Source organism: Nonomuraea sp. NPDC050547 (assembly GCF_044457345.1).
GTDB lineage: Bacteria > Actinomycetota > Actinomycetes > Streptosporangiales > Streptosporangiaceae > Nonomuraea.
The window spans coordinates 55982-113403 of sequence record NZ_JBITGW010000026.1 but is presented as its reverse complement, the minus strand read 5'-3'; the positions used below and the strand labels follow the sequence as shown (position 1 = coordinate 113403).

The 57422-nt window shown below is 70.9% G+C and carries 50 protein-coding genes and 1 pseudogene (1 of these 51 cut by a window edge); 41 read left to right on the top strand and 10 right to left on the bottom strand.

Annotated elements, in window-relative coordinates:
- The first annotated feature begins 24 nt into the window (after window positions 1-24).
- Entirely contained in the window at window positions 25-1209 is a 1185-nt protein-coding gene (locus ACIBHY_RS47880) for a hypothetical protein (RefSeq protein ID WP_397243714.1), read from the top strand.
- A gap of 91 nt (window positions 1210-1300) precedes the next feature.
- On the top strand, window positions 1301-2152 hold the full coding sequence (locus tag ACIBHY_RS47875) for a MerR family transcriptional regulator (RefSeq protein WP_397310259.1): 852 nt from the start codon (window positions 1301-1303) through the stop codon (window positions 2150-2152).
- On the opposite strand, the gene pgm is transcribed toward ACIBHY_RS47875, so the two are convergent.
- A complete protein-coding gene (gene pgm / locus ACIBHY_RS47870; RefSeq protein WP_397310258.1) occupies window positions 2149-3768 on the bottom strand; it encodes a phosphoglucomutase (alpha-D-glucose-1,6-bisphosphate-dependent) in 1620 nt (539 codons plus the stop codon). The two genes, ACIBHY_RS47875 and pgm, sit on opposite strands and share 4 nt — an antisense overlap.
- A gap of 49 nt (window positions 3769-3817) precedes the next feature.
- Here pgm and ACIBHY_RS47865 point away from each other — a divergent pair, with 49 nt between their 5' ends.
- The 4 genes from ACIBHY_RS47865 (at window position 3818) to ACIBHY_RS47850 (ending at window position 7943) form a co-directional block, all read left to right on the top strand.
- The gene (locus tag ACIBHY_RS47865) at window positions 3818-4714 is read left to right on the top strand and encodes a TIGR03564 family F420-dependent LLM class oxidoreductase (protein WP_397243720.1); all 897 of its coding nucleotides are present in this window, start codon (window positions 3818-3820) and stop codon (window positions 4712-4714) included.
- A gap of 117 nt (window positions 4715-4831) precedes the next feature.
- The gene (locus ACIBHY_RS47860; protein WP_397243722.1) at window positions 4832-5437 is read left to right on the top strand and encodes a glycoside hydrolase family 25 protein; all 606 of its coding nucleotides are present in this window, start codon (window positions 4832-4834) and stop codon (window positions 5435-5437) included.
- Between the two features lie 41 nt (window positions 5438-5478).
- Complete coding sequence (gene thrS, locus ACIBHY_RS47855) at window positions 5479-7443, top strand: threonine--tRNA ligase (protein WP_397243724.1); 1965 nt, start codon at window positions 5479-5481, stop codon at window positions 7441-7443.
- On the top strand, window positions 7440-7943 hold the full coding sequence (locus tag ACIBHY_RS47850) for a MarR family winged helix-turn-helix transcriptional regulator (RefSeq protein WP_397310257.1): 504 nt from the start codon (window positions 7440-7442) through the stop codon (window positions 7941-7943). The genes thrS and ACIBHY_RS47850 overlap by 4 nt, the downstream gene beginning before the upstream one ends.
- Here ACIBHY_RS47850 and ACIBHY_RS47845 read toward each other — a convergent pair whose 3' ends face one another.
- The gene (locus ACIBHY_RS47845; RefSeq protein ID WP_397310256.1) at window positions 7944-9848 is read right to left on the bottom strand and encodes a primary-amine oxidase; all 1905 of its coding nucleotides are present in this window, start codon (window positions 9846-9848) and stop codon (window positions 7944-7946) included. It lies immediately after the preceding gene.
- Window positions 9849-9971: 123 nt separating this feature from the next.
- On the opposite strand from ACIBHY_RS47845, the gene ACIBHY_RS47840 reads away from it, so the two are divergent.
- Complete coding sequence (locus ACIBHY_RS47840; RefSeq protein ID WP_397310255.1) at window positions 9972-11774, top strand: family 20 glycosylhydrolase; 1803 nt, start codon at window positions 9972-9974, stop codon at window positions 11772-11774.
- Between the two features lie 30 nt (window positions 11775-11804).
- Here ACIBHY_RS47840 and ACIBHY_RS47835 read toward each other — a convergent pair whose 3' ends face one another.
- Window positions 11805-12713: a hypothetical protein gene (locus ACIBHY_RS47835; RefSeq protein ID WP_397310254.1), complete on the bottom strand. Its 909-nt coding sequence runs from the start codon at window positions 12711-12713 to the stop codon at window positions 11805-11807.
- A 130-nt stretch (window positions 12714-12843) separates the two neighbouring features.
- Between ACIBHY_RS47835 and ACIBHY_RS47830 the strand changes: the two genes are divergently transcribed.
- Window positions 12844-13359, top strand: a complete 516-nt coding sequence (locus tag ACIBHY_RS47830; RefSeq protein ID WP_397243734.1) for a SigE family RNA polymerase sigma factor — start codon at window positions 12844-12846, stop codon at window positions 13357-13359.
- A complete protein-coding gene (locus ACIBHY_RS47825) occupies window positions 13346-14071 on the top strand; it encodes a hypothetical protein (protein ID WP_397243736.1) in 726 nt (241 codons plus the stop codon). Before ACIBHY_RS47830 ends, ACIBHY_RS47825 begins: the two co-directional genes overlap by 14 nt.
- 186 nt (window positions 14072-14257) lie before the next feature.
- On the opposite strand, the gene ACIBHY_RS47820 is transcribed toward ACIBHY_RS47825, so the two are convergent.
- Entirely contained in the window at window positions 14258-14977 is a 720-nt protein-coding gene (locus tag ACIBHY_RS47820; protein WP_397310253.1) for a PIG-L deacetylase family protein, read from the bottom strand.
- A gap of 320 nt (window positions 14978-15297) precedes the next feature.
- Window positions 15298-15738 (bottom strand): Asp23/Gls24 family envelope stress response protein, encoded by a 441-nt coding sequence (locus ACIBHY_RS47815; protein ID WP_397243740.1) that lies wholly within the window; start codon window positions 15736-15738, stop codon window positions 15298-15300.
- A 63-nt stretch (window positions 15739-15801) separates the two neighbouring features.
- On the opposite strand from ACIBHY_RS47815, the gene ACIBHY_RS47810 reads away from it, so the two are divergent.
- A complete protein-coding gene (locus ACIBHY_RS47810; protein WP_397243742.1) occupies window positions 15802-16335 on the top strand; it encodes an HIT family protein in 534 nt (177 codons plus the stop codon).
- An 8-nt stretch (window positions 16336-16343) separates the two neighbouring features.
- Here the strand turns inward: ACIBHY_RS47810 and ACIBHY_RS47805 are convergent, their stop codons facing one another.
- The 3 genes from ACIBHY_RS47805 to ACIBHY_RS47795 form a co-directional block, all read right to left on the bottom strand.
- Window positions 16344-18419, bottom strand: coding sequence for a hypothetical protein (locus ACIBHY_RS47805; RefSeq protein ID WP_397310252.1), 2076 nt, complete (start codon window positions 18417-18419; stop codon window positions 16344-16346).
- Window positions 18420-18511: 92 nt separating this feature from the next.
- On the bottom strand, window positions 18512-20074 hold the full coding sequence (locus tag ACIBHY_RS47800) for a glycoside hydrolase family 10 protein (protein WP_397310251.1): 1563 nt from the start codon (window positions 20072-20074) through the stop codon (window positions 18512-18514).
- Between the two features lie 133 nt (window positions 20075-20207).
- Window positions 20208-22346 carry an elongation factor G-like protein EF-G2 gene (locus ACIBHY_RS47795; RefSeq protein ID WP_397310250.1) on the bottom strand — a complete coding sequence of 713 codons (2139 nt, stop codon included), beginning with the start codon at window positions 22344-22346 and terminating at the stop codon, window positions 20208-20210.
- A gap of 77 nt (window positions 22347-22423) precedes the next feature.
- Between ACIBHY_RS47795 and pgsA the strand changes: the two genes are divergently transcribed.
- The 6 genes from pgsA to pdxS all read left to right on the top strand — a co-directional run bounded on the left by pgsA (window position 22424) and on the right by pdxS (window position 27847).
- Complete coding sequence (pgsA, locus tag ACIBHY_RS47790; RefSeq protein WP_397310249.1) at window positions 22424-23110, top strand: phosphatidylinositol phosphate synthase; 687 nt, start codon at window positions 22424-22426, stop codon at window positions 23108-23110.
- On the top strand, window positions 23107-24015 hold the full coding sequence (locus tag ACIBHY_RS47785; protein WP_397243751.1) for a phosphatidylinositol mannoside acyltransferase: 909 nt from the start codon (window positions 23107-23109) through the stop codon (window positions 24013-24015). The genes pgsA and ACIBHY_RS47785 overlap by 4 nt, the downstream gene beginning before the upstream one ends.
- Window positions 24012-25118 carry a glycosyltransferase family 4 protein gene (locus ACIBHY_RS47780; protein WP_397243753.1) on the top strand — a complete coding sequence of 369 codons (1107 nt, stop codon included), beginning with the start codon at window positions 24012-24014 and terminating at the stop codon, window positions 25116-25118. The genes ACIBHY_RS47785 and ACIBHY_RS47780 overlap by 4 nt, the downstream gene beginning before the upstream one ends.
- The gene (locus ACIBHY_RS47775; protein WP_397243755.1) at window positions 25115-25657 is read left to right on the top strand and encodes a hypothetical protein; all 543 of its coding nucleotides are present in this window, start codon (window positions 25115-25117) and stop codon (window positions 25655-25657) included. Before ACIBHY_RS47780 ends, ACIBHY_RS47775 begins: the two co-directional genes overlap by 4 nt.
- A 64-nt stretch (window positions 25658-25721) precedes the next feature.
- Window positions 25722-26735: a DUF3048 domain-containing protein gene (locus ACIBHY_RS47770; protein ID WP_397243757.1), complete on the top strand. Its 1014-nt coding sequence runs from the start codon at window positions 25722-25724 to the stop codon at window positions 26733-26735.
- A 203-nt stretch (window positions 26736-26938) separates the two neighbouring features.
- A complete protein-coding gene (pdxS, locus tag ACIBHY_RS47765; RefSeq protein WP_379622503.1) occupies window positions 26939-27847 on the top strand; it encodes a pyridoxal 5'-phosphate synthase lyase subunit PdxS in 909 nt (302 codons plus the stop codon).
- A gap of 48 nt (window positions 27848-27895) precedes the next feature.
- Here pdxS and ACIBHY_RS47760 read toward each other — a convergent pair whose 3' ends face one another.
- Window positions 27896-29251, bottom strand: a complete 1356-nt coding sequence (locus tag ACIBHY_RS47760; RefSeq protein WP_397258461.1) for a hypothetical protein — start codon at window positions 29249-29251, stop codon at window positions 27896-27898.
- Between the two features lie 156 nt (window positions 29252-29407).
- Here ACIBHY_RS47760 and ACIBHY_RS47755 point away from each other — a divergent pair, with 156 nt between their 5' ends.
- The 25 genes and pseudogenes from ACIBHY_RS47755 (at window position 29408) to ACIBHY_RS47635 (ending at window position 56785) form a co-directional block, all read left to right on the top strand.
- Window positions 29408-31054, top strand: a complete 1647-nt coding sequence (locus ACIBHY_RS47755) for a serine/threonine-protein kinase (RefSeq protein WP_397310248.1) — start codon at window positions 29408-29410, stop codon at window positions 31052-31054.
- A gap of 86 nt (window positions 31055-31140) precedes the next feature.
- The gene (locus ACIBHY_RS47750) at window positions 31141-32538 is read left to right on the top strand and encodes a basic amino acid/polyamine antiporter (RefSeq protein WP_397310247.1); all 1398 of its coding nucleotides are present in this window, start codon (window positions 31141-31143) and stop codon (window positions 32536-32538) included.
- Window positions 32539-32551: 13 nt separating this feature from the next.
- Entirely contained in the window at window positions 32552-33802 is a 1251-nt protein-coding gene (locus tag ACIBHY_RS47745) for an arginine deiminase (protein ID WP_397258455.1), read from the top strand.
- A 23-nt stretch (window positions 33803-33825) separates the two neighbouring features.
- Window positions 33826-34311, top strand: a complete 486-nt coding sequence (locus tag ACIBHY_RS47740; RefSeq protein WP_397258453.1) for a hypothetical protein — start codon at window positions 33826-33828, stop codon at window positions 34309-34311.
- Between the two features lie 40 nt (window positions 34312-34351).
- Entirely contained in the window at window positions 34352-36136 is a 1785-nt protein-coding gene (locus tag ACIBHY_RS47735) for a flavin-containing monooxygenase (protein ID WP_397310246.1), read from the top strand.
- Between the two features lie 56 nt (window positions 36137-36192).
- Complete coding sequence (locus tag ACIBHY_RS47730; RefSeq protein ID WP_397258449.1) at window positions 36193-37947, top strand: PP2C family protein-serine/threonine phosphatase; 1755 nt, start codon at window positions 36193-36195, stop codon at window positions 37945-37947.
- Window positions 37948-38018: 71 nt separating this feature from the next.
- Window positions 38019-38645, top strand: coding sequence for a TetR/AcrR family transcriptional regulator (locus ACIBHY_RS47725; protein WP_397258447.1), 627 nt, complete (start codon window positions 38019-38021; stop codon window positions 38643-38645).
- Window positions 38642-38872 carry a hypothetical protein gene (locus tag ACIBHY_RS47720; RefSeq protein WP_397258445.1) on the top strand — a complete coding sequence of 77 codons (231 nt, stop codon included), beginning with the start codon at window positions 38642-38644 and terminating at the stop codon, window positions 38870-38872. Before ACIBHY_RS47725 ends, ACIBHY_RS47720 begins: the two co-directional genes overlap by 4 nt.
- 199 nt (window positions 38873-39071) lie before the next feature.
- Complete coding sequence (locus ACIBHY_RS47715) at window positions 39072-40721, top strand: alkaline phosphatase D family protein (RefSeq protein ID WP_397310245.1); 1650 nt, start codon at window positions 39072-39074, stop codon at window positions 40719-40721.
- A 92-nt stretch (window positions 40722-40813) separates the two neighbouring features.
- Window positions 40814-41230: a MarR family winged helix-turn-helix transcriptional regulator gene (locus ACIBHY_RS47710; protein ID WP_397258441.1), complete on the top strand. Its 417-nt coding sequence runs from the start codon at window positions 40814-40816 to the stop codon at window positions 41228-41230.
- An 18-nt stretch (window positions 41231-41248) separates the two neighbouring features.
- Complete coding sequence (locus tag ACIBHY_RS47705) at window positions 41249-42448, top strand: MFS transporter (protein WP_397310244.1); 1200 nt, start codon at window positions 41249-41251, stop codon at window positions 42446-42448.
- 5 nt (window positions 42449-42453) lie between these two features.
- Window positions 42454-43248: an endonuclease/exonuclease/phosphatase family protein gene (locus tag ACIBHY_RS47700; protein ID WP_397258437.1), complete on the top strand. Its 795-nt coding sequence runs from the start codon at window positions 42454-42456 to the stop codon at window positions 43246-43248.
- A gap of 30 nt (window positions 43249-43278) precedes the next feature.
- On the top strand, window positions 43279-43890 hold the full coding sequence (pdxT, locus tag ACIBHY_RS47695; RefSeq protein ID WP_379622505.1) for a pyridoxal 5'-phosphate synthase glutaminase subunit PdxT: 612 nt from the start codon (window positions 43279-43281) through the stop codon (window positions 43888-43890).
- A gap of 3 nt (window positions 43891-43893) precedes the next feature.
- A complete protein-coding gene (locus ACIBHY_RS47690; protein WP_184961861.1) occupies window positions 43894-44646 on the top strand; it encodes a YebC/PmpR family DNA-binding transcriptional regulator in 753 nt (250 codons plus the stop codon).
- 42 nt (window positions 44647-44688) lie between these two features.
- Window positions 44689-45783, top strand: coding sequence for an epoxide hydrolase family protein (locus tag ACIBHY_RS47685; protein ID WP_397310243.1), 1095 nt, complete (start codon window positions 44689-44691; stop codon window positions 45781-45783).
- A 221-nt stretch (window positions 45784-46004) separates the two neighbouring features.
- Window positions 46005-46163: a hypothetical protein gene (locus tag ACIBHY_RS47680; protein WP_397310242.1), complete on the top strand. Its 159-nt coding sequence runs from the start codon at window positions 46005-46007 to the stop codon at window positions 46161-46163.
- Window positions 46164-46172: 9 nt separating this feature from the next.
- On the top strand, window positions 46173-47324 hold the full coding sequence (gene eis, locus ACIBHY_RS47675) for an enhanced intracellular survival protein Eis (RefSeq protein ID WP_397310241.1): 1152 nt from the start codon (window positions 46173-46175) through the stop codon (window positions 47322-47324).
- A gap of 248 nt (window positions 47325-47572) precedes the next feature.
- Window positions 47573-48067, top strand: a pseudogene (ruvC, locus tag ACIBHY_RS47670) (crossover junction endodeoxyribonuclease RuvC); the annotation flags it as partial.
- 692 nt (window positions 48068-48759) lie between these two features.
- On the top strand, window positions 48760-49380 hold the full coding sequence (gene ruvA / locus ACIBHY_RS47665; protein ID WP_397258429.1) for a Holliday junction branch migration protein RuvA: 621 nt from the start codon (window positions 48760-48762) through the stop codon (window positions 49378-49380).
- On the top strand, window positions 49377-50441 hold the full coding sequence (ruvB, locus tag ACIBHY_RS47660) for a Holliday junction branch migration DNA helicase RuvB (RefSeq protein ID WP_397258427.1): 1065 nt from the start codon (window positions 49377-49379) through the stop codon (window positions 50439-50441). The genes ruvA and ruvB overlap by 4 nt, the downstream gene beginning before the upstream one ends.
- A gap of 253 nt (window positions 50442-50694) precedes the next feature.
- Window positions 50695-51081 (top strand): preprotein translocase subunit YajC, encoded by a 387-nt coding sequence (gene yajC / locus ACIBHY_RS47655; RefSeq protein ID WP_397258424.1) that lies wholly within the window; start codon window positions 50695-50697, stop codon window positions 51079-51081.
- Window positions 51082-51125: 44 nt separating this feature from the next.
- On the top strand, window positions 51126-52895 hold the full coding sequence (gene secD, locus ACIBHY_RS47650) for a protein translocase subunit SecD (protein WP_397258422.1): 1770 nt from the start codon (window positions 51126-51128) through the stop codon (window positions 52893-52895).
- Window position 52896: 1 nt separating this feature from the next.
- Window positions 52897-53898 carry a protein translocase subunit SecF gene (gene secF / locus ACIBHY_RS47645; protein ID WP_397258420.1) on the top strand — a complete coding sequence of 334 codons (1002 nt, stop codon included), beginning with the start codon at window positions 52897-52899 and terminating at the stop codon, window positions 53896-53898.
- Between the two features lie 72 nt (window positions 53899-53970).
- Complete coding sequence (locus tag ACIBHY_RS47640; RefSeq protein WP_397258418.1) at window positions 53971-54468, top strand: adenine phosphoribosyltransferase; 498 nt, start codon at window positions 53971-53973, stop codon at window positions 54466-54468.
- A 124-nt stretch (window positions 54469-54592) separates the two neighbouring features.
- Window positions 54593-56785 (top strand): RelA/SpoT family protein, encoded by a 2193-nt coding sequence (locus ACIBHY_RS47635; RefSeq protein ID WP_379622495.1) that lies wholly within the window; start codon window positions 54593-54595, stop codon window positions 56783-56785.
- A gap of 243 nt (window positions 56786-57028) precedes the next feature.
- On the opposite strand, the gene dinB is transcribed toward ACIBHY_RS47635, so the two are convergent.
- Window positions 57029-57422: the final stretch of a DNA polymerase IV gene (gene dinB, locus ACIBHY_RS47630; RefSeq protein ID WP_397310240.1), read on the bottom strand. Its footprint extends 788 nt past the window's final position; the window shows 394 of its 1182 coding nt (coding positions 789-1182); its start codon lies off the right edge, out of view; the stop codon is at window positions 57029-57031.

The window sequence follows — 57422 nt, the reverse complement described above, 5'->3', positions numbered from 1 at the left end:
GCTTTTGTCGCGGAAAAGCCGGTCGTGACCGTGATCATCTCCGTGCTGGGACTGATCGTGCTCGCGCTGGCCTTCATGCTCATCAAGATCGGCTGGCGGGCGGGAGCGTGGTTGTTCAGCCGCTACGTCTCGCCACGGCCGATCGAGGACGTCCTCACGGTCGTGGCCGCGTGCATCGCCACGGGCGTGTCGGCGCAGGGCATGTGGCGCTTCTCCGGCGACGTACTCGGGCTCGACGGGCCGCTGCGATTCCTGCTGTTCGCCTTCATCGAGGTCGCGATCATCACCTCGGCGGTGCGGGCCAGGCGCAACATGCGCGAGAACTTCTCCGCGGGCATCGACGGCATCGCCGTATGGGCGCTGACCTGCCTGACCGCGGTGCTGTCCAGCATGGACGCGCGCAGCCTGCCCGAGGCGATCTTCCGCCTGGCCGCGCCGCTCGTCGCGGCCTGGCTGTGGGAGCGCGGCATGGCCATCGAACGGCACCGCATCCGCGGCACCGGCCGCATCAACTGGCGCCTCACCCCCGAGCGGCTGCTGGTGCGCATGGGCCTGGCCGAGGTCAGCGACCGCACCGCCAGCGAGGTCGACGCCCACCGCCGCCTGACCCGCGTCGCGCTGGCCGCCAAACGGGCCAAGGCGCTGCGCGAGGGCGGAGGCTCCGAGCGGAAGGTACGCGCCGCGCTGGCCAAGCTCGACAAGGCCATGGACCAGGCCGTCGAGCACACCGGCCTGGCCGTCGACCCGCAGCGTCAGGAGGCGCTGCTGGCCCAGATCGCCGCCCTGTACAACACCTCCAAGCTCGTCGACGCCGACCCGCGGGTGCCGTGGGAGCCGGAGCACGACCACCAGCCGGTGCCCGCCCGCGCGCTGCCGCCCGCGCTGACCCAGCTGCACGACGACGAGGACGACGACGTGTTCGACGCGACGCCGCAGGTGCTCGACACGGCCGAGCGGGCACGGCTGATGCGCGCCGCCCGGCGGTACTGGGACCGGCAGATCGAAAAGCGCATCGTGCCGCGCACCGTGGACATCGCGCAGGAGGTCGGCATCGCGGTGGGCACGGCCCGGGAGTGGCGCGCCCTGTGGAAGCTCGAACCGCAGGCGCACGCCATCATCGAGGCCCTGTACCAGGAGCACGGCATCGTCGACACCGGCTCCTTCCCCGCGGTCAAGGACGACGACCGCATCCTCACCAACACCCCCTGACCTCGGGCGGGGTGTCGTGGGTTGCACCTTCCGCAGCGGTATGTGGTCCTGTGGACCTGCGTCCCGCCCCACTGAGGAAGGCTCCCGCTTCATGTACTCGTCCTTCGTCCCGCCGCGTCAGGTCAAGATCGGCGACGCGGCGGCCTTCGCCGGCACCACACCGCGGGCGATCCGTCACTACCACGAGATCGGCCTGCTCCCCGAGCCCGTGCGGGGCGGCGACGATCGCCGCCGCTACGGCTACGACGACATGATCCGGCTGCTGTGGATCCGCAAGATGGCCGACGCCGGGATCGCCCTGGACGACATCCGTGCCGCCTTCGCCGGCGGCGACGACGGCATCGCGAGCGTCCTGGAGCGGCTGGAGGAAGCCCTCGTCGCCCAGGAAGCGGAACTGCGGCGGCAACGGACCGCCGTGCGGCGCATGCGTACCGAGGGCAGCAGGACGGGTCTGCTCTCCGGCTTCGTCACCGGCCGGCTCAAGAGCCTGCCCGAGGGCTCCCTGCGCCAGGCGGACCTGGACAGCCTGCTGGTCACCGAGCGGATCTTCGGCCCACTCGGCGCGGCCGTCCAGGCCACCCGTTTCATCACGCTGGCCACCCACCCGGATCTGCGCGAGGACTCCGACCGTGTCGACGCCGCCGAGGAGGCACTCGATGACACGGTCGCCGTCGACGACCCCCGCGTGGCCCGGGTGGCCGCCGAACGGCACGCCTTCGAACAGGCGCTGCGGGCCGTCATCGAGGACTCCGGCCTGGCGGAGGACGACGAGGCGCTCTTCGGCTCCTGGGACGCTTCGCACCCCGCCACCGCTGATGAGGCCGGGCACAAGTCCATGAGCGCGTTCGAGGCCCTCGGCAGGATGCCCTACGACTTCTCCCCGGCCCGCCTGCGCTGCATGGAACTGGCCGGAGAACTCGCCGCTTCCTCGGACACGACCTAGGTCAGGGCGGCGGAGACCACTGCTCTGGCCTCCTCCTGGACCTCGGCCAGGTGGTCGGGGCCCTTGAAGGACTCGGCGTAGATCTTGTAGACGTCCTCGGTTCCGGAAGGGCGGGCGGCGAACCAGGCGTGGCCGGTGGACACCTTCACCCCGCCCAGCGCCGAACCGTTGCCCGGCGCCTCGGTCTGGACCGCCGTGATGGGGTCGCCGGCCAGGGTGCGGGCGGTGATCTGCGAGGCCGACAGCCTGCCCAGCACCGCCTTCTCCTCGCGGGTCGCGGGCGCGTCCACCCGGGCGTAGGCGGGCGCGCCGAAGCGCTCGGTCAGCTTGGTGTAGTGCTCGCTGGGCGAGGACCCGGTCACGGCCAGGATCTCGGCGGCCAGCAACGCCAGGATGAGCCCGTCCTTGTCGGTCGTCCACACCGAGCCGTCCCGCCGCAGGAACGACGCCCCAGCGCTCTCCTCCCCGCCGAACCCGAGCGAGCCGTCCAGCAGCCCCGGTACGAACCACTTGAACCCGACCGGCACCTCCACCAGTCGGCGTCCCAGCGACTCCGTGACCCGGTCGATCATGCTGCTGCTGACCATGGTCTTGCCGACCCCGGCCTCGCCCGGCCAGCCGGTGCGGTGCTCGTACAGGTAGGAGATGGCGACGGCGAGGTAGTGGTTCGGGTTGAGCAGCCCCCCGTCCGGCGTCACGACGCCGTGCCGGTCGGCGTCGGCGTCGTTGCCGGTGGAGATGTCGTAGCGGGAGCGGTTGTCGATCAGGGAGGCCATCGCGTAGGGGGAGGAGCAGTCCATGCGGATCTTGCCGTCCCAGTCGAGGGTCATGAAGCGCCAGGTCGGGTCGACGAGCGGGTTGACCACGGTCAGGTCGAGCCGGTGCCGTTCGGCGATCTCGGCCCAGTAGGCGACGCTCGCCCCGCCGAGCGGGTCGGCGCCGATGCGCACGCCCGCGCCGCGGATGGCGTCGAGGTCGAGGACCGAGGGCAGGTCGTTCACGTACGCGCCCATGAAGTCGTGCCGGCGTGTCGTCTCCGCCTCAAGGGCTCGGGTGTACGGCACCCGCCGTACTCCCTTGAGACCCGCGGCGAGCAGCGCGTTGGCCCGCTCCTGGACCCACCCGGTGGCGTCGGTGCCGGCGGGACCGCCGTTGGGCGGGTTGTACTTGAAGCCCCCGTCGGCGGGCGGGTTGTGCGACGGCGTGACCACGACCCCGTCGGAGCCCGGGTGGGTGAGGATGGCGTGGGAGACGGCGGGCGTCGGCGTGTAGCCGTCGCGGCTGTCGATGCGCACCTCGACCTGGTTGGCGGCGAACACCTCCAGCGCGGAGACCCGGGCGGGCTCGGACAGCGCGTGCGTGTCGATGCCGAGGAACAGCGGCCCCGACACGCCCTGCGCCGCCCGGTACTCGCAGATGGCCTGGCTGGTCGCCAGGATGTGATCTTCGTTGAACGCGCTCTTCAGCGCCGACCCGCGATGCCCCGAGGTGCCGAACGCCACGCGCTGACCGGGATCGCCGGGATCCGGATGCAGGGCGTAGTAGGCGGTGACCAGCCGGGAGACGTCGACCAGGTCGTCCGGCCGAGCGGGTTGTCCTGCGCGATCATGGGTCATGGAAGCAAGCCTATGATGGTCGGAAAAACTAGAATGGAGTTCGGTAGCGATGCGGATCGGACTGTTCCTCAATGAGCCCCGGGGCGATGACCCCATCGCCGAGCTGCGCGAACGCCTGGCCGGCGTAGCCGCCGACGGCTTCGCCTCGGCCTGGCTGTCCAACATCTTCGGCCTCGACGCGCTGACCGCCCTGGCCGCCGCGGGCGGCGCGGCGCCCGGCATCGAACTCGGCACCGCCGTCGTGCCGACCTACCCGCGCCACCCGGCCGTCCTCGCCCAGCAGGCGCTGACCGCCAACGCCGCGCTCGGCGGCCGCCTCGCGCTGGGCATCGGCCTGTCGCACAAGATCGTCATCGAGAACGTGTACGGCTACAGCTTCGACAAGCCCGCCCGCCACATGAGCGAGTACCTGTCGGCGCTGCTGCCGCTGGTGCGCGAGGGCGAGGTCAGCTTCCAGGGCGAGACGCTCAAGGCCGACGTGCGCCTGAGCACCCCCGGGCGTGGCCTGCCGGTCCTCATCGCCGCCCTGGCCCCGCGCATGCTCCACCTGGCCGGCGCCGTGGCCGACGGCACCGTCCTGTGGATGACCGGCCCCAAGGCCGTCGCCGAGCACATCGCGCCGGCCGTGACCGCCGCCGCCGAGGAGGCCGGACGTCCCGCGCCGCGCATCGTCTGCGCCCTGCCCGTCTGCGTCACCGACGACCCCGCCGCCGCGCGGGCGCGCGCCGAAGAGGTCTTCTCGGGGTACGGCGAGCTGCCCTCCTACCGGGCGATGCTCGACAAGGAGGGCGCCGGCGGCCCCGGCGACGTGGCGGTGGTCGGCGACGAGGACTCCGTCCGCGCCCAGATCGAGCGGCTCGCCGAGGCGGGCGTCACCGACTTCGTCGCCTCGGAGTACTCCGGGCGGGAACGTACGCGACAGTTCCTCAAGGGCCTAGTTCAATAGGGCGTACGGCGCGGCGCGGGGCCGGCCGGAGGATGGCTCAATAAGATCCGGCAAGGTGAGCGGGCGAAACGGCGGGCAGAGCAGGACAAGCTTCGCCGCGCCGACGAAAGGGGCGCGGTGAAGCGCTTGCTGCATGGCATCGACGTGTCCAACTGGCAGGGGGCGGTGGACTGGGGCGCGCACGCCAAGTCCGGCGTCGCCTTCGCCTTCGCCAAGGCCACCGAGGGCGGAGACTGGAGCGACCGGTTCTTCCGCCGCAACTGGAACGGCATGCGCGAAAGCTGGATCGTCAGCGGCGCCTACCACTTCGGGCGGCCCAAAGGCGATCCGGCCGAGCACGCCCGGCACTTCCTGCGCACCGTCCAGGCCGCCGGCGGCCTGCGCAGGGGCGACCTGATCGCCCTCGACCTGGAGACCAACGACGGGCTGCCGCCCGACCGGGTGGCCCGTTACGCGCGCCGCTGGTGCCGCTTCATCGAGCGCGAGGCGGGCGTGCGGCCGTTCATCTACACCTTCCTGTGGTTCGCCAAGTCGGGCAACTGCGCGGGCCTGGGCGAGTACCCCCTGTGGATCGCCTCGCCCCAGCAGCCGCGCGGCCGGCCGATCGTGCCGGGACCGTGGACCGCGTGGACGATTCACCAGCACTCCAACAGCCCGCTCGACCGTAACGTCTTCCACGGCAGCCGGGAGGAGCTGACCAGGCTGGGCTTCGACCCGCGATAGCATGCGGTGCACCCGTTTCACCGCCATCCAAGGGAGTCACCGTGTCAGCCGAGCTACGCATCACCCTCGCCGGAGCCGAGCGTGTGGTCGCGGCCGGCACGACGTACGGCGACGCGCTGGAGGCCGACGGCCGCACGGTCGTCGCCGCCCGGGTCAACGGCGAGCTGCGCGACCTGGCCGCGCACGCGGTCCCCGGCGACGTGGTCGAGCCGGTCGAGGCCGGCAGCGCCGACGGGCGGGCCATCGTCCGCCACTCTGCCGCGCACGTCATGGCGCAGGCGGTTCAGGAGCTGTTCCCCGAGGCCAAGCTGGGCATCGGCCCGCCGGTCGAGAACGGCTTCTACTACGACTTCGACGTCCCGCAGGCCTTCCACCCCGACGACCTCAAGCGCGTGGAGAAGCGCATGCGGGAGATCGTCAAGCAGGGGCAGCTGTTCTCGCGCCGCGTGGTCTCCGACGACGACGCGCGGGCCGAGCTGGCTGCGGAGCCGTACAAGCTGGAGCTCATCGGGCTCAAAGGCGGGGCGGCCGACGAGGAGAGCGTCGAGGTCGGCGGCGCGGAGCTGACCATCTACGACAACCTCGACCCCAAGACGGGCGAGCTGTGCTGGAAGGACCTGTGCCGCGGGCCGCACGTGCCCTCCACCAGGTCGATCCCGGCCTTCAAGCTCATGCGCACCGGCGGCGCCTACTGGCGGGGCAGCGAGAAGAACCCGCAGCTCCAGCGCATCTACGGCACCGCCTGGGAGTCCCGCGACAAGCAGGACGAATACCTCAAGCTGCTGGAGGAGGCCGAGAAGCGCGACCACCGGCGTCTCGGCGCCGAGCTCGACCTGTTCAGCTTCCCGCCGGAGCTCGGCTCCGGGCTGCCGGTCTTCCATCCCAAGGGCGGGATCATCCGCAAGGAGATGGAAGACTACATGCGCAGGCGGCAGCTGGAGGCGGGCTACGAGTTCGTCAACACGCCGCATCTGACCAAGTCGTCGCTGTTCGAGACCTCCGGGCACCTGCCGTGGTACGGCGAGGACATGTTCCCGCCCTTCGAGCTCGACGGCACCGAGTACCGCGTCAAGCCGATGAACTGCCCGATGCACAACCTGATCTTCCGGGCGCGCGGGCGTTCCTACCGGGAGCTGCCGCTGCGGCTGTGCGAGTTCGGCTCGGTCTACCGGTATGAGAAGTCCGGTGTGGTCCACGGCCTGACCCGCGTACGCGGCATGACGCAGGACGACTCGCACATCTACACCACCAAGGAGCAGATGGGCGATGAGATCAAGTCGCTGCTGGCTTTCGTGCTGAGTGTGCTGCGCGACTTCGGCCTGGAGGAGTTCTACCTGGAGCTGTCCACCCGCGACGACTCCGACAAGTTCATCGGCGAGCAGGCCGACTGGGACGAGGCCACCGAGTCGCTGCGCCAGGCGGCCGAGGAGTCCGGCCTCGAGCTCGTGGCCGACCCCGGTGGCGCCGCCTTCTACGGCCCCAAGATCTCGGTGCAGGCCAAGGACGCCATCGGGCGTACCTGGCAGCTGTCGACCATCCAGCTCGACTTCAACCAGCCCAAGCGCTTCGGCCTTGAGTACCAGGCCGCCGACGGTTCGCGGCAGACGCCGGTCATGATCCACCGGGCGCTGTTCGGGTCGGTCGAGCGGTTCATGGGCGTGCTCGTCGAGCACTACGCGGGCGCCTTCCCCGCGTGGCTGTCGCCGGTCCAGGCGGTCGGCATCCCGATCGCCGAGGCGCACGTCGCCTACCTGCAGGACGTGGCCAAGAAGCTGCGCGAGCGCGGCATCCGGGTCGAGGTCGACAGCGCCGACGACCGCATGCAGAAGAAGATCAGAAACGCGCAGAAGGCCAAGGTGCCGTTCATGCTGCTGGCCGGTGACGAGGACATCGCGGCCGGCGCGGTCTCCTTCCGCTACCGCAGCGGCGAGCAGAAGAACGGCGTCCCCGTCGACGTGGCCGTCGCCGAGATCGTCGACGCGGTGGAGCGCCGCATCCAGGTGTGACGCGCCGGGGCCAGGCGGGAGACGACCGGATGGAGGAGCGGGCGCGCGAGGCCGCCATGGCGCAGCACACGCGGCTGGCGGAGGAGCTGCGGGCCTACGGGGCCAGCTTCAACGAGCTCGGGCGCCGCTTCGCCGACCGGCTCGGCATCCACCTCACCGACGCCTTCGCCCTGATGGAGATCGCCAAGGCCGAGTCGGAGGGCGCGCCGCTGTCGCCCGCCCAGCTCGGCAAGCGCGTCGCGCTGTCGTCGGGCGCGATGACGGCGCTGGTCAACCGGCTGGAAGAGCACGGCTACGTCTCCCGGGTGCGCGAGCACGCCGACCGGCGCGTCGTCACCCTCTACGCGCGGGCGCGGGCCAAGGAACTGGCCGAGGAGTTCTTCGGCCCGATCGTCCAGCGGCAGGAGCAGCTCCTGGGCCGCTACACCCAGGAGCAGCTCCACCACGTCGAGACGTTCCTGGCCGGGATGCGCGCCGCCATGGACGAGCAACTCGGCTGATCACTGCGGGTGGCAGTGGCCGCCGGTCGAGCGCGGCACGTCCAGCGTCGGGTTGCGGTCGAAGAAGCCGGTCGGCTTGAGCGAGAACCCGATGTGGTCCACCGGCATGACCGGCCAGTCCTCGGTGCGCGGGAAATGCGTCACGCCGAAGGTGTGCCACAGCACGATGTCCTCGCCGTCCAGGCTCCGGTCGGCGGCGGTCCAGGCGGGCAGGCCGCCGCCGCCCGGATGCTGGTTGATCAGGTCGCCGGCCGGGAAACGCTCGTCGTCGGCGTGCCGGGTGACCCACAGGTGGCGGGTGGCGAAGGCGGCGCGGGCGGCGATGGAGGAGGCCGGGTCGGCCAGCAGCGTCGGGCGGGGCTCCGGGATGAGGGTGTAGCCGACCGGCGCGCCCAGACGGTTGGTGACCCGCGGGTTGACGACCTGCCAGACGCGGCCGCGCGACGGGTCGGCCAGGCGCTGGGCCTGGCTCTCCGTGGCCAGGCGGGTGACCTGGCGGGCGAAGGCGTTGCCGTACGGGTTGCCCTCGCCGATCGGCACGCTCACGGCGTCGATCTCGTCCACCGCGTTGGTGTGGCCGTCGACCGCCATGTCCAGCCGGGCGGAGAACAGGTGCTGGTGGAAGGGGGCGGCCAGGCCGGGGGCGACCTGGGCGGCGTACTCGCGGCCCTCGGGCGGGTAGGCGGAGGTGAACAGCACGCCGGTGGCCTTGCACTCGCAGCCGATGGTGCCGTCGAGGTAGAGGTACCAGTAGAAGCCGTAGTCGTAGTTGCCGACGGTGGTGAAGAAGGAGATCACCAGGCGGCGCTGGCGGCGGGTCTCGTTCGAGCCGGCGAACATGTCGGAGTGCTTCCACAGCACGCCGTAGTCCTCTTCGTGCATGCAGATCGCGTTGCGGATCGTGGCGGGCTCGCCCTGCTCGTCGGCGACGACGACGTCGGTGTAGTGGATCTCGCCGAGGCAGTCGCAGCCCAGTTCGAGGGAGTTGGTGAAGCGGCCGAACAGGTACTCGCCCTGGTCGAAGTAGTTCTGCCAGAACCGCACCGGTGACGGGTCGGCGTAGGGGACGACCATCTCGGCGATCGAGGCGCGGTGCACGACCGGCCGGTCGCGTCCCTGGTCGCGGAAGCTGATCTGGTGCAGCGTGAGGCCCTCGCGCACGTTGAAGCCGATGCGCAGGCTCCAGTTCTCCCAGTGCACGAGCCCGTCCTCGACGGTGAAGCTCGGGCCCTCCGGCTGGGTGATCTCGATGGGGCGGAGACTGGTGCGGGAGGGGCCGGTGTAGTCGGGGTCATGGAAGTTGCCCGGCTCGCGCGGTACCTCGGTCAGCTCCTCGTCGATCACCTTGATGACCGTGCCCGCGATGAGGTCGACGTAGGCGACCAGGCCGTCGACCGGGTGGGCCCACGGGTGGTCGTGCTCGTGGTCCTGGTGGAAGCCGAAGCTGCGGATGATGCGCCGGCCCGACTCCTCCGGGTAGGCGTAGTGGCCGGCCGACAGCGGGCAGGCGCGTACGGTGTCCGGGGTGAGGCCGCGCCTGGCCAGCGCCTTGCCCCACCCGGGGTCGGTGTCGAGGATGCGCTGTACCGCCTCGAACTCCTCGACCATGATGGGCGGCTGGCCGGACACGGCGGGGTCGAGCTTCTCGACGTGGTCCACGACGCCGCGGGTGACGGAGACGAGCAGGGAGGAGGCGGCGCCGGTGGCCCGGTCGAGCAGCAGCACGCGCAGGCGCCGGTCCACGAGGTCGCCCGGGTTGTGGGCCAGCAGGTCGGCCTTGGCGGGTTCTTCCGGGCCGAGGTAGGCGAAGCGCACGTCCGGGCCGAGGTGCCCCGCCGTACCCAGGATGCGGCGCGCGGCGTGGACCTCGTCAGCGGTGATCATCGCAAGCGGGTGCACGGTCATGAGGCACTCCTTACGTCAGAGGGGACTTCCATCGTGCGCGAAATGATGTTCCCGGTGAAGTGCTGGATGCCCGGAAACGATGGTTAAGGTCATTCGCACGGCATCCCGATCTACGGAGAGTGTGTGATCTCGCTCGTTCCCACCCCTCACCGGCTGAGCGCCGACGGCGCCCGCCTGCGCCTCGGCCCGCACACGACGATCAGCCCCGGCGCCGGGCCGCTGCTCGCCGAACTGCGCGCCGCGACCGGGCTGCCCCTTCCCGAGCGCGAACGCGGCGCCGACCTCGAACTCATCGCCGACCCCGCGCTCGCGCCGCAGTCCTACGTTCTGGAGATCGCCGACCGGGTCCGGGTGCGGTACTCCGACCCCGCCGGTGCCTTCTACGGCCTGCAGACCGTGCTGAAACTGCTGTCCGGCCCGGAGCTGCCGTCCGGCCCGGAGCTGCCCAAGGTCACGATCGCCGACGGCCCGGCGGTCGCCGTCCGCGGCGTCATGCTCGACCTCGGCCGCCGTCACTGGGACCCCGCCTACCTGCGCCGCTTCGTGCGCCGGATCGCCTGGCTCGGCTACAACCGCCTCCAGCTCCACCTCACCGAGTGGAACGGCTTCCGCGTCCGCCTGCCCGGCCATGAGGATCTGGCCACCGAGCCCGCGTACAGCCTCGACGAGCTGACCGAGCTGATCGGCTACGCCCGTTCGCTGCGGGTCGAGGTGGTGCCGGAGATCGACCTGCCCGCCCACGCCTCCCACCTCATCGCCCGCCGCCCCGAACTGCGTCCGGCCGACTCCGCCCTCAACGACGGCGCCCACTGGACCGGGCACACCACCGACGCCTGGACCATGGACATCACCCGGCCCGCCAACCGCGAGTGGATCAAGGGTCTGCTGGCCGCGTTCTGCGCCGCCTTCGACACCCCCGCCATCCACATCGGCGCCGACGAATGGCCGGTCGAGCCCGCCCTGTCGGCCGCCCCCGCCCTGGTGGCGTACGCTCGCTCGATCCACCCGGACCACGGCCCCAGCGACGCGCTCATCGCCTTCGTCAACGAGCTCGCCCAGGTCGTCCGGGATCATGGAAAGCGGCCGGAGATGTGGAACTGGTGGGAGTACGCCTCCGGCGGCACCCACCGGATCAGCCCCGCCCGCGACATCCGCCTCACCGCCTGGCCGGACACCGAAGCCGAGGTGCGCGCCTTCTCCGACGACGGCTACGACGTGATCGCCGCCCCGGCCGTCAGCCACTACGTCACCCCGCGCACCGCCCCGGGCAACCGCGCCGGCATCAACTACGTCACCGCCGACCCGCGCCACCTCTACCACGACTGGACGCCGTCGCAGGTCACCGGCTACCAGCTGTGCGTGTGGGCCGACTGGGCCGAGGAGCAGTCCGACGCCTACTTCGACTGGTACGCCACCCGGGCGCTCGACGTCCTGGCCGACCGGTTGTGGGGCGGGCCGCTGCTGGGCGACGTGGACGACTACCTGGCCGTGGTGGACGCGCTGCCGTACCCGGGAAGCGCGCAGCTACGGCCTGTCGGCGAGTTGCGGCCGGTCGGCGGGGTACGGCCGACCAGCGGCTTGGGGTCGGTCGGTGAGGTGCGGCCGGCAGGCGAGGCATGGCCCGTTGTGGCGCCGACCGTGCCCGCCCGCGTCCGGCGTGTGCGCTTCCGGCCCGCGGTGCCCTCCGGCGCGCGGGCCGTGGGCGGGAAGTGGCCGGAGCCGGTGTGGCGGGCGCTGGACGCGGTGCGCGGGACCAGGTTCCAGGGAGCGCCCGCACCCGATGGGCCCTGGGAGGATCTCGCGGTGGTCGAGTGGCTGCCCACCACCACCTGGAACGTGCTGGACGTCGAAGCCGGTGAGGCTCACGCGTGCCTGCGGGCGTTCGGCGCGCCCGGCGGCCTGGAGATCGAGTGGTGGAGCGAGTAGCGCCGCCGGCTGGTGACGACCTCGTCCGGCTCAGGGCAGGGCGGGCACTGCGGGAGCGGTGTCCGTCCAGCCGGCCCGCAGGACGAGATCGGTAGCGCTCCCGCCCGGGTGCGCACCCGCGGACTCGTCCGACAGCAGGATCATGGTGGAGGTGTCCACGATCAGCTTCCTGGTGATCTTCCCCGCTTCGGTCTTCGGGCCGGTGGGCTGTGGCCGGCTGATCGACAGAGCGGTGCCGTTCCTGCCCAGGTCATCGCGCGCCGCGCCCTCGACGTGCACGCCGGGCATGGTCAGCAGCACCTGGTACGCCGCGGCGCGGACCTCCTTCGGCGCCGGGAGGCGGTGGAGCAGGTCGGGCAGCGAGCCGGCGATGAAGGGGTCGATCTGCCCGCCCTCCGACGCCTGGGCGGCCTTCGTCAGCCAGGCCTTCAGCGCGGCCGGGTCGGCCGGCAGCCGCTGTACCTCCTCGTAGGTCAGAATCTGCCCGGCGAGGAAGAAGTTCGCGCCCTGGCCGCGTACCGGGGTGACGTGACCCCTGGTCGGCCGCGTGGACAGCACCACGGTCTGGCCGGCCAGATCGCGAGTCCACTTGACGGGCGAGCCGTCGCGCCGCCATGCCTCGCGGTCCTTCGCACTCCTCGGGTACGCGCCCGGTTCCCGGTATCCGGTCCAGCTCCTGCCGTCCGCCGTGTGCCACTTCTCGGTGAGCCGCTGCTGAACCACCCAGTAGGGGTTCGCCCGGCTGCCGACCTGGCGGAAGCCGGTGCTACGCGACAACATCCGGGTGTGCCAGTAGGCGCCCTCCGGCCCTGACGCGGCCACCGGCCTCGTGAGCGACGTCTTGGCCGCGCCCGGCAGCGTGAGCAGCACGGCGGCCGCAACCGCCAGGCCGGTCCCCGCGACGGTCAGCCGCCACCCTGGTACGGTCGTCAGCTTCATATGCATCCTCCGTGATTCCGTGGTGATGCCCCCACATACGCTTGGACGCCCTGCGAGGTTGCCTGCGACATCCGGGCAACTGTACGGGCGCCCGAGGCGTATAAGGGGGCGTGAAAAGGGACAGAGAGCCGTGAGCAGCAGCGCGGAACATGACTTCGGCGCGTTCGTGGCGGCGAGGGCCACGACCCTGTTGCGGGTCGCCTACCTCGCCTGCGGGGACCGGCTGGAGGCGGAGGATCTGCTGCAGACGGCGCTGGAGCGTACCTTCAGGCACTGGGACAGGGTGCGGCACGACAGCCCCGAACCCTACGTACGCCGTGTGATCGTGAACACCGCCATCAGCAGGGCCCGGCGCCGGGCGATCCTGCGGATCATCCCCGTGCGGACGCCGCCGGACACCCCCGTGCGTACATCCGACACCGACCTGCGCCAGGTGCTCATGGACGCGTTGCGTGCCTTACCGCCCCGGCAGCGCGCGGTGGTCGTCCTGCGGTACTGGGAGGACCTGAGCGAGCACCAGACGGCGGAGGTGCTCGGCTGCACGATCGGAACGGTCAAGAGCCAGAGCTCGAAGGCGCTGGCCAAGTTGCGTACGGCGCTCGGCGAGGAATCCTTGGAAGGAGTGATCGGCAATGCCCGCGCTTGAGGACCAGATCCGCCACCTCATGGCGGAGGAGACGGCGAGCATGCACGCCGCGCCCGACCTCGGGGAGCGGGTAATCCGATCCACGAAGCGGAAGAGGAGACGAGGCGCGCTCGCCGCGCTGGCCGCCACGGTGGCCGTCGTCGCCACCACTCCCTTCTACCTGGCGGTGGCTCCGGGCTCCGGGCCGGCGCCGATCGTCACCGAGACACCGGCCCCGCCCGCCATCGACGATCTTCCACCCTCGGCCACGCCCACGAGCAAGAGCCTCGGGGACCTGGGCGACGGAAGAGCATTCGGGCACGTCAGGCTGGGCTACCTGCCTGAGGGCCTCACGTGGCATCGCTGGTCTCTGGACCTTGGCGACGCGTACACGACCTCCTTCGACTACGACGGCGACAAGAACGGCTTCTACTGCGTCCAGATCTTCGTGTACGAAGGCGATGCCGTACTGGAGGTCGACGACCGCATCAGCGTTCACCGGCAGGAGGGAGAGGGCCAGGAGGTGACCGTCGGCGGCCGCGGCGGTTACGCGGTCGTGGCGAACGTCGGCGAGGACGGGATGAAGGGCACTCCCACGTTCTTCCTGAACATGGGAGAGCGGCGGCGGGCCGAGATCATGTTCAGCCCGGTCTACGCGAAGGACCTGCGCACCTCCGAGGCCGTCAACCGCGAGCTGCGCAAGATCGCTGAGGGGCTGTCCTCGACGGACTAGCGGCCGCCGCCGTCAGAACCGCGGTCCCACCCGCCTGAGGCGGCCAGGTCTGAGACGCAACACGAAAGGCCGGACACCCGCCGTTGCCGATACCGTCCTGCGGCGGGCCCGCATCACCCAGGGCAGGCGCCTGTACCCAGCGGCGGGGTCGTCCGGGCAGCGCGGGCCTGGTGGCCGGTCGGATCGTCAGCGGGGGTAGAGGCGGAAGGTGACGGCGGGGCGGTCGCCGTACTGGGGGGCGCTTTCCTTGGGAAAGCGCTCGACGATCGAGCGGGCGTAGGACTCCACGTCCTCGTCTGTCAGGGCTTCGATGTAGGCGCGGTGTTCCATGAGGGAGGCGACTCCGCGCTCCAGGCCCGTGGTGACGTCGACGGCGTGGGTGGGGTCGGGGGTGCCGTTGATGGCCACCCAGCGGACGCCGTCCCAGCGCTCGCCGGCGTCCGGGAAGATCCATCGATTTCCGGCGTCGCCGGCGGCGTCCAGGACCGCTCGGCCGACGGCTCGGTGGTCGGGGGTGTTCCAGATCGTGCCGCCCCAGGTGTCGTCGGGGTTGAGCGTGATCACCAGTTCCGGACGATGCCGGCGGATCGCGGCCGCGATGTCCCGGCGCAGGGGGAGGCCGTATTCGATCACTCCGTCCTGGTAACCCAGGAACTCCACGCTGGACACCCCGACGACGGCCGCGCTGGCCCGCTCCTCCCGCTCACGCAGCGGGCCCGACTTGGCCGGTTCGATGGAGTCGATCCCGGCCTCGCCGCTGGACACGATCACGTACGCGACCTCGCGGCCTTCGTCGGTCCAGGTGGCCACGGCCGACGCGCACCCGTACTCGAGGTCGTCGGGGTGCGCGACGATCGCGAGCGCGCGGGTCCAGTCCTCGGGCATGGGCTCAAGCTGATCAACCATGCCCACACCTTAGACGCCCGCCCCTGCCCCCGCGCACCCAAGACCGCCCACCCCGCAGGTGGGTTCGACGCTCCGGGTGACGACTGGCCACGGCCGGGGGTTTCGTGCCGCGTTACGGCGGCGCGGCGTCATCACCGGAGGAGCGTGGTCCGGCGGAGCCCGGCCATGGTCGGCGGGAGGCGCCAGGGCGGCTTGCCGTAACGGATGGGCGGGACAGAGGGACGCCGTAGCGGATGGGAGGGATAGAGCACCTACGGCGGGGTGGAGATAGGGGCCAAAGATCAGAAGGTGGGGAGCGGGGCGGAGACGAAGGCAAAGGGTCAGGCGGGAAGGTCGTCGGGGTCGGGAGGGGTGGGGCGGGGCTCGCCGGGGAGGCGGACGTCGTCGACGGTGACGTTGACTTCGGTGACGCGCATGCCGAGCATGCGGCTGACCGTGCGGGCCACGTTGGTCTTGACCTCGGCGGCGACCTCCATGACCACGTGGCCGTACTCCACGACGATCACCAGGTTGACCGCCACCTGCCGGTCCTGGATCTCGGCGCTGACGCCCTGGTTGCCGCGGCGGGAGCCGATGCCGATCCGGTCGCGTACCGACTCGAAGGCCCTGGCCAGGTCGCCGCCCATGTCGGCCACCCCGGCGACTTCCAGGGCGGCCAGGGCGGCGACCTTCTCCACGACCTCGTCGGCTACCTTGATCCGGCCCTTCACGACGGCGGGGGTGGACGTGGGCTCCGTCTGTTCCGCTAATACTTCGCTCATGGGGGGATTGTGACGGATATGTGCCCCAGTTGTCCGGTAAGCCGGGGGCCTATGCTGCTACCTATGCACGATCAGGCAGGGGCCGGGGAGCCCGACAACTTCCAGCGGCTGTGGACTCCCCATCGCATGGCCTACATCAAGGGCGAGAACAAGCCGTCCGGATCCGGTCCAGGCGACGGCTGCCCGTTCTGCGAGATCCCCAAGATGAGCGACGAGGACGGCCTGATCGTGGCGCGCGGCACCGTCGTGTACGCGGTGCTGAACCTCTACCCCTACAACTCCGGTCACCTGATGGTGGTGCCGTTCCGGCACGTCTCCGACTACGACGAGCTCGACCCGGCCGAGACGGCGGAGCTCGGTGACTTCACCCAGCGTTCGCTGCGCGCCCTGCGCAAGGCCAGCGGCGCCCAGGGCTTCAACGTCGGCATGAACCTCGGCCACGTCGCGGGGGCCGGCATCGCCGCCCACCTGCACCAGCACGTGGTGCCCCGGTGGGGCGGCGACACGAACTTCATGCCCGTCGTCGCGCAGACCAAGGTCCTGCCGCAGATGCTGCGCGACACCCGCGACCTGCTCGCCGGCGCCTGGGACGCCTGAAACCGGCCTCAGGTGGCGCTGGTGGCCAGGTGCTCGTCGGGGTCCTTCACGGGCTCGCGCGTCCCCGGCAGTACGGCGATGCCCACCGACAGCAGCAACGGGATCGCCATGGCCAGCGCCATCGACAGGATCGCCGCCCCCGAGTCGTTGACCAGCATGCCCACCACGCCGCTCACCAGCGTTCCGATCAGGCCGGCCTTCAGCGCGGGGGAGTAGGTGAAGGCGGCGGGCACCACGCCCGCGGACGCCTTCTCGGGACGCAGGATCGCGTAGATGAGGAATCCCAGCGCGGCCAGCACGATCGGCACCAGGTTCGGGTTGATGAGCGTGCTGATCATCGCCTCGAACTTGCGCCAGACCACCTCGACGGCCTCGCCGTTCAGGACCTGGCCGACGAAGCGCCCGAGGTGCGACTGCTCGCTGGGCGGCCTCAGGTAGTTGGCGACCGCGAAGGCCGTGACCGCCAGCCCGCCCGCCACGCAGAACAGCGCCAGCTTCAGCACCGAGATCCGCTTGCCCAGGATGAGCAGGGCGGTCACCGCGATGCCGGGCACGAAGGCGATGACGCCGCCGAAGTCGCTGCCGAGCCCCGAGCCGCCCAGCACCATGGCGAACGCGCCGAGCACCGCCACGACGGCGGCCCCGATCTTGCCGGGGAAGCGGTGGGCGATCACGGTCGTGGTCAGCAGCGTGCCGGTGGCCAGCAGCGCGAACGGGATGTTGCCGAGGCCGTAGTAGCGGGCGCCCTGTTCGGCGCTGAAGCCCATGAAGCTGTTGAGCTGCAGCGTGGTGCCGGTCAGCAGGTCGCCGGCGAGCGTCAGCGCCGTGACGCCGGCGACCACGGCCAGCGGGCCCAGCGGGTGGCGGCGCCACGGGCCGGCCAGCGCCAGCACGGTCAGCGCGGCCCAAAAGGCGGCCATTCCGCCGAACAGCTCCACGTGCGACGACCACGGCAGCAGGTTCACCAGGAACGAGGTGACCGGGAGCGCGGCCAGGGCGACCGCGGCCAGCCGTACCCAGGAAAGGCCCTTGCGGCGGCGCAGCAGGAGGAAGGCGAGCACGTAGAACAGGACCTGCAGCACGGCCAGGACCGTGAAGTAGGGGCCCTTGACCGAGCGCATGGTCTGGGCGCTCTCGTCGGCGTCGGCCATGTGCCGCGGGGTCGCGCCCGTGGCTCCCGTCTCCCACAGCTGCCCGATGATCGTCGCCGGTACGGCCACGCCCAGCTTGGTCAGCACGGTGGTGGTCAGGTCGGGCAGGATCGAGATGTCGTCGCGCCGGGTGGAGGCGGCGCCCAGCGCGCGGCCCTGCGCGCCCGGCTCGCTCAGCATCGCCGCCCGCAGGTGCGGGACGCTGCCGTGGTCGGAGACGCCCGCCAGCATCACCGTGGTGCCGGGCGGGAGGATCGACAGGAGCGCCTCGGCCTTGGCGTCGGCCAGGTGCAGGGCGTTGCGGCGGTCCTCGGCGCCGAGCAGGTCGGGCACCCGCGCGATGCGGCCGCCGGGCAGATAGGGGCGGATCAGGTCGTCGACGTCCATGGCGACGAGCCGGGCGCTCTGCAGGTCGGCCGTCTTCACCTGTAGCGGCGAGGAGCGGTAGACGGGCACCGCGCCGGTGGTGTCGGCCAGCGCCAGCGCGGCCCCGGGGCCGATCGCGATCGTGGAGGTGCCGGCCTTCTTCAGGGTCTCGCCCAGCGCGCCGGCGTTCTTCTGCCCGCCCACGTCGATGAGGGAGCGGAAGCCGGGGACGATCGCGCCGGCGCCGCGCTGCTCCGGCACGGGCGGGGCGCCGCAGCTGCCGCCCGAGGCGGAGCGGATGCCCGCCGAGACGGTCAGCCAGCCGTCGTAGGGACAGGTGACGCTGCCCACGGTCCGGACGGACATCGACCCGATCGCGCTGCTCTGGGAGAGCCTGAAAAGGTTGGGGGTGTCCTGCGGGGTGATGTCGTTCCAGTGCAGACCGGGGACCCCGATCAGCGCCACCCGCGCGGCGGGAGGTGGGGCCGCCAGCCCCGCGGGGGCGAACGCCCCCGCCAGCAGCAGCTGACCCATCAGCATGGTCACGATGACCAGCGCCCGCCTCACCGTATGTCCTCCCGCGGTCGAGCCCGTGTGTGGCACGACATAGTCTCACGCATCGCCGGACCACGCGGGCTCACCGCAAGACCGGGCGGAGGTCAGACCGGGCTGACCGTGACCTTCACCGGCTTCGACTCGTTGTGGAGGCGGTCCAGCGAGGTGATCAGGTACGTGCCCGGCCGCGCCGCCGCGAAGGACGGGGCGGTGACGACCGCGGCCAGGCTGCGGGCGTCGGCGCCCTGGCAGGCCTCGCCCTTGTCCGGGACCCGGTAGACCGCGTAAGCGCGGGCGCCGGGCGAGGCGGTCCAGGTCAGGGTGCCGCCGCTCGCCTTGGCTCCGGCGGGCTTGGCCGGGGCCTGACCGCCGCGCTCCATGATGAGGGGCAGCAGGGCGGGGCGCGCGTAGTGGTCGGCGGCGACCTTGTCGATGGCCTTCAGCGGGTTGGTCAGGAACTGCTTGGCGCTGAAGTAGACGTCGCCGTCGATCTGGGGGTGCTTGCGGTTGAGCGTGAGGTGGGCCGACAGCTCGCCGGGCCTGGTCCAGGCCTTGTCGTCCTTGGCGCCGACGCGGTAGAGGGCCTGGCCGATGTAGAGGTCGACGCCGGTGCCCTTGACCTCCTTGGCCCACCAGGGGGCCAGCGCCTTGTAGTCGGCGACCTTGAGCCCGCGCGGCCAGTACAGCTGCGGCATCACGTAGTCGACGGTGCCGTTCTTGATCCAGTGTCGCGCGTCCGCATAAATCGAGTCATAGGCCGACATGCCGGAAGTGGCGGAGCCGGTCGGGTCCTGCGCCTTGTTACGCCAGATGCCGAACGGGCTGATGCCGAACTTCACCGACGACCGGGTCTCGTGCACCGCCTTGTCGACCTGGGCGATGAGCTTGTTGACGTTGTCACGCCGCCAGTCGCCGAGGTTCTTGCCCGAACGATACTTCGTAAAGGCGGCCTTGTCGTTGAACGTGCCGCCCTCGCCCGGATACGGGTAGAAGTAGTCGTCGAAGTGGACCCCGTCCACGTCGTAGCGCTTGACCACGTCGGTGATGACCTTGGTGACGTGCTCGCGCACCTGGGGCAGGCCCGGGTTGTAGTAGAGGCGGTCGCCGTACTTGACGATCCAGTCGGGGTGCACGCGCGCCGGGTGGCCGGCCGGCAGCTTGGCGGCGTTGGCGTCGTAGGAGGCGCGGTAGGGGTTGAACCAGGCGTGGAACTCCATGCCCCGCTTGCGCGCCTCGTCGATGAGGAACGGCAGCGGGTCCCAGCCGGGGTCCTTGCCCGCGGTGCCGGTCAGGTACTGCGACCAGGGCTCAAGGGAGGACTTGTACAGCGCGTCGGAAGCCGGGCGGACCTGGACGAAGACCGCGTTGAGCCGCCGCTTGGCCGCCGCGTCGAGGATCTTCACGTACTCGGCCTTCTGCCGGTCCGGGCTCAGCCCGGTGCGCGAGGGCCAGTCGATGTTGCGCACGGTGGCGATCCAGACGCCGCGCAGCTGCCGCTTGGGATAGCGCGCGTCAGGCGTGCAGCCGGCGGGTGCGGCGGCCGTCGTGGCCTTCTTCGCCGCGCCACTGGCGGTCTTCTCCGCGGTCCCCGGCCCAAGGGCGTAGGCGGCGCCGGCGGTGACGACGGCGATCGTGACGGCGGCAAACAGAGGTCGTCCGGTTCGCATGGTTCCTCAGTCTGGCATCGCCGCTGACGTGCTTTGGCCAAAAAACGAAATGGATTCGTGATGATTGTGTGACTGTTGGTACGGCCGTGCCGCGTGTGGCGGCGGCCGGCCGTACCAACAGACACACCGAGCCTCACTCGGCGGCGGCCAGTTTGCCCGCCAGGTGCGACGGAAGCGGCTCGTAGCGCAGGAAGGTGCGCGTGAACATGCCGGTGCCGTGCGACATCGACCGCAGGTCGATGGCGTAGCGGACGAGCTCCAGTTCGGGGACCTCCGCCTTGACCAGGGTGCGGCCGGTGCCCACGGGTTCGGTGCCGAGCACCCTGCCGCGCCGCGACGACAGATCGGACATGACGGAACCGACGTAGTCGTCGGCCACCAGGACCGCGAGCTCGTCGACGGGTTCGAGCAGGAGGGTCGGCACCTTCGTCGCGGCTTCCTTGAGCGCCAGCTGCCCGGCGATCTGGAAGGCCATGTCGGAGGAGTCGACCGAGTGCGCCTTGCCGTCGTAGAGGGTGACGCGGACGTCGACCATCGGGTATCCGGCCACGACGCCCCGCTCCATCTGGGCCCGCACGCCCTTTTCGACGGAGGGGATGAACTGCCGGGGCACCACGCCGCCCACGATCTTGTCCACGAACTCGAAACCCCCGCCGGAAGGCAGGGGCTCGACCTGGAGATGGCAGATGGCGTACTGGCCGTGGCCGCCGGTCTGCTTGACGTTGCGGCCCATGGCCTTGCACTGGCCGCCGAACGTCTCGCGCAGCGGCACGCGTAGCTCTATCCGTTCGACCTCGACGCCGTGCCGTTTGGCCAGGCGGTCGAGCAGCACGTCGGTGTGGGCCTCTCCCATGCACCACAGGACGAGCTGGCGGGTCTCGGCGTTGTTCTCCAGTCTCAGCGTCGGGTCCTCGGCGACCAGGCGGCCCAGGGCCTGCGAGAGCTTGTCCTCGTCGGCTTTGGACCTGGCCTGGATGGCGACGGGCAGGAGCGGGTCGGGCATCGTCCAGGACGTCATGAGCAGGGGGGTGTCGACCTCGGAGAGCGTGTCCCCGGTCTCGGCGCGCGACAGCTTGGCGACCGCGACGATGTCGCCGGCCACGCCCTTGGCCACGCCGCGCTGCTGCTTGCCCAGCGGCGAGGTGAGCGTGCCGATGCGCTCGTCGACGTCGTGGTCCTCGTGTCCGCGGTCGGCCAGGCCGTGGCCGGAGACGTGGACGGTCATGTCCGGGCGCAGGGTGCCGGAGAAGACGCGGACGAGGCTGATGCGGCCCACGTAGGGGTCGGAGGTGGTCTTGACCACCTCGGCCACGAGCGGGCCGTCGGCGTCACAGGAGATGCCCTTGACCGGTTTGCCGTCGAGGGTGGTGATCTCGGGCATCGGGTGCTCGGCCGGCGCGGGGAAGCCCTGGGTGATGATCTCCAGGAGCTCGATCGCGCCGACGCCGGTCCCCGAGCACAGGACCGGGTAGAAGCTGCCGCGGGCGACCGCCTTCTCCAGGTCCTCGATGAGGACCTTGGTGTCGATCGGCTCGCCTTCGAGGTAGCGCTCCATGAGCGACTCGTCTTCGCTCTCCTGGATGATGCCCTCGATGAGCGAGTCCCGGTGCTCGGCGATCTGCGCCTGGTACTCCGGGCCCGGTTCCTTCTCCGAGCGGTTGCCGGTGGCGTAGTTGAAGAACTTCTGCGACAGCAGCCCGATGAGTCCGTTGACGTGCCCGTTGGTGATGACGGGCAGGTAGAGGGGGGCCACGCCGTCGCCGAAGACGTCCTGGCAGGTGGCCAGGACCTCGTCGAAGTCGGCCCGCTGATGGTCGATCTTGGTGATGACCACCGCTCTCGGCATCCCGACCTGGGAGCACTCCTCCCAGAGCATCTGCGTCAGGCCGTCGACGCCCTCGGCGGCCGAGACCACGAACAGGGCGGCGTCGGCGGCGCGCAGGCCGGCGCGCAGGTCCCCGACGAAGTCGGCGTACCCGGGGGTGTCCAGAAGGTTGATCTTGATGTCGTTGTAGACCAGGGGCGCCAGTGCGAGGTTCACCGAACGTTGCTGGCGTACCTCGACCTCGTCGAAGTCGGTGACCGTGTTGCCGTCCTCGACCCGGCCGGTGCGCTGGATGGTGCCCGTCGCCGCCAGCAAGTGCTCGACCAGGGTCGTCTTGCCCGCTCCTGAATGGCCGACCAGCACGACATTGCGTATGGCGTCCGCACTGTCGGCCGTGGGTGCCCTGCCCGCGGCTCCCGCATGGCCGCCGGGATTCTTTTCTGCCACATCGCCTCCCGCGTCGTTGGGTGGGGGTTCCAACGCCGCGCCCGCGCGGAAGGGTTCAGAAACCGCATGGACGCGGTGTGTTCACCAAATACCCCTGTGGCGAATATCACAAGGGGGGTGAGGCAAAGAAAGTCCAGCGGGCTCTTATGGCCTACGATCGGAGCGCGATGCTGAAACTCCTGCGCCCGGCCATGACCCGGATCCTCACCCCGCTGGGCAGGGCCCTTGTCCGCCGCGGGATCGGCCCTGACGCCGTCACCGCGATCGGCACGCTCGGCACCGTGGTGTCGGCCCTGTTCTTCTTCCCGATGGGCATGCTCACCGCGGGCGCCCTGGTCATCACCGTGTTCGTGCTGTTCGATCTGCTCGACGGCGTGGTGGCGCGCCTGGGCGGCAGCGGCGGCACGACGTGGGGTGCTTTCCTCGACTCCACGCTCGACCGGGTGGCCGACGCGGCCATTTTCGGTGGTTTGACCCTCTATTTCGCGATTGAGGGCAATATCACCATGGTGGCGGTCACATTGTTCAACGTGGTCGCCGGCGTGCTGGTGTCCTATGCCAAGGCGCGGGCCGAGGGGCTCGGCATCGAGTGCGACGTCGGCCTGGCGGAGCGGCCGGAGCGGCTGGTCGTCGGGCTGGTGGCGGCGTGCTTCTGGTTCGTTCCTCACGTGCTGGCGATCGGCATGTGGGTGCTGGCCGTGGCCAGCGCGATCACCGTGGTGCAGCGGGTCGTGCACGTCTACCGACAGTCGGGGGTGTCATGAGCGAGAAGACGTCCGTCGCCGACCGGGCGGTGGCCGCCGGGTTCGCCGCGGGGTGGACGCTGGGGCCGTACCTGCCGCACAGGCCGACGGCGGCGGTCTTCCGCTTCATGGCCGACCGGGTGTGGCGCGGGCGCGGCAAGTCGGTACGCCGCCTGGAGTCGAACCTGAGCCGGGTCACCGGCCTGCCGGTCGGCAGCGCGGAACTGGGCGAGCTCACCCGCCGGGGCATGCGCTCCTATTTCCGCTACTTCCACGAGATCTTCCGGCTGCCGTCGATGGACCGTGCCGAGGTGGTCAGGCGTACCCACGTGACCGGCGCCGAGCACGTCCACGACAACGTGGCCGCCGGGCGCGGCGTGGTGCTCGCGCTGCCGCACATGGGCAACTGGGACCAGGCGGGCGCGTGGCTGGTCGGGGTCGGGCATCCGTTCACGACCGTGGCCGAGCGACTCAAGCCCGAGTCGCTGTTCCGCCGTTACGTGGCCTTCCGCGAAGGTCTCGGCATGGAGGTGCTGCCGCTCACGGGCGGCGACGGCCACAACTTCGGGACCCTGGCGACGCGGGTACGGCGGGGCGGGGTCGTCTGCCTGCCCGCCGAGCGCGACCTGACCAAGAGCGGCGTCGAGGTGCGCTTCTTCGGGGCCACCACGAAGGTGCCCGCCGGGCCGCCGCTGCTGGCCGTGCAGACCGGATGCGCCCTGCTGCCCGCCATCGTCTACTTCGACGGCGACGACTGGGGGATCGACATCCACCCCGAGGTGCCGGTGCCCGGTGAGGGCACCCGCCAGGAGAAGGTCGCGGCGGTCGCGCAGGGGCTGGCGGACGTGTTCGAGAAGGGGATCGCGCAGCACCCGGAGGACTGGCACATGCTGCAGCGACTGTGGCTGGAGGACCTGACGCGATGAGAATCGGCATTGTCTGCCCCTATTCGTGGGACATGCCGGGTGGCGTCAAGCAGCACATCGACGACCTGGCGCAGGCGCTGATCGCGCAGGACCACGAGGTGTCGGTGATCGCTCCGGCCGCCGACGACGACGAGCTGCCGCCGTACGTGACCGGGGCGGGCCGGGCGATTCCGGTGCCGTACAACGGGTCGGTGGCGCGGATGTCGTTCGGGTTCATCTCGGCGGCGCGGGTGCGCAGGTGGGTGCGTGACGGCGGGTTCGACGTGCTGCACATCCACGAGCCGCTGATCCCGAGCCTCGGGGTGCTGGCCTGCTGGGCGGCCAAGGGGCCGATCGTGGCCACGTTCCACGCCTCCTTCACCCGCTCGCGGGCGATCGCGGTGGCCGAGCCGCTGCTGCGCAGCGCGCTGGAGAAGCTCCACGGGCGCATCGCGGTCTCCGACGCGGCGCGCAAGAGCCTGGTGGAGCAGTTCGGCGGTGACACGGTGCTGATTCCCAACGGGGTGACGGTCGCGCGCTACACCGAGGCGGAGCCGCTGGACGGCTGGGGCCCCGACGGCTCGACGATCGGCTTCCTCGGGCGGGTGGACGAGGAGCGCAAGGGCCTGCCGATCCTGATGGAGGCGCTGAAGTCGATCCCGGACGCCAAGCTGCTCATCGCCGGGCCCGGCGAGGTGAAGGTGCCCAAGGAACTGCGTGACCGGGTGACCGTGCTGGGCATGGTGAGCGAGGCGGACAAGATCCGCGCGTACCACTCGGTGGACGTCTTCTGCGCGCCGAACACGCGCGGGGAGAGCTTCGGCATCGTGCTGGCCGAGGCGATGGCCTCGGGGGCGACCGTGCTGGCCAGCGACATCCCGGCCTTCCGCCGGGTGCTGGGCGAGGGGCAGGCGGGCGCGCTGTTCAGGAACGGCGACCCCGCCTCGCTGGCCGAGGAGGCGCGGGCGCTGCTGGAGGCGCCGGAACGCCGGGCCAAGCTGGCGGCCGAGGCGCTGGTGGCGGTGCGCAAGTACGACTGGTCGACGGTGGCACGGGACGTGGTGCGGGTGTACGAGACGGTGACGGCGGGCGGCGCCGGCCGGGTGGAGGAGGACGCGTCGTGACCTCCACGGTGATCATCCTGGTCGTGGGCATCGTCGTGGTGCTCACGGCCGTCTACATCTCCTGGCGGGCCGGGCGGCTCGACCGCCTGCACATCCGGCTGGAGCTGGCGGGGCAGGCGCTCGACGCGGCGCTGCTGCAGCGCCGCTCGGCGGTGCTGCTGCTGGCCGGTTCGCGCATCCTCGATCCGGCGACCTCGCTCATGCTGGCCACCGCGGCCCAGGAGGCCAGGATCGCCGGTCCCGAGGAGCGGGAGCGGGCCGAGAGCGACCTGTCGCGCACGATCCGCGCGGTGGTGGACCAGGACCGCTTCAGGGAGAAGCTGGCCGAGGCGCCGGGTGGGGCGGACCTGCTGGAAGAGCTCGACGCGGTGGTGACGAAGGTGGTCTACTCGCGCCGCTTCCACAACAACGCGGTCGGTGTCACGCGTACGGCGCAGCAGCGCTGGCTGGCCAAGACCCTGCGCCTCGCGGGTCACACCGATTTTCCCAGATTTTTCGAGATTGATGATGATCCGCCGAAGAGTATGGCAACTGAATGACCGAATTTGTTCATCGCCGGTAAGCTTCGTCCGTTCTAGGAGCTAAAGGCGGAGGAGTGGACAGGTGCGGCTACCGCGGATGATCACCGTGACGCTGGCGGGAACGGCGGTCTTGCTGCCGGTCGCGGCGTGCTCGTCGGAAAAGCCCGCCCCTCCCGCGGCGCCGCAGGCCGCCACGGCCGCCCCCAGTGAGACGCCGGACGCCGGTCCCGGTCATCCGTTCACCGGGCTGCCGGACGAGGCGCGCAAGCCCGTACTGGCGGTGAAGATCGAGAACACCGCGGCCGGAAAGCCGCAGATGGGCCTGAAGAGCGCGGACATCGTCTACGTCGAGCAGGTCGAGGCGGGGCTGACCCGGCTCATGGCCATCTTCTCCTCGAAGATCCCGGCCAAGGTGGGCCCCGTGCGCAGCGCCCGCATCTCCGACCTGCACATCGCGCCGCAGTTCGGCAAGCCCGCCTTCGCCTACTCCGGCGCGCAGACCAAGATGCTGCCGCTGATCGCCCAGGCGTCCCTGTTCGACGTCGGCGACACCAGGAACGGCGGCGCCTACTTCCGCCAGCCGGGCCGCTTCGCCCCCTACAACCTGTTCGCCAACACCAAGAAGCTGCTGTCGGCCGCGCCCAAGGCGTCCAAGGCCAAGGACATCGGCTTCACCTTCGGCGACGCCCCCGCCGAGGGCGGCGTGGACAAGAAGTCGTGGACGGTGCGCTGGCCGGCGGCGCGCTTCACCTTCAACTGGTCCGATGCCAAGAAGCAGTGGATGATCTGGCAGGACGGTAAGAAGGACATGGCGGCCGAGGGCGGGCAGCTGAGCGCGCCGACCATCGTGATCCAGTACACCAAGACGGTCCGGTCGCAGTTCCACGACAAGAACCAGAGCTACACGCCGCTCGTGCACAGCACCGGCAAGGGCTCGGCGATCGTGCTGCGGGACGGCAAGGCGTACAAGGCCAAGTGGGAGCGGGAATCGGAGGAGTCGGGCACGACGTTCACCACTGCGGAGGGTGAGCCGATGAACTTCGCGCCGGGTCAGGTGTGGATCGCGCTGGCCAGCCGCAAGCCCGTTACTCCCTGACCGCCCGCCGACGTTTGGGCGGGCCGTACAAAAGAGCGGACAAATCCTGACATGGTGGCATGTCGGGGGAGGGGCGCTCCAGGACCTACGATGGGCTTGATAGCTTACCGTTCGCCCAGGCGGGTGCGCCGGGGCGCAACCCGTCCGAGAGCCCGCATGTGTTCGCGCAGGCGGACCAGCCGAGAGAGCCCGTGAGGAAGACCGTGTCCAGCAGCACGCCAGAAACCACTGCCGTCACCGGAACCGCCCGCGTCAAGCGCGGCATGGCCGAGATGCTCAAGGGCGGCGTCATCATGGACGTCGTCACCCCGGAGCAGGCGAAGATCGCTGAGGACGCCGGCGCCGTCGCCGTGATGGCCCTCGAGCGCGTGCCCGCCGACATCCGCGCCCAGGGCGGCGTCTCCCGGATGAGCGACCCCGACATGATCGAGGGCATCATCAGCGCCGTCTCGATCCCCGTGATGGCCAAGGCCCGCATCGGCCACTTCGTGGAGGCGCAGCTCCTCCAGGCGCTCGGCGTGGACTACGTCGACGAGTCGGAGGTCCTGACCCCGGCCGACTACGCCAACCACATCGACAAGTTCCGCTTCACGGTGCCCTTCGTCTGCGGCGCCACCAACCTCGGCGAGGCCATGCGCCGCATCACCGAGGGCGCGGCCATGATCCGTTCCAAGGGCGAGGCCGGCACCGGCGACGTCTCCAACGCCGTCACCCACATGCGCACCATCCGGGGCGAGCTCAAGCGGCTGACCACGCTGCCCGAGGACGAGCTGTACGTGGCGGCCAAGGAACTGCAGGCCCCGTACGAGCTCGTCGCCGAGGTCGCCAAGACCGGCAAGCTCCCCGTCGTGCTGTTCACCGCGGGCGGCATCGCGACCCCGGCCGACGCGGCCATGATGATGCAGCTCGGCGCCGAGGGCGTCTTCGTGGGCTCGGGCATCTTCAAGTCCGGCGACCCGGCCAAGCGCGCCGCCGCCATCGTCAAGGCCACCACCTTCTTCGACGACCCCGACGTCGTGGCCAAGGTCTCGCGCGGGCTGGGCGAGGCCATGGTCGGCATCAACGTCGACGAGATCCCGCAGCCGCACCGCCTGGCCGAGCGCGGCTGGTAGAGCGTTGCCGTAGCCCCGCCCCCGGCTGGGGGCGGGGCCACGCCGTGCCTACGAGGTCTGGCGCGCGAACTGGGTGATGGCCCCGCGCCAGTGCACGCCCAGGCTGTAGAGCACGCGTGAGCCGGGGGCGAGGAGCGGGCCGGCGTGGTTCATCACGCCTGTCGGCCCGATCTGCCGGCACATGGCCGGCAGCCCTTCTCCGACGCATCCGGCGTAGGTCAGGTCGCCGTTGGGTGAGCGGCGCAGGTGGGTGACGACGCCCCACGTGGCGCCCGCGTCCTGGGCGTTGCCGTAGACGCTGGTGCCGTCCGGCGTCACCGCCACGTCCATGTACGTCCCCCGGGGACCGTCGCCCCGGCACCCCGTGGCGTACCCGATGCAGCCGTGGTAGGCGAGGTTCCCGTTGACGGTGTCGCGGCGCAGGTGGGTGACGCCGGCCGGGCCCGACACGTACAGGCTGTCGCCGGCCGGGGTGATCGCGCCCCTGGTGGCGCGGTACAGGCCGTGGGTGGCGGGCACGTCGCAGCCGGCGGTGCCGGTCTCGGAGACGCAACCCACCTCGGCGAGCGAGCCGGTGGCGAGGTCACGGCGGAAGTGGGTCACCGAGCCGGGACTTCTGGCCACGACGTAGAGACTGCGGCCGTCGGCGCTGAGCACGGCGTCGCCCGAGGACGTCAGGACGCCGGTGCGGCCGATCGGGGTGCACCCCGGCATCGCCTCCCCGATACAGCCGTGGAAGGCCAGGCGGCCGGTGCCGTTGTCGCGGCGCAGGTGATAGACGGCTCCCTTGGCGGTGCCCGAGGCGTACAGGTACAGGTCCCGGCCGTCGGCGGTCACCGCCATCGCGTGGTCGGAGGTGACCCAGGGAGCGAGTCCGGGCAGGGCCGAGACGCTGCCGCAGCCGTGGTCCCAGACGCAGAAGTCCGTGTCGAGGTCGCCTCCGGCCGTCGTCCTGAAGCCGACCACGGCGGCGGGCGTGGAGGCGTACACGTGGGATCCGGCGGACACCACGGAACTGGCGGCGTACAGGCGGTCGGGCAGCACCACGTCGCCCACCTTCGTGGGGCGGCAGCCCGTGACGCCGCCCATGCAGCCGGTGAGGGCCAGCGTGTCGTCGGCGGCCCGGCGGAAGGAGGAGATGGCGGGCATCGCCGTGCCCGACCCTCCGTCGTCGCCGGCCACGACGTAGACGGTGTCGCCGTTGGCGCGCATCGTCGCCGCCGCCGCCCAGTCGAGCGGGTTGACCGGGCCGATGTGCACGGCTCCCGGCACGTTGGAGGAGATCGTCCGTACGAAACCGAGATCGCCCACCGCCGCCTGCGCGCCGGTGGGATACGCCAGAACCAGTGCCAATGCCGCGGCGATCACCGCGGTCCACCGTCGTGTACGGGCAGTTGCCGGCACGTTGCGCTCCCTTCGTCAGTCCGACGATCGGCGACGCTTCGGCTGCGAGGGAACGCGTCCGGAGTTATCCGGACAAGGCCGTACAGCTGATTCTCGGTGGTGATTGAGCCAGTATCGTCGGGGGTGGTGCGGCCACCGAGATCCTGAGGGTGCTTGATGCAGGTACGTCCGCTTCGCTCGTCCGATCCTCGAGAAATACGCGGGTACGCGCTACGCGGCAGGCTGGGTGAGGGCGGCCAGGGCACGGTGTTCCTCGGCATCGCGCCGGACGGCTCGCCGGCGGCGGTCAAGGTGCTGCACGCCCGCCTCACCGAGGACGGCGAGGCCAGGCGCTACCTGCAACGCGAGCTGAACGCCCTGCGGCGGGTCGCCTCCTTCTGCACGGCGCGCGTGCTGGCGGCCGACCCCGACGCGGACCCGCCGTACGTGATCAGCGAGTACATCGACGGGCCGTCCCTGCAGGAGGTGATCCGCGGGCGGGGGATCATGGCCGGGGCCGAGCTCGACCGGCTGGCCGTCGCGACCGCGACCGCGCTCGGCGCCATCCACGCGGCGGGCGTCGTGCACCGCGACTTCAAGCCGGCGAACGTGCTGCTGGCCGCCGACGGCCCGCGCGTCATCGACTTCGGCATCGCCCGGCCCATGGACGCCACCGCGGCCACGATCAGCTCCGCCGTCGGTACCCCGGCCTACATGGCGCCCGAGCAGTTGTCCGGGCATCCGGCCGGGCCGCCGATGGACATGTTCGCGTGGGCGTGCACGATGGCGTACGCGGCCAACGGCCGCCTGCCGTTCGGTGACGAGACGCTGCCCGTGGTCATCAACCGGATCCTCAACGCCCAGCCCGACCTGGGGCGGATGGAAGGGCGGCTGCGCGGGTTCGTGGCCGCGTGCCTGGAGAAGGATCCGGCGCGGCGGCCGTCGGCCAGGCAGGTGCTGCTCGGGCTGATGGAGCAGGCCCCGAGGGGGACGCTCCCGCCACCGCCGCCCCACGCCCAGCCGATCGCGGGCGGCCCGCCTCCGCCCAGGCCGGGGTACGGGTCCTCGCTGCCGCCGGGGCCGGTGCATGGACCGCCATCGCTGCCGCCGGGGCCGCCCCACCAGACTCGGCCGGGTGGCAGGACGGCCCGCGTGACGGTGGGAGCGGCGGTGGCGGCGGTGCTCGTGCTGGGGTCGGCGACGGCGGTCTATGTCGCCACCAGGCCGGACGCCGTGAGCACCCGGGTGACCGCGACCCCCACCTCGATCAAGAGCCCGAGCCAGGACACCGGTACGCCCGTCGGCGACGTGACCCGTTCGCCCCGGCTGGGCCTGGAGGTCTGGCAGGACGGCAAGCCGGTGGCCCTGTCGCTCGACGACCTGGACTCCCCGGTGACCGTGGCCCAGCTCAAGGCGGCGCCGTTCGAGCTGCGCTTCCCGAAGCTCGCCGAAGGGCGGGCCCTGCAGGTCTGCGCGTGGACCGGCAAGTCCGTCTTCTCCATCGAGGACGGGGCCAAGGTCGACAGCCACCCGTGCTTCCGCCCGGGAACCGGCGTCGCCGACTACGAGTACGGCTCGGGCACGCTGTATCTGAACGACAACGACGGCCACAACTACCTGGCCGGCAACCGGGTCGCCGCGCAGTCGGCCACCCAGGACAAGGTGTTCGTCTCCAAGATCTTCCGCGACGGGGCGGACACGCCGCTGGCCGGCTTCACGGGAACGCTGTACCTGGCCGCCTTCATCGACCTGAACGGCGACAAGGCGTTCAAGCGGGCGGGCGAGGGCGAGTACGACTATCTCACGCTCAAGATCACCCGCTGACCGGCAAGCTTGGGCAAAGACCGTGATTTGTCGGACTACGTCAACTGTTGTGGAGGAATGACCACCCAGGTGGACGGGGGTGGGCGATGACGGCCACGGAGGCACAGGCGGCGTCCCAGAAGCTGTCGCTGCCGACGCTGACCGCGATGGTGGTCGGGTCGATGGTCGGCGCCGGGGTCTTCTCGCTGCCGCGCAACTTCGCGCAGGCCACCGGGGTGCTCGGGGCGCTGATCGCGTGGGCGGTGGCCGGCGTCGGCATGCTCATGCTGGCCTTCGTCTTCCAGACGCTCGCCGTGCGCAAGCCTGACCTGAACGCCGGCGTCTACGCCTACGCCAAGGCCGGGTTCGGCGAGTTCCCGGGGTTCCTGTCGGCGTTCGGCTACTGGGCCAGCGCCTGCGTGGGCAACGTCTCCTACTGGGTGCTGATCAAGTCAACGCTGGGCGCGGCCATCCCCGGCTTCGGCGAGGGCGACACGATCCTGGCCGTGGCCATCAGCGCGGTGGGCGTGTGGGCGTTCCACTTCATGATCGTGCGCGGGGTGCGCGAGGCGGCCACGATCAACCGGATCGTCACCGTCGCCAAGCTCGTGCCGATCGTGCTCTTCATCGTGATCGTCGCCGTCGCCCTCAAGTCGGCCACCTTCTCCGCGAACTTCCCGGGCACGACGGGTGGCCTGTTCGACCAGGTCAAGGCGACGATGCTGGTGACCGTCTTCGTGTTCCTCGGCGTCGAGGGCGCCAGCGTCTACTCCCGCTACGCGCGCCGCCGCGAGGACGTCGGCCGCGCCACCGTGCTGGGCTTCGTCAGCGTGCTCGCGCTGTTCGCCGCGGTGTCGATCTTCTCGTACGGCGTGCTGCCCCAAAATGATCTGGCCCAGGTCCGCCAGCCGTCCATGGCCGGGGTGATGGAGTCGGTCGTGGGCCCCTGGGGCTCGGTGTTCATCAGCGCCGGCCTGATCGTCTCGGTGCTCGGCGCGTACCTGGCCTGGACGCTGATGGCCGCCGAGGTGCTGTTCGTGGCGGCCAGGGACGACGACATGCCGCGCTTCCTGCGGCGGGAGAACCGGCAGGGCGCCCCGGTGGCCGCTCTGGTCATGACCAGCATCCTGATCACCGCGGTACTGGCGGTCACCCTGTGGTCGGATGACGCGTTCACGTTCACGCTGAAGCTGTGCAGTTCGCTCTCGCTGGTGCCGTACCTGCTCGCCGCGGGCTACGCGCTCAGGCTGCGCGGCACCGCCGGGCAGGTGGCCGTGGCGGCGCTGGCCGTCGTCTACACCGCCTTCCTGATCTTCGCCGCGGGCCTGGAGTTCCTGCTGCTGTCGTGCATCATCTACGCCCCCGGCACGATCCTGTTCGTCATGACCAGGCGCGAGCGGGGCCGGCGCGCGTTCACGCTGCCGGAGCTGATCCTGTTCGTCCTGGTCGCCGCCGGGGCGGTCGTCGGCGTCATCGGGCTGGCCGCGGGCTGGATCACCATCTGAGAAGGAGGAAGCCATGACGCTGGGTGTGCATTCCGAGGTCGGGATGCTGCGCAAGGTCATCGTGCACCGGCCGGAGCTGAGCATGAGACGCCTCACCCCGGCCAACAACGACCGGCTGCTGTTCGACGACATCCTCTGGGTCGAGCAGGCGCAGCGCGAGCACGACGCCTTCGTGGCGATGATGCGCGGGCGCGGCATCGAGGTCTTCGACCACCGGCGGCTGCTGGCCGAGGCGCTGGAGTCGCGCTTCGACGCCAAGCAGCACGCCATCGAGCAGGCCGTCACCCACCTGACCGTCGGTCCCGCCCTGGTCGACACCATCCGCGAGACGCTGGCCGGGTGGAGCGGCGAGAAGCTGGCCACCCATCTCATCGGCGGCCTCACCAAGCAGGAGTACGGCACCGCCGCCCTGGACGAGAAGTCTCTGGTGGCCGCCGCGGCGCGGCCGGGGGAGTTCATCCTGCCGCCGCTGCCGAACTCGTTGTACCAGCGCGACCCCTCGGCCTGGCTGTACGGAGGCGTCTCGCTGAACCCGATGTACTACCACGCCCGCCTCCTGGAGACCATGAACCAGTCGACGATCTACCATTACCACCCGATGTTCACCGAGGAGCGCTTCACCTTCTGGTATCCCGACGCGGGCGAGGACGACCGCTTCCACGAGGAGGACTACGGCACCGCCGCCATGGAGGGCGGCGACATGATGCCCATCGGCAACAAGACCGTCGCCATCGGCCTGTCCGAGCGCACCACCGCCCGCACCGTCGAGCACATCGCGCTGTCGCTCTTCGCCGCGGGCGCCGCGGAGCGGGTGATCGCGGTCAACATCCCCAAGCGCCGCTCCTACATGCACCTCGACACCGTCTTCACCTTCCTGGACGCCGACAAGGCCACCGCCTATCCGCCGTTCCTGGAGACCGCCACCACGTACTCGCTGCGCCCCGGCGACAAGCCGGCCACGCTGGACGTGCGCCGCGACGCCTCCTTCGTCGGCGCCCTGGAGGAGTCGCTCGGGATCGGCCGGCTGGAGGTGATCCCGACCGGCGGCGACGACTACCAGCAGGCCCGCGAGCAGTGGGACTCCGGCAACAACTTCTTCGCCCTCGCGCCCGGGGTCGTCGTCGGCTACCACAAGAACCAGTTCACCAACCGCAAGCTGCGCGAGCACGGGGTCGACGTCATCGAGATCGAGGGCTTCGAACTCGGCAAGGGCCGCGGCGGCGCCCACTGCATGACCTGCCCGATCGAACGCGACGCCGTCTGAACCCTCCCCCCGGGAGGAAAGCCATGAGAATCGTCCTGATCTGCGCCACCTTGCTGCTGGCCACCGCCTGCACCTCGGGCAACCAGCCCGACTGGTGGCGTACCAACCAGACCGACGGCCAGGTCGGCCCGGTCCGGCTCGTGCACGTCAACATCGAGGCGCCGCCCATGGACGAGCAGAAGCCCGGCGGCACGCTGCCGCTCTACCTGACGCTGTTCAACGACGCGGCCGTCGAGCAGGTCATGGACGCGGTGAGCACCGTGGAGGCCAAGAAGGTCGTCTACCGCGCGGGCTCGGACGCGCCCGTGGAGCGCATGCGGGTGGTCATCCCGCCGAAGGGGGAGCTGTCCCTGCAGAAGGGGAACGGCCGGCCGTACCTGGAACTGGTGGGCACGAACCGGCAGCTCGGCAACACCACGATCCCCGTCACCTTCCGCTTCCCCACGGCGGGGACGGTCACGATCCGCGTGCCCGTGCGGGCGGGACGGTCTTCGCCGGCGCCGTCGTGAGCCATTGAAGAACAAGATTCCAGAATGTCATTCTGGTCCTATGACCGTCGACAAGCACGCCCTCCGCGCCCGATACCGCCAGGAACGCGACAAGCGCCTCCGCCCCGACGGCAACGACCAGTACCTGCGCCTGACCGGCCGTTTCGCCTCCTACGCCGACGACCCGTACACCCCCAGAGCTCCGCGGGAGCCGAAGAGCGACCACGTCACCGTGGCGTTCGTCGGCGGCGGGTTCGCCGGGCTGGTCACCGGGGCGCGGCTGAAGGAGGCCGGGGTGGCCGACGTCAGGGTCGTGGAGAAGGGAGGCGACTTCGGCGGCACCTGGTACTGGAACCGCTACCCCGGAGCCCAGTGCGACACCGCCTCCTTCGTCTACATGCCGCTGCTCGAAGAGCTCGGCCACATGCCGACGGAGAAGTACGCCCACGCGCCCGAGATCCTGGAGCACTGCCGGCGCATCGGCAAACACTACGGCCTCTACGACAACGCGCTCTTCCACACCGAGGTCACCGGCCTGGAATGGGACGACGAGCGCGCGCTCTGGACCGTCACCACCGACCGGGGCGACCGGTTCACCGCGCGGTTCGTGGCCATGGGCGTCGGACCGCTGCACGTGCCCAAGCTGCCCGGCATCCCCGGGATCGACTCCTTCGGCGGGCACTCCTTCCACACCAGCCGCTGGGACTACGACTACACCGGCGGCGACCCGGCGGGCGCGCCCATGGACCGGCTGGCCGGCAAGCGGGTGGCGGTCATCGGCACCGGCGCGACCGCGGTGCAGTGCGTGCCGCACCTGGCGCGGGACTGCGCCGAGCTGTACGTGTTCCAGCGCACGCCGTCCTCGGTGGACGTGCGTGACAACCGGCCGACCGATCCCGCGTGGTTCGCCGGGATCGCCACGCCGGGCTGGCAGCGGCGCTGGCTGGAGAACTTCACCGCCAACCAGGCCGGCGGCGGCGCCGAGGAGGACCTGGTGATGGACGGGTGGACCGACATCGCCCGCCGCGTGCGCGACCGGATCGCCGCCCTGCCGCAGGACGCGCGGACGATCGAGCGGATGCTGGAGGCGTTCGAGGACTCCGACTTCGAGAAGATGGAGGAGATCCGCGCCCGCGTCGACGCCGTCGTGGGCGACCCGGAGACCGCCGGCCGGCTCAAGGCCTGGTACCGGCAGCTGTGCAAGCGGCCGTGCTTCCACGACCAGTACCTGCAGGCGTTCAACCTGCCGGGCGTCCACCTGGTCGACACCGACGGCAAGGGCGTCGAGCGCGTCACGGAGACGGGCGTGGTGGCCGCGGGCCGGGAGTACGCGGTGGACTGCGTGATCTACGCCTCCGGCTTCGAGGTGGGCACCGACTACACGCGGCGCGCCGGCTACGACGTGACCGGGCGGGGCGGGGTCAGGCTGTCGGCGTACTGGGAGGAGGGGATGCGCACGCTGCACGGCACCCACGTGCACGGCTTCCCGAACGTCTTCATCGTCCAGCCGGCCCAGGGCGCCAACCTCGTCTCGAACATCCCGCACAACCTGACCGAGTCGGGCCGGACGATCGCGATGATCGTCAAGCACGCCCTCGACCGCGGCCACGTCCGGGTGGAGGCGAGCAAGCAGGCCGAGGACGCGTGGCTGGAGCTGCTCATGTCCGGTCCCGGCACGCTGCTGGGCGGCGCCGACTGCACGCCCGGCTATTACAACAACGAAGGCCGGGACCCGGGCAGGAAGGGCTGGCTGAGCCTCGGCTATCCGCTCGGGGCCACCGCCTATTTCGCCTATCTGGAGCAATGGCGTACGGCGGGCGACTTCGCGGGCCTCGACTTCACCTAGCTTGATCTTTACCCCCTTACCGGTGCCTTTGCCTGCCTCGGGGCAGCTCAACCCCTGTGAGCCGGGAGAGCGACGACGTCACGGCCCGGATCAGGGAACGGCTGGGCACCCTGCGGGCGCGCATGCGCCGCGAGGCCGTACTCGACGAGGCCGTCAGCCGTACGGCCGCGCGCCAGAACATCCGCCCCGAGGAGGCGGCGCGCCACCTCGGCCGGCTAGCCGACGGCTCCGGCATGGAACTCCTGGACCTGGCCGCCGCGATCGAGCCCGCGCCGCGCCCGGCCACGCCGCCGCCGGTGCCCGGATGGGTGCTGGCGGTGCTGCAGGCCGTGCACGTCTCGGCCGCCTACCTGGTGCCGGTCCTCGACGACGGCGACCGGCCGGTCGACTTCGTGATCGCCGCGGCGAACGAGCAGGCCCGCGACGTGACCGGGCGCGGCGCCGGTGAACTCGTCGGCGAGCGCCTCGTCCAGGCCTGCCCGGGGGTGGTGAAGTCCGGGCTGCTGGAGGCGTACTTCCGGGTGCTCGCCGACGGCCGGCCGCTCAAGCTCGACCCGGTGGAGTACGTGGAGGTGCGCGACCACAAGCTCTGGCCGGCGTCGCTGACGGTGCGGGCCGTACCGCTGCACGAGGGAGTCCTGGCGAGCTGGCGCGCGCTCGACGAGGACGAGCGGCTGATCAGCCGGTGGGACCGCGCCCAGCGCGAGGCCGAGCTCGGCTGGGCCGAGTGGACGCTCACCACCGGCCGCGCCTACTGGACCGCTCAGATGTACGGGATCTTCGGCCGCGACCCCGCCGGCGGCCCGATGCCGCTGGAGGAACTGCCCGGCGCCGTCGTCGAGGCGGACGTGCCGCTGGTGGACGAGCTCATGTCCACCCTGCTCGAACACGGCGAGGCGGCCGACGGCGAGTTCAGGATCAGGCAGCGCCACGGCGTACGGCAGGTGCGCGCGGTCAGCGAGCCCGTCCTCGACGACAGCGGCACCCCGGTGCTGGTCAGGATGCTCGTCCAGGACATCACCCGTGGCCGCCGCCGCGAACGCGCCCTGTCGGCGGCCCACGCGCAGGCGATCAGGCAGCGCCGCCGGGCCGAGGAGGAGCAGCGCGTCGCCCACCGCCTCCAGGACGCCATCCAGCCCGGCCGCAGCGGCGTCCTCGACGTACCCGGCGTCCGGATCGCCGTACGCTACCTGCCCGCGGAAGAGGTCGGCCGGCTCGGCGGCGACTGGTTCAAGGCCAGGAGCCTGCCCGACGGCCGGGTCCTGGTGGCCATCGGCGACGCGATGGGCCACGGCCTGGCCGCCGTCGGACTGATGGCGCAGATGCGCTTCGGCCTGGCCGGGCTCGCCTACACCAAGGCCGACGCCGCCCAGTTGGCCACCTGGCTGAACGACCTCATCTACCACAACAGCGAGACCGTGGCCGCGACGGGCACCGCCGTCATCGGCCACTTCGATCCCGGCAGCAGGCTCCTGACCTGGACCAGCGCCGGCCACCCGCCGCCGCTGCTGGTGCGCGGCGGGGTCGCGGCGCTGCTGGAGCCGCGCCCGGGACTGATGCTCGGCGCCCTGGAGTCGGTCGCCTACGAGCTGACCACCACGCAGCTCCACCCCGGCGACATGCTGTTCCTCTACACCGACGGCGTCATCGAGCGCCGCGACCAGGATCTCGACGCCGGGCTGAAGTCCCTGCTGGAGGCGGCCGACTCCTGCCCGCTCGACGATCCCGAGGCGGCCATCGGCTGCGTCCTGGACCGCATCGGCCTGGACACCCACGACGACGTCTGCCTGCTGGCGCTGCGCATCCACTGACGCCTGCTATACGTCTGTATAGTAAAATACACAATCGTATAGTCAGTTGCGCCTGTGGACAGGAAGAAGCGATGACCGCACCCGATCCGGAAGACCTCACCGCGCGCGCCCGCATCAGGGACGCCGCGATGCGCCACTTCGGCGAGCACGGCTTCGAACGGGCCACCATCCGGGGGATCGCCGACAGCGCGGGTGTCTCCTCCGGGCTGGTGCGCCACCACTTCGGCTCCAAGCAGGGCCTGCGCGAGGCCTGCGACGAGTACCTGGTCAAGGCCATCCGCACGCTCAACGACGAGGTCCGCGCCGACGCCGGGCACAACTACGTCGCCGTCGCCCGCGCCGTCTTCGGCCCCTACCAGCGCTACATGTCCCGCGCGCTGGCGGAGGGCTCGGCCGCCGAGGTCTTCGACGCGATCGCGGAGCTCGGCGAGCAATGGCTGGCCGAGGCCGACAAGAGCCGCCCCGACCCGCCCAAGGTCCCGGTCAGGGCGCGCGCCACCGTCGGCACCGCGATGGCGCTGGCCGTCTCCGTGCTGCAGGAGCACATCTCCCGGCGGCTCGGGGTGCGGGTCTTCAGCCCCGCCGGGGACGAACTGCTCGCCCGGGTGCTGCTCGACCTCTACTCCCACTCCTGGCTCACCCCGGAGGAGGGCGCCGCGTTGCAGGCGCGCCTCGATGAGAAGGGAGACGAACGATGACCGACGCCATCGCGGTGACCGGTCTGGTCACGAGCTTCGGCCCGGCACGGGCGCCGGACGGGCCGAACCTGTCCGCGCGCACCGGACCTTCCGCCTTCTCCCACGTCCCGAAGCTGCCCGCCGAATCGCTGAACGGCCTCCCGCTCGCGGTGCTGACCGCGATGGCGGCGGCGCTGATCGCCGCGGGCTCCGCCGGAATCCGCGGGCGCGACCTTCCGATCGGGTGAAAGCACCCAGGGTGCTCAGATAACGCGAAGGAAGATCCCCTTTAGCGCAAAACCATGCTCAACGCCGCAAGATATGCCGAAAGGGATGACATCCAGCTGGATGTCGTCTTTTTCGTGTTAGGTGGCGTTCACCCGCGAGTCATGAGCCTCGGTCAGGCTACGGGCGTCCCTCACCCTTGATCGACAGGGAGCCACCCCCGTGCGCAACCTCAACCGCCGCCACTTCCTCGTCACCGGCCTGGCCGCGGGAGCCGCCGCCGGGCTGCCCACCGGGGCCGAGGCCGCCACCCGCGGCAGGGAACCGGCCGCCAACCCCTTCACCCTCGGCGTCGCCAGCGGCGACCCCGACCACCACGGCTTCGTCATCTGGACCAGGCTCGCGCTCAACCCCATGGCCGAGGACGGCATGGGCGGCATGCCCGCGCGCCCGGTCACCGTCCAGTGGCAGATCTACGCCGACGAGCGCGCCAGGCGCACCGTGCGCGCGGGCGTCACCCGCGCGGTCCCCGAGTGGGGCCACAGCGTGCACGTCGAGGTCGCCGGCCTCGCCCCCGGCCGCGAGTACTGGTACCGCTTCAAGACCGGCCGTCACGTCTCCCCGCTCGGCCGCGCCCGCACCGCCCCCCACCCCTTCCAGTACGGCGGGGCCCTGTCGATGGCCTTCGTCTCCTGCGCCCAGTACGAGCACGGCTACTTCACCAGCTACCGCCGCCTGGCCGAGGAGAACCCCGACCTCGTCCTGCACCTGGGCGACTACCAGTACGAGTACACCAAGAACACCTACGTCATCCCCGGCGGCAACGTCCGCCACCACGACGGCCCCGAGACCGAGACGCTGGCCAACTACCGCCAGCGCCACGCCCAGTACAAGGCCGACGCCGACCTGCAGGCCGCCCACGCCGCGGCCCCCTGGCTGGTGGTGTGGGACGACCACGAACTGGACAACAACTGGGCCGACGAGGTCCCGGAGAAGCCCGAGATCCCGCAGCCGAACTTCCGCCGGCGCCGCGAGGCCGCCTTCCGCGCCTACTACGAGAACATGCCGCTGCGCCGCTCCTCGGTCCCGCGCGGCATCGACATGCAGCTCTACCGGCGCGTGCGCTGGGGCCGCCTGGCCACCTTCCACATGCTCGACACCCGGCAGTACCGCGACGACCAGGGCTGCGGCGACGGCTACCGCGACTGCCCGGCGGCGATCGACCCGGCCCGCTCCATCACCGGCCACGAGCAGGAGGCCTGGCTGCTGGACGGCTTCCGCCACTCCCGCGCCCAGTGGGACATCCTCGGCCAGCAGGTCTTCTTCGCCCAGCGCGACAACAACGCCGGACCCCAGAAGATCACCTCGCAGGACGCCTGGGACGGCTACGTCGCCTCGCGCAAGCGCATCACCCAGGGCTGGCTCGACGCCCAGGTCCGCAACCCCGTCGTGCTCACCGGCGACGTGCACGCGCACTGGGCCGGCGACCTGAAGCTCGACTACGACGACCCCACGGGCCCGTCGGTCGGCTCGGAACTGGTGGCCACCTCCATCAGCACCGGCGGCGACGGCAAGGACTCCGACCCGCAGACGCAGCCCTTCCTGAAGATCAACCCGCACCTGAAGTTCTACAACAACCAGCGCGGCTACGTGCTGACCACGATCGAGCGGGACCTCATGACCGCCGACTTCCGGGTGGTGCCGAAGGTGCAGGCGCCCGGCTCGGGCGTCCACACCAAGGCCACGTTCGTCATCGAGGACCGCGTCCCGGGCGTGAAGCAGACCTACCTGCGCCCGGTCGACCCGGCGCTCAAGGCGCTCGGCGAGACGACCATCGAGGAGACGGTCCGCCTGGAGACCGAGCGCCCCTAGCCGTCGGCCGCCCCGGTCCCAAGCCGCAAAGACCGGGGCGGCCGGCCTCCTTCGGTTGGATACTTAGCTCAACTAAGTTAGTCTGGCTAAGTATGAGGGACGATCCCGACGCGCTGGCCGAGCAGATGTCCGTCGTGCTGCGCCACCTGGTCCTGCTGCTGCGCCGTACCGTCGCCGGCCAGCCGGTCACCAGCCAGCAGTACGCCGTCCTCGGCTCGCTCAAGCACGGGCCGCGCCGGATGACCGAGCTGGCCGAGGAGCACGCCGTCCAGCTCCCGACCATGACGGTCCAGATCAACCGGCTCGAAGAGGCCGGGCTGGTGGCCAGGGGCGGCGACCCGGCCGACGCCAGGGTCAGGACGGTCGAGCTGACCGGCGAGGGCCGTACGCGGCTGCTGGCCGTACAGCGTGCCAGGATCGCGCACCTCGCCCACGAACTGGCCGCGCTCACACCGGACGAGCGCGCCGCCCTCGCGGCGGCGCTCCCGGTGCTGGCCAAGCTCGGCTGAGACGCACGAAGGAGTGTCATGTCATCCGGTGGCGGCATACTGCGCCAGCCGATGTCCGTCTGGGCCACCGCGTTCGCCGCGGTCGTCGCCTTCATGGGCATCGGGCTCGTCGATCCGATCCTGCCCTCCATCGCCCAGGGGCTCAACGCCGGCCCCAGCCAGGTGTCCCTGCTGTTCACCAGCTACTTCCTGGTCACCGCCGTGGCGATGCTGGTCACCGGCTGGGTCTCCAGCCGGATCGGCGGCAAGAAGACCCTGCTGGCCGGACTCGCGCTGGTCGTCGTCTTCGCCGCGCTGGCCGGGACGTCCGGCAGCGTGGGCGAGCTGATCGGCTTCCGCGCCGGATGGGGCCTGGGCAACGCGTTGTTCGTCGCCACCGCGCTCGCGGTCATCGTGGGCTCGGCCAGCGGCGGCGCCGAGGCCGCGATCATCCTCTACGAGGCGGCGCTCGGCCTCGGCATCTCGCTCGGCCCGCTCGCCGGCGCGCTGCTCGGAGACTGGAACTGGCGGGCCCCGTTCTTCGGCACCGCCACGCTGATGGCCGCCGGATTCGTGCTCATCGCCACCCTGCTGAAGAACACGCCCACGCCGGAGGCCGGAACCCGGCTCAGCGCCCCCATCCGGGCGCTGGCCCACGGCGGGCTGTCCACCACCGCCTTCACCGCCCTGTTCTACAACTTCGCCTTCTTCACGGTGCTGGCGTTCACGCCGTTCATCCTGCACCTGCCGGCCTACGGCATCGGCGCCGTCTTCTTCGGCTGGGGCGTGTGCGTGGCGCTGGCCTCGGTGTTCGGGGCGCCGCCGCTGCAGCGCGGGCTCGGCTCGGTCAACGTGCTGCACCTGGCGCTGGCTCTGCTCGCGCTGTGCCAGATCGGCATCGCGCTGTCCGGCCACGCGGGCATCATCGTGTTCACGATCCTGTCGGGCATCCCGATCGGGCTCAGCAACACCGTCTTCACCGAGTCGGCCATGGAGGTCTCCGACGCGCCCCGGCCGGTCGCCTCCGCCGGCTACAACTTCGTGCGCTGGATGGGCGGCGCGCTGGCCCCGTTCCTGGCCACCAAGATGGGCGAGGAGCTCGGGATCGCGGTGCCGTACCTCGTCGGCGCGGCCTGCTGCGTCCTCGCCATGGCCATCCTGTACGGCCGGCGCCACCACCTTCTCGCCCTGCGGCGCGTCGACACCGACCACGCCCTGGACGACGCCGTGGTTGCATAGCAGGCATGATCGGACACGCCATCGTGGCGGCGGGGCTGGCGGTCAGCCCCGCCGTCGCGTTACGCCCGGAGATATCGGTCATGACGTGGAACGTCTGCGCGGGCACGAACGCCTCCTGCTCCCTGTACCGCCGCACCGCCCCCGAGATCGCCCGCGCCGTCGGCACCCAGGCCGGGCGCGGTACCGACGTGCTGTTCCTGCAGGAGTTCTGCACGGGCGCGGACGCGGCGCTGGAAGGCTGGCTGGAGAACGCCACCGGCCGCGCCTGGACCGTGCGCTCGTGGGGGCTCCAGTCACAGCACGGCACGCCGTACGCCTGCCATCCCGACCTGCTCGGCCGCCCGCGCGGAACCCAGAGCGTCACCATCGCCGTCGCCGGCCCGGCCACCTTCGAGACACACGCCCTGAGCTCGCCGCCCTGGTCGGTGAAGCGGGCCGCGCTCTGCGCCGACCTGCCGCGGCACCGGGTACGAGCCTGCACCAGCCACCTGTCCGTGGGACTGCCCTACGACGATCGCGGGCCCGGCGCGCCGTACCGGACGAAACAGGTGCGCGAGCTCTTCGCGCTCACCGCGAAGGACCGCACGCCCGTCGTCGGCGGCGACCTCAACCTGCGGCCGGACAGCCGCGCGCTCGCCCCCGTCTACGCCCGCTACCAGGAGTGCGACCCGCGGCGGCGGCCGACCATGCGGGCCAAGAAGCTCGACTACCTGTTCACCACGCGGGTGCTCGGCTGCCGCCTGGACAGCCGCACCACCGTCTCCGACCACCAGCCGCTCCATCTCCGTGCCGCCCTGTAGGAAGACGGCGGGCCCTCGTGGTGTTGAATGATGCGAACTCCAGACCATGACGGAAGGACCAGCGTGCCCACGATCGGTGTACTCGCCCTCCAGGGAGACGTGCGCGAACACGTCGCGATGCTGGAGGCGGCCGGCGCCGGCGCGACCCCCGTGCGCCGCCCCGCGGAGCTTGAGGCTGTCGACGGGCTCGTGATCCCCGGCGGGGAGTCCACCACGATGTGGAAGCTGGCCGAGATCTTCGAGATGCTCGAACCCCTGCGCCTGCGGATCAAGGACGGCCTGCCCGCCTACGGCTCCTGCGCCGGCATGATCATGCTGGCCGACCGGATCGAGGACGGCGTCGACGGCCAGCAGACCATCGGCGGCCTCGACATGGTCGTGCGGCGCAACGCCTTCGGCCGCCAGGTCGACTCCTTCGAGGCCGACCTGACCTTCGCCGGCGGCCCCGTGCACGCCGTGTTCATCCGCGCGCCATGGGTGGAATCGGTGGGTTCGGAGGTCGAGGTGCTGGCTACCGCGCCGCCGGGGGATAGGATCGTCGCGGTCCGCCAAGGGCCTCTGCTCGCGACATCGTTCCATCCCGAGCTGACCGGGGACACTCGCGTGCACGAATACTTCGTCAACATGGTGAGGGAGCTCTAGGTAATGTCCGGCCACTCCAAATGGGCGACGACGAAGCACAAGAAGGCCGCGCTCGACGCCAAGCGCGGCAAGCTTTTCGCGAAGCTCATCAAGAACATCGAGGTGGCGGCACGGACCGGTGGCCCTGACCCGGACGCCAACCCCACCCTCTTCGACGCCATCTTCAAGGCGAAGAAGAACTCGGTGCCCAACGACAACATCGAGCGGGCCCGCAAGCGCGGCGGCGGCCTGGAGGCCGGCGGCGCCGACTGGCAGACCATCATGTACGAGGGCTACGCGCCCGGCGGCGTCGCGGTGCTCATCGAGTGCCTCACCGACAACCGCAACCGCGCCGCCTCCGAGGTACGCGTCGCGCTGACCCGCAACGGCGGTTCGCTGGCCGACCCCGGCTCGGTGTCGTACATGTTCAACCGCAAGGGCGTCGTGCTCGTCCCCAAGAACGGCCTCGACGAGGACGACGTGCTGACCGCGGTCCTGGACGCGGGCGCCGAGGAGGTCAACGACCTGGGCGAGTCCTTCGAGGTCGTCTCCGAGGCCGGCGACCTGGTCCCGGTGCGCAAGGCGCTGCAGGAGGCGGGCATCGACTACGACTCGGCCGAGTCCGGGTTCCTGCCGACCATGAGCGTGCAGCTCGACGAGGACGGCGCGCGCAAGGTCTTCCGCCTCATCGACGCGCTGGAGGACAGCGACGACGTGCAGAACGTCTTCGCCAACTTCGACGTCTCCGACGAGATCATGGAGAAGCTCGACGCTTAATGCGGAACGAACCTTTCCGCATTACTGCGTAGCGTGGAAGGCATGATGAAGCCTTTCACCATCGACGTCCCGCAGGCCGACCTCGACGACCTTCGCGAGCGCCTGGCCCGCACCCGCTGGCCCGCTCGGCTCCCCGGAGCCGAGTGGAGCCGCGGCGTCCCCGTCGCCTACCTGCGCGAGCTCGCCGGCCACTGGGCCGACGGCTACGACTGGCGCGCCTGGGAGGCGAAGATGAACGCCTTCCCGCAGTTCACCACCGAGATCGACGGCCAGCGGATCCACTTCTTCCACGTGCGCTCGGCCGACCCCGGCGCGCTGCCGCTGATCCTCACCCACAGCTGGCCGAACTCCGTCGCCGAGTTCACCGAACTGCTCGGCCCGCTGTCGGAGCACTTCCACGTGGTCGCGCCCTCGCTGCCCGGTTTCGGCTTCTCGCCGTTCCCCGAGCCCGCCGACGAGCGGCCGTGGAGCGTCGAGCGCGTCGCCCGTACCTGGGCCGAGCTGATGAGCCGCCTGGGGTACGAGCGCTACGGCGCCCACGGCAACGACGCGGGCGCGCTGGTCTCCCCGCAACTGGCCGCCCTCTTCCCCGAGCACGTCGTCGGCGTGCACATCACCGGCGGGCTCGGCATGCCCACCGAGCCGGAAGACCAGGAGGGCGTGGACGCCTGGGTCGTCGACATGCTCAGCGGCGCCGCGGGCAGCGGGTACGCCCCCTACCTGGCCGCCCGGCCCCAGACGCTCGCCTACGGCTTCAGCGACTCGCCCGTCGCCCAGCTCGCCTACCTCGTCGAGCGCTTCAAGGAGTTCGACGGCTGGCACCAGGCGGGCTCCACCGACCCCGTCGAGCGCGACCTCGTCCTCACCAACGCCAGCCTCTACTGGCTGACCGGCACCGGCGGCTCGTCGTCGTGGACGTACTACGAGGGCGCGGCCGGGCTGCCGATCGACCAGGACGCGGTCCCCACCGGCGTCTCCCACGGCGGCCCCGAGACCTTCCGCCGCATCGCCGAGCGCAAGAACACGATCGTCCACTGGAACGATCTCGACCACCCCAGCCACATGCTCGCCATGGCCGCGCCCGGCCCGCTGGCAGCCGACATCCGGGACTTCTTCGGAGAACTCGCCCCTCGCTAGGGTGGTGGGCCATGATCCCGGCCCCGCCCGCCCGCAGCGCTCGGCTGGTTACTCCTGGCGCCCGCGGCGTTCGCGGCGCTCGCCTGCCTGGTCGTGCCCAGCGCGCACACCGTCGTGATGAGCACGCGATCGGTGCGCCTGCTGGCGCGGCGGGACGAGCCCGTCGGCCTTGCCAACTACGCCGCGGTGCTCGGGGACGAGGGGTTCTGGCGGGCGCTGGCGTGCTCCTGAGCCAGAGCCTCAGCTCCTACCGGAACACCGTCGCCGACGTCGGCGTGACGACGCCGCTGCCCGTCATGCTGCTCGCCCTCGCCGCCGTGGTCGCCGCGCAACTGCTTCACCTCGACCGGCTGGTGATCACGATGGGGAGGAGCGCGTAGGTTTGTCCGGTGGACATACGTGAGCTGACCCTGGACGACCTCGACGCCGTGCTCGACATCCGCAAGCGCTCCTTCGGCCTGCTGTCGCCCGGCGAGCGCGAGCAGTGGCTCAAGGCCATGCCGCCGGTCATGGCCGCGGGCTGCTACCTGGGAGTCTTCGACGGCGAACGCCTGTCGGCCGCGGGCCGGATCCGCTCCTTCACCCAGTGGTGGCACGGACGGCCGCAGCCCATGGCCGGGGTCGCCGGCGTCACCGTCAACCCCGAGGACCGGGGCCGCGGCGTGGGCACCCTCCTCATGACCGGGCTGATCTCCCGCGCCGCCGAACTGGGCGAAGCCGTCTCCGCCCTGTATCCGGCCACCACCCCCATCTACCGCTCGCTCGGTTACGAGCACGCCGGCGCCCAGAACCTCATCACGCTCCCCACCGAGGCGCTGCGCCGCATCCGCCACTCCGGCCAGGTGAAGCTGCGCCGCATGGGCCCCGGCGACGCCCCCGAACTCCTGTCCGTCATCGGCCGCGCCCACGCCGCCGCCCGCGCCAGCGGCCCCATCACCTGGGACGAGCGCACCTGGCGCGTATGGCTCGCCGAGGAGAACGACTTCCTCTACCTCGCCGACGACGGCTACGCCGTCTACCGCTGGTCGGACGGCGGCATCGAGGTCGACGCCGTCGTCGCCGCCTCCGCGGAGACCAGCAGGGCGTTGTGGTCGCTCATCGGCAGTTCCTCCTCCATCGCCGCCCACGTCACCGCCGCCGTCGCCCCCGACGACCCGGTGCTGTGGCTGGTGGGCGAGCGCGCCAAGGAGACGGTCAAGCAGGTCCGCTGGATGCACCGCCTCATCGACCTGCCCCTCGCCGTGTCCCGCCGCGGCTACCCGGCCGCCGTGTCCGCCTCCGCCGTCGTCGAGGTCACCGACCCCCAGCGCCCGGACAACTCGGGCGCGTGGCGCCTCGACGTCTCCTCAGGATCCGGTACGGCTACCGCCACCACCTCCGCCGCCGGCCCCCAGCTGACGGCCAACGGCATCGCCGCCCTCTACGCCGGTGTGCCTGCGGCCACCCTCCGCCGCTCCGGGCTGATGACCGGGCCGGACACCTCGGACGACGCCCTGGACGCGGTGTTCGCGGCTCGGCCGTACATGCTGGACTACTTCTGACGCACGGCCCGCTCCCCGGGGCTCCCGCACCATCCAGAGGTCCTTCGACCCCCGCCGCCCCCATGCTTCCCCGCTCTCGACGGGGCTCGGGGGTTCCCACGCGGCACCGAGCCACGTCCCCCCGGGAAGCCTTGGGACACCGGGATTTCCGGGCCGAATCCCCGGGGGCGTGTTCGCGGTGCGCGGGCGGGGGAACACGGGTAGAGTTCCTTGCCGAACAGGTGTTCGGCGGTTGAGGGGGCGTGCGGGTGCGGGTGATGGGCGTCGATCCCGGGTTGACCAGGTGCGGCCTCGGGGCCGTCGAGGGGCGGCCGGGCACCGCGCTCTCCCTGGTGGCGGTGGGCGTGGTCCGCACCTCACCCGACGACGACCTGGGCACCCGCCTGGTGGGGATCGAGGAGGGCATCGAGCGGTGGCTCGACGACGTCCGCCCCGACGCCGTGGCCGTGGAGCGCGTCTTCAGCCAGCACAACGTGCGCACCGTGATGGGCACCGCCCAGGCGGCCGGCATCGCCGTCCTGTGCGCCGCCCGCCGTGGCCTGCCCGTGGCGTTGCACACCCCGTCCGAGGTCAAGGCGGCCATCACCGGCAGCGGCACCGCCGACAAGAAGCAGATCGGCGCCATGGTCACCCGCTTGCTGCGGCTGTCGGAGATGCCCAAGCCCGCCGACGCCGCCGACGCCCTCGCCCTGGCCATCTGTCACGTCTGGCGCGGCGGCAACCAGCACCGCCTCGCCCAGGCCGTGGCCCGAGCACAATCCCAACGCCGCACCTCTCATCCCCGCACCTCCATCCCCCCACAGCCCCAGCGCGCCCGTTCCCCCCAACCCCCTCCGAACCCACCCACCCCGCCCGCACCCTCCACCGGGACGACCCCCGCCCCGCCCGCCACCTCGGCCGGCCCGCCCGCCACACCCACGAGGACGCCCACCACCTCGGCCGGTTCGGCAGCCGCCTCCCGCAGGTCACGTGACACCGCCGATGGTCCGTCGCACGGCTCAGCCGGATCGTCCGGTCCTCCCAGTGGGCCCAGCGGCTCCCCCCGGACACCCGCCGTCTCGGGTGCCGACAGCGGGTCGCCCACTGGCTCGGGTGCCGCAGGTGGCGGGCCGTCCACGGGCTCGGGTGCCGCAGGCAGTGGGTCGCCCACTGGCTCGGGTGCCGCGGGTGGCGGGCCGTCCACGGGCTCGGCTGCCGGACCCAGCGGGGCGCGGGCCGCTGGCGGCGCCCTCGGCCGGACCTCGTGCGGCACGGCAGCGGCCCAGCCGCCCGGCCAGGCTCTAGGCTCGCCTTCCGGGCAGCCGCCGCGCCTGGGCACCGGTCAGGGCTCGGGCTCCGAGGCAGGGTCTGGTGCCGGTGCGACCGGCGGGTCCCGGGTAGTCGAGGGTTCTGAAGCCGGCGCTGCCGGCCGTACCACCGGAAAGGGTGTGGGGTTGTGATCGCGTCCGTGGCGGGGAAGGTGGCGGCGCTCGCCCCAGACGGCGCCGTCGTCGAGGTCGGCGGGGTGGGGATCCTGGTGCACTGCACCCCCGGCACCCTGGCCGGGCTGCGGGTCGGGGAGGCGGCCAGGCTGGCGACCTCGCTGGTGGTGCGGGAGGAGTCGCTGACCCTGTTCGGGTTCGGGAGCGAGGACGAGCGGACCGTGTTCGAGATGCTCCAGACGGCCAGCGGCGTCGGGCCGAAGCTGGCGCTGGCGATGCTGGCCGTGCACACGCCCAACGCGCTGCGCGTGGCGGTCGCGAGCGCGGACCTCAAGGCGCTGACCCAGGTGCCGGGCATCGGGCAGAAGGGCGCCCAGCGCATCGTCCTGGAGCTCAAGGACCGGCTCGGCACCCCCGAGGAGGCCGTCAACGCCGCGATCGGCGGCAACGCGGGCAGGCCCGCCTGGCGTGAGCAGGTTCACTCCGGTCTGGTCGGGCTCGGCTACTCCAGCAAGGACGCCGACGAGGCGGTCGCCGTCGTGGCGCCCGAGGCCGACGTCGCGCTGGCCGAGGGACGGCAGCCGCAGGTGGCCGCGCTGCTCAAGGCGGCGCTGAGGGCGTTGAGCGTGCGATGAGCGACTGGGACGATCTGGGCGATCTGGAGCGCGAGCTGGTCGCGCCGGAGGCCGGCGGCGACGAGCAGCAGATCGAGGCGGCGCTGCGGCCCAAGCGGCTGGCGGAGTTCATCGGCCAGGGACGGGTGCGTGAGCAGCTCTCGCTGGTGCTCGAAAGCGCGCTGAGACGGCAGCGCCCGCCGGACCACGTGCTGATGAGCGGCTCGCCGGGCCTCGGGAAGACCACGCTGGCGATGATCATCGCAGCGGAACTGGGCGCGCCGTTGCGCATCACCTCGGGCCCCGCGCTCGAACGCGCCGGCGACCTCGCGGCGATCCTGTCGACGCTGGCCGAGGGCGAGGTGCTGTTCATCGACGAGATCCACCGGATGGCCCGCCCCGCCGAGGAGATGCTCTACCTCGCGATGGAGGACTTCCGGGTCGACATCGTCGTCGGCAAGGGCCCGGGGGCGACCGCGATCCCGCTGGACATCGCGACGTTCACGCTGGTCGGCGCCACCACCAGGGCCGGACTGCTGCCCGCGCCGCTGCGCGACCGTTTCGGCTTCACCGCCCACATGGACTTCTACGAGGTCCCCGAGCTCGAACAGGTGCTGGCCCGCTCGTCCCGCCTGCTCGGCGTGCACCTGCCGGACGACGCCGCGCACGAGATCGCCCGCCGTTCGCGCGGCACGCCCCGCATCGCCAACCGGCTGCTGCGCCGGGTGCGCGACTTCGCCGAGGTGCGCGCCGACGGCGTCGTCACCCGCGACCTGGCCGCCGCCGCGCTCAACCTCTACGAGGTCGACGCGTGGGGGCTCGACCGGCTCGACCGGGCGGTGCTCGGGGTACTGCTGCGCAAGTTCGGCGGCGGCCCGGTCGGGCTGTCCACGCTGGCCGTGGCGGTGGGGGAGGAGCCGGAGACGGTCGAGGTGGTGGCGGAGCCGTTCCTGGTGCGCCAGGGTCTGCTGGCCCGCACCCCGCGCGGCCGGGTCGCGACCGCCGCGGCCTGGACCCATCTGGGCCTCACCCCGCCGCCGGACGCGTTCGGCGCCCCGCTGTTCGGCTCCGCGGATCTATGACACGGAACGGCACGCGCCCCGCCAAACCCACGGGGTCACAGAACGGTTGCAACCATTGCAAATTGGGAACTTCCCCGCGCGCCGAATCGCTGCCTCGTTGCCGCGTTTCGCAACAACCGCCTACACTCCGTGGCTTGGCTGGCTGTGTAGGCTGACGGGCTGAGCGGCGCGGCCCGAACGCAACGCACGGAATTTCCGGCGCGAGGCCGGTGTCAACTTCTTGTACGACAATGGAAGGTCGCCCCTTATGGACATGGGATCACTCGGAAGCATCCTGCCGCTGGTACTTCTGGTGGTGGTGTTCTATTTCCTGCTCATCCGCCCGCAGCGCAAGCGGCAGCAGGAAGCCGTCAAAATGCAGAACTCGCTCACCCCCGGTACGCGAGTGATGACCACGACGGGGCTGTTCGCCACCGTGGTGACGGTCGACAATGAGGACGTGATCCTTGAGGTGGCGCCCGGCATCGAGACCCGTTGGGTCAAGGCGGCCATCGGCCGCGTCGTGACCCCGGGTGACGCCCCCGTCGAGGATGAGGCCGTCGCAGACGACGAGCCCGTCGCCGACGTGGCCGACGAGGTCAAGACCGAGGACGTCAAGGACGAAACGAAGAACGGCGACTCGAGCACGAAGCAGTCCTGACTAGGCTGCGACAGACACCTCTAATCCGAAAGAACTGACGACCCGTGGCCCGACCGACCAGCCGCCACAGCAATCCGGGGCGCACGCTCCTGATTCTCCTGGCGCTCATCCTCGCCCTGGGCGGGACGATGCTCCTGCAGAAGGCGTTCACGCCCAAGCTGGGCCTCGACCTCGCCGGCGGAACGACGGTGACCCTGTCACCCGTCACGCTCAGCGGCGCGGCTCCCTCCCAAGAGTCGCTCGACCGTGCCGTCAGCATCATCCGTGACCGGGTGAACGGCACAGGCATCTCCGACGCGGAGGTCGCAAAGTCCGGCGACAACATCATCATCTCCGTTCCCGGCAAGGGCCAGGAGGAGGTCATCAAGCTGGTCGGCACCACGGCGGAGCTGCGCTTCCGCCAGGTGCTCGCGGTCGAGGCCGCCGCCCCGGAGCAGCTCAGCACCGAGGCGCCCAAGCCGAGCACCAGCCCGAGCGGCACCGCGAAGCCGAGCGGCTCGCCGTCGGCCAAGGAGCCGAGCGCGAAGCCGTCGGCGAACGCCCCGCAGGAGACCCCGAAGGCCTCGCCGACCGGCAAGGCCCTCTCCTCGGCGCTGACCTCGCCCACGACGCCGACCCCCTCGGCCAAGGACGACAAGAAGAAGGACCAGAAGGCCACCCCGACCCCGTCGGGCTCGCCCTCCGCCCAGCCTTCGCAGCCGCAGCAGGAACAGCAGCCGCAGATCGACACGACCGGCGTCGACCCGGCCGTGCTGAAGCAGTACCAGGCGCTCAACTGCACCGATCCCAAGACCCGCGGCCAGGGCGTGCAGGACGACCCGAAGAAGCAGTTCGCGGCCTGTTCCGACGACGGCTCCGCCAAGTACATCCTGGACGTGGCCAAGGTCGTCGGCACCGACATCGACACCGCGTCCTCGGGCGTGCGGCCCGGCAGCACCGACTGGGTCGTCCAGCTCGACTTCAAGAGCGCCGGCGCCACGGAGTGGAGCAAGCTCACCTCCGTCGCGTTCAACTCGCAGGCCCCGCGCAACCAGGTGGCGGTCGTCCTCGACGGCCTGGTCATCACCGCGCCGGTCATCCAGGGCCCGATCCCCGGCGGCCGCGCCGAGATCACCGGCGGCTTCAACCAGAAGACCTCGACCGACCTGGCCGACCAGCTCAAGTACGGCGCGCTGCCGCTGAAGTTCAACCGCAGCTCGGTGGAGACGATCTCCTCGACGCTCGGCTCCGACCAGCTCAGGGGCGGTCTGATCGCCGGTGGCATCGGTCTGGCCCTCGTGGTCCTCTACTGCCTGTTCTACTACCGGGGCCTCGGCCTCGTCGCGGTGCTGAGCCTGGTGATCGCCACGGTGCTGACGTACGAGTCGGTCGTGGTCCTCGGCGCCAACGGAGGCTTCGCCCTCTCGCTGCCGCACATCATCGGCCTGGTGGTGTCCATCGGCATTACCGCCGACTCCTTCATCGTGTACTTCGAACGTATTCGTGATGAGATGAAGGAAGGTCGGCGGACGCTTCGCGCGGCCGTCGAGGTGGCCTGGGTCCGTGCCCGGCGCACGATCCTGATCGCCGACGCCGTGATGTTCATCGCCGCGGTCGTGCTGTACTTCCTGGCCGTGGGCGGCGTGGCCGGGTTCGCCTTCGCGATGGGCCTGACCACGCTGATCGACGTCGTCGTGGTGTTCCTGTTCACGAAGCCGTTCATCGCCCTGCTGGCGAAGCTGAAGTTCTTCTCCAAGGGGCACCCGCTGTCCGGTCTCGATGCCGAGCGCATGGCTTCCGAGCCCGCCCGCACCAACACCCCGCAGGAGGCCTGACATGGGACTCGGGCGTCGCCTCTACCGAGGCGAGATCGACGTCGACTTCGTCGGCAAGCAGAAGCTCTGGTACTCGCTGTCGGGTCTTCTGCTGGTGTTCTCGATCGCGGGTCTGATCTTCAGCGCGGTGAACACGGGCAGCCCACTCAACCTGGGCGTCGAGTTCAAGGGCGGGTCGGTCTTCTCGTTCAAGGCCCCAGCGGCCAGCATCGACGAGGTCCGCTCGACCTTCACCGACGAGGGCGTGCACCAGGCGATCGTGCAGACGGCCGGCGACCGGTGGCGCGTGACCACCGAGACGCTGCCCGAAGCCAAGGTGACCCAGGTGCAGAACGCCGTCGTCGCCGACTACAAGATCCCGGTCGCGCAGGTGGACATCCAGTCCATCGGAGCCTCCTGGGGCGGCGAGGTGTCGCAGAAGGCCCTGATCGGCCTGGGCGTCTTCATGCTGGCGATCATTCTTTATCTCAGCATGGCGTTCGAGCCCAAGATGGCGCTGGCCGCCATCGTGGCGCTGGTGCACGACCTGGTCATCACCGCGGGCGTCTACGCCTGGTCGGGCTTCGAGGTCACACCGGCGACCGTGCTGGGCTTCCTGACGATCCTCGGATATTCGCTCTACGACGCGGTCGTCGTCTTCGACATGATCAAGGAAGTCACGGCCAAGCTGGGCACCACGTCGAAGAAGACCTACACCCAGGCGGCCAACGACGCGCTGAACCACACGCTGATCCGATCGCTGAACACCTCGCTGGTGGCCATCCTCCCGGTGGCGGCGATCCTGTTCATCGGCACCACGCTGCTCGGCGCCGGCACGCTGAAGGACCTGGCGCTGGCCCTGTTCGTCGGCATGGTCGTCGGCACGTACTCCTCGCTGTGCGTCGCCACACCGCTGCTGGTGACGCTCAAGGAGCGCGAGCCGAAGTACCAGGCGATCGCCAGGAGGCTGGCCTCCACCGGCGGCGGCAAGGGCGCCAAGAAGGCGGCCGCGGCCAAGGGCTGACGAGTTTCCTGCATGGCCCCCGCTCCGCTTCGACGGGGCGGGGGCTTCGCTTGTCCCACAGGAGGGGATTGCATGAACGAGCTGATCAGGGACGTGCCCGACTATCCCAAGCCGGGTGTGCTGTTCAAGGACATCACGCCGCTGCTGGGCGACCCTGACGGGTTCGCGGCCATGGTGGACGAGATCGCCGGGCTGTTCGAGGCGGACAAGATCGTCGGGATCGAGGCGCGGGGCTTCATTCTGGCGGCGCCGGTGGCGTACAAAGCTCATGCCGGGTTCGTGCCAGTCAGAAAGAAGGGCAAACTGCCCGCCGAAACCCTGGAAGAGTCCTACGATCTGGAGTACGGCTCGGCCACCATCGAGGTGCACCGGGACGCCTTCGCGCCGGGTGACCGGGTGCTGATCGTGGACGACGTGCTGGCCACGGGTGGCACCGCCGCGGCCACGGTGGAGCTGGTGCGGCGCGCCGGGGCCGACGTCGTGGGCGTGGCCGTACTGATGGAGCTTGCCTTTCTCCAGGGGCGTGCGCGCCTGCCGGGAGTAGAGGTACGCGCCCTGCTGACCGTCTGAGTTCGCCACCTGGATACACTGGGGGGCCTGGACTCACACGTAAGGAGTCTGTGTGCCCCGTGATGTGGTCGTGCCCGACGTAACCGAGACTTCGACGCGTCGGCGGCGGTTTGGGGGTGGGGCCATGAACCCGGTGCTGGAACCTTTGTTCCGGACGGTCAGGGCTACCCATCCCAAGGCTGACCTGCGCCTGATCGAGCGTGCCTACGACGTGGCCGCGTACCATCACCGCGATCAGAAGCGCAAGAGCGGCGACCCCTACATCACGCACCCGCTCGCCGTGGCCACGATCCTGGCCGAGCTCGGCACCGACGACGAGACCCTGTGCGCCGCGCTCCTCCACGACACCGTCGAGGACACCGCCTACGGCCTGGAGGAGCTGCGCGGCGACTTCGGCGACACGATCGGCTCGCTGGTCGACGGCGTCACCAAGCTGGACAAGGTCAAGTTCGGGGACGCCGCGCAGGCCGAGACCGTACGCAAGATGGTCGTGGCCATGTCGCGCGACATCCGCGTGCTGATCATCAAGCTGGCCGACCGCCTCCACAACATGCGCACGATGCGCTACCTGCCCGAGCACAAGCGGCAGCAGAAGTCCCGCGAGACGCTGGAGATCTTCGCGCCTCTCGCCCACCGCCTGGGCATGAACACGATCAAGTGGGAGCTGGAAGACCTCGCCTTCGCGATGCTCTACCCCAAGCGCTACGACGAGATCGCGCGAATGGTGTCGGAGCGCGCGCCGCGGCGTGACCTGTTCCTGCAGGAGGTCATCGAGAAGGTCTCCGGCGACCTGCGCGAGGCCAAGATCCGCGCGGTGGTCAAGGGCCGGCCCAAGCACTACTACTCCGTCTACCAGAAGATGATCGCCAGGGACGTCGCCTTCGACGACATCTACGACCTGGTGGGCATCCGCGTGCTCGTCGACAGCGTGCGCGACTGCTATGCGGCCCTCGGAACGATCCACGCGCGGTGGAACCCGGTGCCCGGCCGGTTCAAGGACTACATCGCGATGCCCAAGTTCAACATGTACCAGTCGCTGCACACCACGGTGATCGGCCCCGAGGGCAAGCCCGTCGAGCTGCAGATCCGCACCCACGCCATGCACCATCGCGCCGAGTACGGCGTGGCCGCCCACTGGAAGTACAAGGAGGAGGTCGGCGCCGCCGCCCCGCCCGGCAAGGTCAAGCCGGGCAGCGACATGGCCTGGCTGCGCCAGCTCCTCGACTGGCAGAAGGAGACCTCCGACCCGGGCGAGTTCCTGGAGTCGCTCCGCTTCGACCTGTCGGTCTCCGAGGTCTACGTCTTCACCCCGCGCGGCCAGGTCGTGGCACTGCCCGAGGGCGCGACGCCGGTCGACTTCGCCTACGCCGTCCACACCGAGGTCGGCCACCGATGTATCGGCGCCCGCGTCAACGGCCGCCTCGTGCCGCTGGAGTCGCGGCTGGGCAACGGCGACACCGTCGAGATCTTCACCTCGAAGTCGCCCGACGCCGGCCCGTCGCGCGACTGGCTGAAGTTCGTCAAGTCCGGCCGCGCCCGCAACAAGATCCGGCAGTGGTTCTCCAAGGAGCGCCGCGAGACCGCGATCGAGGCGGGCAAGGAGGCCATCGGCCGCGCCATGCGCAAGCAGGGGCTGCCGCTGCAGCGCCTGATGTCCGGCGAGGCGCTGCTGGCGCTGTCGCGCGACCTGCGCTACCCCGACGTCTCCGCCCTCTACGCCGCCGTCGGCGAGGGCCACATCGCCGCCCAGTCGGTCGTGCAGAAGCTCGTGGCCTCCATCGGCGGCGTCGAGAGCGCCGAGGAGGACATCGCCGAGACCTCGCTGCCCACGCGCCTCAAGGGCCGCCCGCGCGGCGGCGGCGGGGCCGGTGTGGTCGTGGCGGGCGACGCCGACGTGTGGGTACGCCTGTCCAAATGCTGCACCCCCGTGCCGGGAGACGAGATCGTCGGCTTCGTCACCCGGGGCCACGGCGTCTCGGTGCACCGGGCCGACTGCACCAACGTCCAGCAGCTGAAGGAGCAGCCGGACCGGCTCGTCGAGGTCAGCTGGTCGCCCAGCGAGGACTCGGTCTTCCTGGTGGCCATCCAGGTGGAGGCCCTCGACCGGCCCCGCCTGCTGTCCGACGTCACCCGCACCCTGTCCGACCAGCACGTCAACATCCTGTCCGCGTCCGTGACCACGTCGCGGGACCGGGTGGCGATCAGCAAGTTCACCTTCGAGATGGGCGACCCCAAGCATCTGGGGCACGTGCTGAAGGCGGTCCGCAGCATCCAGGGCGTCTTCGACGTCTACCGCGTCAGCGGCGCCGGCAGCTGACCTCTCGTCCGGTACGGCCCGCCGCCCGGCCCGCACGTGTGATCCCGAGGCGCCGTCGCCCCTGACGGGAGCCGCGCACGCTTCGGTGGAGCGGTGCCTCGCGCTGAGGCGGCGCCCAAGGGTTCCGGGCGGGTGTGAACAGCGCTCGGGCCTTCGTGGGCCGGGCTCGGCGCGCGCGGGAGTTCAGAGAGCCTTCCGGGGATGCTCAGGCCGCTTCGGAGGGCGGGAGCGGAGCCGTACCTCCTAGTCGGGCAGGAGGGGGACGGCGGGCTCGTCGTCGCGGCCGAGGAGCACGGCGCGCGTCACGGCGGCGGAGCCGAAGCGCAGGCGGAGCGAGTCGACCGTCGTGTCCAGGGCGCGCGGCTCGTCGAAGGGGAGGGCGAGCTGCAGGGCGGCGGAGTCGCTGAGGTTGGTGAGCGCGAAGCCCAGCAGCGTGATGCCGCGCTCGTCGATCAGGGGCGCGGCGGCGGCCAGGAGGCGGCGGGCGGTCGCCAGCAGGGCCGAGGTCTCGTCGGTGGCCTGCGGGACGGTGTGGGAGCGGGTCACCCGGGTGAAGTCCTCGAAGCGCAGGCGCAGGACCACCGTGCGGGCGCATCGGCCCGCGGCGCGTAGGCGGCGCGAGACGCGGTCGATCAGG

Bases quoted from the DNA above. Each gene is read 5' to 3' on its own strand.
- ACIBHY_RS47685 (WP_397310243.1), top strand. From the start codon at position 44,689: ATGATGAAGCCTTTCACCATCGACGTCCCGCAGGCCGACCTCGACGAC.
- secF (WP_397258420.1), top strand. From the start codon at position 52,897: ATGGGACTCGGGCGTCGCCTCTACCGAGGCGAGATCGACGTCGACTTC.
- ACIBHY_RS47845 (WP_397310256.1), bottom strand. From the start codon at position 9,848: ATGACCGTGCACCCGCTTGCGATGATCACCGCTGACGAGGTCCACGCC.
- ACIBHY_RS47835 (WP_397310254.1), bottom strand. From the start codon at position 12,713: ATGAAGCTGACGACCGTACCAGGGTGGCGGCTGACCGTCGCGGGGACC.
- ACIBHY_RS47815 (WP_397243740.1), bottom strand. From the start codon at position 15,738: ATGAGCGAAGTATTAGCGGAACAGACGGAGCCCACGTCCACCCCCGCC.
- ACIBHY_RS47725 (WP_397258447.1), top strand. From the start codon at position 38,019: ATGACCGCACCCGATCCGGAAGACCTCACCGCGCGCGCCCGCATCAGG.
- ACIBHY_RS47825 (WP_397243736.1), top strand. From the start codon at position 13,346: ATGCCCGCGCTTGAGGACCAGATCCGCCACCTCATGGCGGAGGAGACG.
- ACIBHY_RS47810 (WP_397243742.1), top strand. From the start codon at position 15,802: ATGCACGATCAGGCAGGGGCCGGGGAGCCCGACAACTTCCAGCGGCTG.
- ACIBHY_RS47780 (WP_397243753.1), top strand. From the start codon at position 24,012: ATGAGAATCGGCATTGTCTGCCCCTATTCGTGGGACATGCCGGGTGGC.
- ACIBHY_RS47710 (WP_397258441.1), top strand. From the start codon at position 40,814: ATGAGGGACGATCCCGACGCGCTGGCCGAGCAGATGTCCGTCGTGCTG.
- ACIBHY_RS47750 (WP_397310247.1), top strand. From the start codon at position 31,141: ATGACGGCCACGGAGGCACAGGCGGCGTCCCAGAAGCTGTCGCTGCCG.
- ACIBHY_RS47690 (WP_184961861.1), top strand. From the start codon at position 43,894: ATGTCCGGCCACTCCAAATGGGCGACGACGAAGCACAAGAAGGCCGCG.
- pgm (WP_397310258.1), bottom strand. From the start codon at position 3,768: ATGACCCATGATCGCGCAGGACAACCCGCTCGGCCGGACGACCTGGTC.
- ACIBHY_RS47800 (WP_397310251.1), bottom strand. From the start codon at position 20,074: ATGCGAACCGGACGACCTCTGTTTGCCGCCGTCACGATCGCCGTCGTC.
- pdxT (WP_379622505.1), top strand. From the start codon at position 43,279: ATGCGAACTCCAGACCATGACGGAAGGACCAGCGTGCCCACGATCGGT.
- ACIBHY_RS47640 (WP_397258418.1), top strand. From the start codon at position 53,971: ATGAACGAGCTGATCAGGGACGTGCCCGACTATCCCAAGCCGGGTGTG.
- ACIBHY_RS47875 (WP_397310259.1), top strand. From the start codon at position 1,301: ATGTACTCGTCCTTCGTCCCGCCGCGTCAGGTCAAGATCGGCGACGCG.
- ACIBHY_RS47720 (WP_397258445.1), top strand. From the start codon at position 38,642: ATGACCGACGCCATCGCGGTGACCGGTCTGGTCACGAGCTTCGGCCCG.
- ACIBHY_RS47700 (WP_397258437.1), top strand. From the start codon at position 42,454: ATGATCGGACACGCCATCGTGGCGGCGGGGCTGGCGGTCAGCCCCGCC.
- ACIBHY_RS47740 (WP_397258453.1), top strand. From the start codon at position 33,826: ATGAGAATCGTCCTGATCTGCGCCACCTTGCTGCTGGCCACCGCCTGC.
- ACIBHY_RS47735 (WP_397310246.1), top strand. From the start codon at position 34,352: ATGACCGTCGACAAGCACGCCCTCCGCGCCCGATACCGCCAGGAACGC.
- ACIBHY_RS47745 (WP_397258455.1), top strand. From the start codon at position 32,552: ATGACGCTGGGTGTGCATTCCGAGGTCGGGATGCTGCGCAAGGTCATC.
- ACIBHY_RS47705 (WP_397310244.1), top strand. From the start codon at position 41,249: ATGTCATCCGGTGGCGGCATACTGCGCCAGCCGATGTCCGTCTGGGCC.
- ruvB (WP_397258427.1), top strand. From the start codon at position 49,377: ATGAGCGACTGGGACGATCTGGGCGATCTGGAGCGCGAGCTGGTCGCG.
- ACIBHY_RS47635 (WP_379622495.1), top strand. From the start codon at position 54,593: ATGAACCCGGTGCTGGAACCTTTGTTCCGGACGGTCAGGGCTACCCAT.
- ACIBHY_RS47785 (WP_397243751.1), top strand. From the start codon at position 23,107: ATGAGCGAGAAGACGTCCGTCGCCGACCGGGCGGTGGCCGCCGGGTTC.
- ACIBHY_RS47820 (WP_397310253.1), bottom strand. From the start codon at position 14,977: ATGGTTGATCAGCTTGAGCCCATGCCCGAGGACTGGACCCGCGCGCTC.
- yajC (WP_397258424.1), top strand. From the start codon at position 50,695: ATGGGATCACTCGGAAGCATCCTGCCGCTGGTACTTCTGGTGGTGGTG.
- ACIBHY_RS47755 (WP_397310248.1), top strand. From the start codon at position 29,408: ATGCAGGTACGTCCGCTTCGCTCGTCCGATCCTCGAGAAATACGCGGG.
- ACIBHY_RS47865 (WP_397243720.1), top strand. From the start codon at position 3,818: ATGCGGATCGGACTGTTCCTCAATGAGCCCCGGGGCGATGACCCCATC.